Raw genomic sequence first — 48,483 nt, 5'->3', positions numbered from 1 at the left:
CTCTATTTGTAAAGGTCGGCTAAGACCTTCATTACTCACTCGTTGTTCAGTTTTCAAAGATCAAACATTTCGTTATTTTGCTTTTGTGCACCGACGCATTATCGCATCAGCAACTCTTATAATATATCATGCTCATTTCATTTCGTCAACACTTTTTTTCAATCTTTTTTTCAGCTACATAAGATGAAGCTTTATATGAGGATCAAAAATGTTTGTTACGTGTTGAAGTCAGAAATAAAATGACCGTTGATTAATATAGCACGAATATTTAATAAACGTCAACTGTTTATTTAAACTGTTTTTACAATTAATCTTAAATAAGAATTAAATGGTGACTAACTTGCTTTGGTTTTATAAATAAAAAGGCACGAAAGCCTTTGATAGCGGGCTTTGTGCCTTTTTGAGTTATTACTATGATTCGGGATATATACACTTTACCTAATTATAATTCTCGGCGTCCTTCTAATGCTTTGGATAATGTAACTTCATCCGCATATTCTAGATCTCCACCTACAGGTAATCCATGAGCAATTCTTGTTACTTTTATATTGAAAGGTTTGACCAGTCTAGAAATGTACATAGCGGTCGCTTCACCTTCAATATTAGGGTTTGTTGCCAGAATCAGTTCTTGTACTCGCTCATCACTAAGACGATTCAATAACTCTTTTAATTTGATATCATCAGGTCCAATACCTTCTATCGGAGAAATCGCTCCATGTAACACATGATAGTACCCGTCAAATTCTCGAGTACGTTCCATAGCTACTAGATCTTTGGCTTCCTGAATAACACAAATGACAGACGCATCTCTGGTCTTATCCTGACAAATCTGACATGGATCTGTGTCTGTAATATTCCCACACACAGAACAGTAGTGGAGATTACGCTTTACATTAACCAGAGCCTTAGCAAAATCGATCACGTCGTCTTCCTTCATACGGAGCACATGAAAAGCAAGTCGCCCTGCTGTCTTAGGTCCGACTCCCGGCAAGTGTGTAAAGGCTTCTATCAGTTTGGCAATCGGTTCGGGATAATACAATACAGCGATCTCCTTTGAGAACAGTCCCTTTATGCATGACTATTCATTATTTTAGAACAGGCCTGGAATATTCATACCGCCTGTAAATTTACCCATATCTTTATTAGCTAGTTCTTCTGCTTTACCCATCGCATCGTTGACCGCAGCGATTACTAGATCTTGTAACATTTCTACATCGTCTGGATCTACTGCTTCTGGTTTGATTGTGATCGCTGTTACTTTTTTGTGTCCATTCACTTGTACAGTGACTACGCCACCACCAGAACTACCTTCTAATGTTTTTGTTCCTAGTTCTTCCTGTGCTTTCAACATTTGTTCCTGCATTTTTTTAACTTGCTTCATCATTTGGTTCATGTTACCCATTCTTATCATCTCCTCAATTAAAGTATAAATCTTAAATTTAGTAGCTATTCTTTAACAACGACTAAGCTTTCTCCAAATAATTGAATAGCTTCGTCTACTAATGGTTCACCCGCATTTTCGCCTTCGTGCTCTAGCTCTAATGCTTCAACCGGATCTTCATGAGCTCCTTCTATTGCTTCTAACCAATCTTTTTGCATCATGGTAACCAAACGATGAGAACCGCCTAGAACTTCTTCTAATACAGACTCTACAATCTGCTTATTCACAGATTTTTCAATCGTTTCCCGGTGCATATCATGTTTGAAAGCAACCAAAACAGCATCTTCATGAATCGAAACAGGCTCACAGTTCACAAACCATGCGTGAATAGTCACCTTCTCTTCTTTAACCCGTTGTAGGATTTTGCCCCATGATCCTGATACTTTTGTAAAATCGCTATGATTGCGGTTGCTCACATAGCTCTGAATCTGAGAAGGAATTTTGGCTGCTGAAGATACTCTTGCTGTTGGGGGACGTCTTCCAGAGCTTCCTGTCTGATTACGGTCGCCTGCTTCGCCACTTGCTGCTATTCCTGATTTTAACGCTTTATCTAGCTTTTGTTCTAATTGAGCTAATTGCTGTTTGAGTTGTCGAATCTCTGAAGCATCTGTTGGCCCATGACTGCTTGAAGATGTAGTCACTTCTGCCGCATGATCTCCATGTGATCCTGTATTCGGTATACTGCCTAATTTCAATAGAGCGACCTCAAACAACATTTGAGGCTGAGCAGCATACTTCATCTCAGTCTGATAATGATTCAACGTATCAATCATGGCAAACAATTGTTCTTTTGTAAATGCAGCTGCTGTTTCTCGAAAAATCTCGGGATCGAGCATTCGCTCTGTTAAATCTCCTGCTTGTGGGATCATCTTAATCATCAATACATCACGGAAATAATAGAGTAGATTCTCCATACATTTCTCTGCGCTTTTACCTTCTTGCATAAATGACTCTACCATCTGTAGTACTTTGCCAATATCTCCATGTAACAATGCAGAGGCTAGTTCCGCAAACTGTTCAGAAGCGATACCACCGGTCATCTGCAATACTTGAGTATAGGTTACTTTGCCATCTGTAAAAGCTGATACTTGATCCAGAATACTAACTGCATCACGCATCCCACCATCTGATAAACGAGCAATGTATTCTAACGCATCACGATCGGCTTCAATCTGTTCTTCTCCGGCGATCAATGCAAGCCGATCTGTCTGCTCTACTAAAGATACACGGCGAAAATCAAAACGCTGACAGCGTGATATAATCGTAGCTGGTAATCGATGAGGTTCTGTTGTAGCTAGAATAAAAACAACATGAGCTGGTGGTTCTTCCAGCGTCTTAAGCAACGCATTAAATGCTTCTGTTGTTAACATATGGACTTCATCAATAATATATACTTTGCGTCGTACTTCAGTAGGCGCGTATTTGACTTTTTCCCGTAGATCACGAATTTCTTCTACACCACGGTTGGATGCAGCATCGATCTCAAGCACATCCATAATATTGCCTGATGTGATCCTTTTGCAAGTTTCACATTCGTTACACGGCTCTATAGCCGGCCCATGTTCACAGTTAATCGCTTTTGCAAAAATTTTGGCAGCAGACGTTTTACCTGTTCCTCTTGGACCACTAAACAGATAGGCATGTGAAATACGCTCTTCCCGAATGGCATTTTGCAGCGTCTGAATGATATGCTGCTGTCCAACCATGTCCTTAAACGACTGCGGTCGCCAAGCACGATAAAGTGCGATATGCTCCACTTGCTTACCCTCTTTCTTCTTTGAATACTTCATTTAATTATACTATAGATTAGACCTAAGCAAAACATCCGAAGCTCTATTTTACAAACAAAAAACACCTGATGTCCTGAGACAAAAGGTGTTATTGAATACATTATTATATACCGTGCACCTGTTATCGATTATTGCGATCCAAGCGGTTTTTCTGAACCACGACTCAGGATAGGCACTCCTTCGGCACAAGAACAAAACTGCTTATGGCTGCTTTCTTCCGAACCTGACCAGATTCACAGCAGTCCTTTGCGAAGGACCCAGCCGTCAACACCGTATTCAGATACCAGCCTCACATCGACAAAACCTAAAACAGGAATTCAACCTCGCTACAGCGGATTGCGAGTTACAGGGCACCGCTACCTCCCCATCTAGCACGGCATTAAATTATTATAACCGAGAGAAGCTTCTAATGCAATGGACAAGATATTTTGTTTTAAAAAAGTTCATTTTTATCACATAAAGTGGCGCTTCGAATCCTAAACGCCACTAGATTTCAATCTTATGTCACTTTGTCGAAGCTGGAGTTGCAGATCGTGTTGGTCGTCTTCCCGGACTACTTGAAGCACTGCTATTGGTAGGCTTTTTCGCGCTACTGCTTTTGCTTTTCGTATTGGTTTCTTCAGAGGTATCAAACGAAGCTAAGAACTCTTTGTTCGTCTCTGTGTTACGCATTTTTTTGAGGAATCCATCTACAAAGTCTGGCGTTTCGTTCATGTTTTTACGAATATGCCAGATTGTATCTAGTTCTTCTTTGCCAAGTAAATCTTCTTCGCGTCGTGTACCGGAACGACGAATATCGATCGCTGGGAAAATACGACGTTCTGCCAATTTGCGATCCAAATGAAGCTCCATATTTCCTGTACCTTTGAACTCTTCGTAAATGATATCATCCATACGTGAACCTGTATCGATCAATGCTGTCGCTAGAATCGTTAGGCTACCGCCTTCTTCTACATTACGTGCTGCTCCAAAGAAACGTTTAGGACGATGGAATGCTGCTGGATCAATACCACCGCTTAGTGTACGTCCAGATGGCGGAATCACCAAGTTATACGCGCGTGCCAGACGAGTAATACTATCTAACAAAATAACCACGTCTTTTTTATGTTCTACCAGACGAAGTGCACGTTCAAGTACCAATTCAGCAACTTTGATATGGTTTTCTGGCAATTCATCAAATGTAGAAGCCACAACTTCACCTTTAACGGAACGCTGCATATCTGTTACTTCTTCCGGGCGCTCATCAATTAGCAATACAAACAAATCAATCTCAGGATTGTTAGTGGAGATGCTGTTCGCAATCTCTTTAAGAAGCAAAGTTTTACCTGCTTTGGGAGGTGCAACAATTAGACCACGTTGTCCAAGTCCAACAGGTGCAAGAACATCCATAATACGAGTTGATAGTTTATTCTGAGCGGTTTCTAAGACTAATTTGTCCTGTGGATAAAGAGGAGTTAATGCTGGGAAATGAAGACGCTCTGCGGCTTGTTCAGGGCTTGTTCCATTGACTGCATTCACTTGAAGTAATCCAAAGTAACGTTCATTTTCTTTAGGTGCTCTACATTTACCAGAGACCAGATCACCGGTACGAAGATCAAACTTACGAATCTGTGATGCTGAAATATAGATATCTTCATGACTTGGAAGATAATTAATCGGACGTAAGAAACCATAACCTTCAGGTAAAATTTCAAGCACACCTTGCATAAACATCAAACCACTTTTTTCAGCTTGTGCACGCAAGATTGCAAAAATTAACTCTTTTTTCTTGAGCTGTCCATAATAAGGAATCTGATACTGTTTAGCTAGCTTATACAGATCAGTCAGCTTCATTTCTTCCAAATCGGAAATTTGTAAATCCATAAAATAACCACCTATTCAATTTTATCAAGATTGTTGAGACAAATATAAGCCTACTAATATAAAGATAGGAAAATGGAGAAACTACATGTAAAAGGAGTGTATTATTTCAAATGCGTTCATAGGATAGCATTACCCATTTTGGGAGGAGATATTCAAGAGGTATGTATTTTATTGGAAAATACAAAAGAGTTCTCCTCCCCAACAGAGGGATGACTTCAAAAACGATGGTCTGACCTATTTATACGATTTCTCTCCAAACATCTGCGCCTAAGTTGCGTAAATTCTCTACCAAATGATCATAACCACGATCGATAAATTCAACACCTGACACTTCTGTAATTCCTTCAGGAACCGTTAAACCCGCAATCACAAGAGCAGCACCTGCACGCAAATCCGTCGCTTTGACTTTGGCTGCATTCAGTGGAGAACCTTCGATAATCGCAGAACGACCTTCTACTTTGATCTTAGCGCCCATTCGTGCTAATTCTGGAACATGCTTAAATCGACTACTGTATACAAAATCACTAAGCACACTAACCCCTTGAGCTTGCGTAAGCAGACTTGTCATTGGTGACTGTAAATCTGTCGCAAATCCTGGATACGTTAATGCTTTTACATCAACATGGTTGTACGTCGGTCTACCCATTACACGAATACCTTCGTCTAACTCTTCAACCTGAACACCCATCTCTAATAACTTGGCTGTAATAGCTTCCAAGTGCTTAGGAATAACATTATCAATCAAAACGTCTCCGCGAGTGGCTGCTGCTGCCACCATATATGTTCCTGCTTGAATACGGTCAGGAATAATTGAATGTCTACAGCCGTGCATTTCAGTGACACCTTCGATACGAATAGTCTCTGTGCCTGCACCTTTAATAATGGCTCCCATCGCGTTCAACAATGTTGCTACATCTATAATCTCAGGCTCTTTCGCCGCGTTTTCAATAATAGTGTGCCCTTTGGCTCTTGCAGCCGCAAGCATGATATTAATCGTTGCTCCTACACTTGCAACGTCCAAATAAATCTTAGCTCCACGTAATTCTTTAGCATATAAATGAATAGAACCATGCTCATTCGTTACTGTCGCTCCTAAAGCTTCAAAACCTTTGATATGTTGATCGATAGGACGAGGCTCAAAATTACATCCTCCTGGCAAACCGATCGTTGCTTCTCCAAAACGTCCAAGTAGTGCACCCATCATGTAATACGAAGCTCTTAACTTTTTGACAGGTCCATTCGGCATAGGAATAGATCTGACATCACTTGGATTAATACGCATCTGGTTTTCACTTTCATGCCAGCTTACACTTGCTCCAAGATTTTCTAAAATTTCTGCATAAACGGCTACATCGCTTAATAGCGGCAAGTTATCCAACACGACTTCCGATTCCGCAAGCAATGCCGCAGGAATAAGCGCAATGGCACTATTTTTTGCACCGCTGATCGTTACAGTTCCCTGCAACGGGCGTCCGCCACTAATCATTAATTTTTCCATAAAGCTTAATGTCCCCCTACGTGTTTTGCATCCGGTAAACGATACGTGATGTTGAATTTTGGTAATGAAAATGGAAAGACACCGACTAGGCGGTGTTCTTCCCACAATCTATTATTTAAAATGTCTTATACAAAAACAATATTCTTATGCTTTGTTGCTTGTGCCAAACTCACGGATTTTACCGATAACTGTTTGTTTGATAGCATCGCGACCTGGAACAATAAATGTACGAGGATCGTAAGCATCTGGTTTAGCAGCAAGTACTTCGCGAACTGCTTTTGCAAATACGATTTGGTTCTCTGTATTTACGTTGATTTTGGATGTTCCCAAAGAGATTGCTTTGTTGATATCGTTTGTAGGAATACCAGTACCACCGTGCAATACCAATGGAATTTGAACTGCGTCACGAACTGCTTCCATTTCTTTGAAGCCTAAGTTAGGCTCGCCGTGGTAAGGACCGTGTACAGAACCCAATGCTGGAGCTAATGTATCGATACCTGTTTCTTTAACGATACGTACACATTCGTTAAGATCAGCATACATGATACCACCGATAACGTCATCTTCTTGTCCGCCTACAGTACCAACTTCAGCTTCAACAGAAACGCCTTTAGCGTGTGCATATTCAACTACTTTTTTAGTCATTTCGATATTTTCGTCGATTGAATGGTGAGATCCATCGATCATTACAGATGTAAATCCAGCATCGATTGCTTCTTTACATTTGTCAAAGCTAGAACCATGATCCAAGTGAATAGCAACTGGAACTGTAACTTTCAAGTCATGAATCAATCCTTCTACCATTTTAACAACAGTAGTGAATCCGCCCATATGACGTGCAGCACCTTCAGATACACCAAGGATTACTGGTGATTTTTCTTCTTCCGCTGCTCCCAGAATCGCTTGAGTCCACTCCAGGTTATTGATGTTGTATTGACCCACTGCATATTTTCCTTCAAGTGCTTTGTTTAACATGTCTGTCATAGATACTAATGGCATAATGATATCCTCCTTGAGAATGATGGTATTTGTAAGCCGATACTCGCATACGTTGCTTATTATAACACAACCCACTTCAAATACTAAACAAGCAATTTAAAAAGAACTATGCGTCTTTGCATAGCAAAAAACCTATCTTTGTAGGATAGGATTCTATTTTTGCTGATCGACTTGATTACCCCGCAGGTTTTGATCCACTACATTTCTCATTTCATCAATATCAAAAGGTTTGGTGAAATGACTGATAGCGCCTAAATCCTTAGCTTGTTTGATAATATCTAATTCTCCATAAGCTGTCATCATAATCACTTTAATTTGCGGATGCGTTGATTTGATATGTTTTAAAATTTCTAATCCATCCATACCTGGAATTTTCATATCCAGAAGAACAAGGTCAGGTGTATCTTGCTCTACCACTTCAAGCGCCGCTTTACCATTTGCTGCCTGATACATTTGGTAACCTTCATTACCGAAAAGTTCCATAAGTAAAATTCGAATTCCGTTTTGATCATCGACAATAAGGATTTTCTTCTGTTCCACGGGTCATCCTTCCCTTCATCGTTGCTAGAATAGTATGCTGTGATTTTTTCTTGATTAGAATGAGGAGGAACGTACAATTCAAACGATTAGTTTACAGATATCAAAATTGACGTCGGATAACATAGTATATAAATTCGCTTTTTATCGTACATTTCCTGCTTGTTCCCAAATTTGTTTCGACAAAAATTAGGTTTACTTTCTAATATTAGTCACTAATTGTAATAACTATTTTATTAGGTTAATTATATAGTTAATTGATCTTATTGAGAAGCTAGTTAGGATAAATACGTGTATGTATACATAAAAAGGCGACTTCTTTCTTCACGAATGGAAGAAAGAAGTCGCCTTATCATCATCTATTGATTAGCCTTGATGTGCAAGTGATGCTTTGACAAATTCACGGAATAACGGTTGTGGACGGTTCGGACGAGAAGTAAATTCTGGATGGAATTGTACTGCTAAGAACCAAGGGTGTTCTGGAACTTCGACGATTTCTACCAATCGACCATCTGGTGAAGTACCCGAGATCTTCATACCCATATTCTCGATTTGCTCACGGTATTGGTTGTTGAATTCATACCGGTGACGGTGACGCTCATATACTAACTCTTCACCGTAACATTCCATAGCCAGTGAACCTGGTTGTAATTTACAAGGATACAATCCAAGACGCATTGTACCTCCTAAATCTTCGATATCTTTTTGTTCTGGTAACAAGTCAATTACCGGATAAGGTGTAGCTGGATTAATTTCAGAACTATTTGCTCCTTCTAATCCTGCAAAAGCACGTGCATATTCGATAACAGATACTTGCATACCTAAACAAATACCGAAGTAAGGAATACTGCGTTCACGGGAATAGCGAATTGCACTGATTTTGCCTTCAATACCACGATCGCCGAAACCACCTGGAACGAGGATACCACCCACACCGCCAAGCAATTCATGTACGTTCTCGTCTGTAATTTCTTCTGCATTGACCCAACGCAATTTGACATCTGCATTCGCATGATATCCTGCATGAGACAATGATTCAACCACACTCAAGTAAGCATCATGTAAGGCTACATACTTACCAACAATCGCAATCTCGACTGTTTTTTCCAAGTTTTTGATACGATCTAATAGGCTCTGCCATTCCGTCATATCTGGTTGAGGTGTATCTAGTTTGAGATGATTTACTACGATCTCATCTAGACCTTCATCACGTAGATTTAGTGGCACTTCATAAAGAGAAGAAGCATCACGACATTCAACTACAGCATTAGCATCAATATCACAGAACAATGCAATTTTAGCTTTCATATCTTCAGACAATTCATACTCTGTACGGCATACAATCACATTCGGTTGGATACCGATACTACGTAATTCTTTAACACTATGTTGTGTTGGCTTTGTTTTCACTTCACCTGCTGCTTTGATATAAGGAATCAAAGTTACATGGATATACATCACATTGTCGCGACCTACATCGCTTTTGATCTGACGAATTGCTTCAAGGAACGGAAGGCTTTCAATATCACCTACTGTACCCCCGATTTCGGTAATTACGATATCAGAACCTGATTCACGACCTGCACGGAATACACGCTCTTTGATTTCATTTGTAATGTGTGGAATCACCTGTACTGTTCCACCCAAATATTCGCCACGACGTTCTTTGCTAATTACGGAGGAATATACTTTACCTGTTGTTACGTTACTGTTTTTGGACAAGTTAATATCAATAAAACGCTCGTAATGTCCTAGATCTAGATCTGTCTCTGCACCATCATCAGTTACGAATACTTCACCATGCTGGTAAGGACTCATTGTACCTGGATCGATATTGATATACGGGTCAAACTTCTGAATCGTTACTTTCAAACCTCTGTTCTTTAACAACCTACCAAGTGATGCCGCTGTGATACCTTTGCCGAGTGATGATACGACTCCGCCTGTTACAAAAATATACTTTGCCACTGTATGACCTCCTAATTATTTTCCAGAAATTCCGGCGATATATGGGGGGTTACACAGCCCCTTTTCCTTATAAAAAACAAAAAAAGTGACACCCGTAGCTACGGGGCACTTTTATTTATTACAGCATTTGAGAAAATGCGTATACGTTTAGTTATAGGTTTAAATGATAAGCCCAAGCAATAGTTTACTCTGTATCTTAATACCGTGTCAAGACATATCCTCAAGAAAAAAAGCCTGCCTAAAACAGGCAGACTTTGATCCTTATTGATAGAAGATTAATCTTTCTTATCTTCTTCTACATATTCTTCATCTTCGTCTTCATCGTCGTCATCATCTTCGTCGTCGATAACAAGATCAGCTTTATCTTCATCATCATCTTCACCGTCAACAAAGATATCATCGGAATCTTCATCTACTGCATCGTAGTTCTCATCTTCCGGCTCATCTGCATCAACAACATCTTCGTTATTGAATTCTTCGTCTTCGATATCATCGTCTTCTTCATCGTTGATAATACGAGGACGCTTCGCATTAGCGATTGGATCTTCTGCACGCTCAAGCGGATACCAACGTTTAAGACCCCATAGGTTTGTACCTACACAGGCAAAACGACCATCTACATTAATTTCAGTATATAGTTGAGCGATATATTCATCAGTTTGTGCTTTAGTAAAGCCACGTAGTTCTGCAACTTCCTTCATAAGGTCACGGTAGTATAGAGGCGTATTGATTTTTTTCAAAATAGCAACAGCCAAATCTACCATCGGAATTTCGTGTACCTTTTCCGGATCGATTTTTAATTCTTGCGGTGTACTCACTTACGGACACTTCCTCTCGGATCCATTTTCACGCTTTATCATTCACGTTTTTTCGCACAAAAAATGCAAAATGCTGAGTTAAGTAAAACCTATTTATCAGCAAAAATCAAGTTTTTTACAAAAAATCGGATGATTTGCATGTTTTGAGATATAACGTTTTAAATTTGTACCAATATTCGTCGATTACATACGCTCTGGTGCAGATACTCCAACAAGTCGAAGTACGTTCACAATAACAGTACGAACGCTACCTAACAAAGCCAGACGAGCAGCTGTTTGTGCTTCGTTGTCTGTCAGTGTACGCTCTGCTTTGTAATAACTATGCATCATAGATGCTAGCTCGTAGACATAGCGAATCAGGCGGTGTGGAGCATAGTTCTCAGCTGCTAGGGCAACTTCTTGAGGCAATTCGCCCATTTTGTGCAATAGATTATATTCATGCTCACTTGTTAATAAGCTGTAATCAATTGCAGATAACTCAGGCAACTGGATACCTTGCTCTTCGGCTTGACGATAAATACTACAAATCCGTGCATGTGCATATTGAACATAGAACACAGGATTTTCGTTAGAAGTCGAGATCGCCAAATCCATATCAAAATCAAGATGAGAATCGATACTGCGCATCGTGAAGAAATAACGAATAGCATCTACGCCTACTTCTGCCATCAAGTCTTCCATCGTTACAGCTTTACCTGTACGTTTGGACATTTTGACTTTCTCGCCATCTTGGAAAAGACTAACCATTTGCGCAATCAGCACGACCAATTTCTCAGGATCGTTACCCAATCCCTGCATCGCTGCTTTCATCCGTGGAATATATCCATGATGATCTGCACCCCAGATATTGATCATTTTATCGTAACCACGACCGTATTTATCTTTGTGATAAGCGATATCTGGTGTCAAATACGTATACGTACCATCGTTTTTGATCAATACGCGGTCTTTATCATCGCCATAAGCAGTCGTACGAAGCCATGTTGCGCCATCCAGTTCATAGACTTCTCCACGCTCACGTAGCTCATCCAATGCGTCTAGTACTTGACCTGTCTCATATAGCGAAGTCTCACTAAACCAGATATCGAACTTCACGCGGAATGCTTCTAGATCACGCTGAATTTTTTGCAATTCTTTCTCAAGACCATATTGACGGAAAAAGGCAGCTCGCTCACCCGGTGATTGCGATAATAGACGGTCGCCTTCTTGTGCTACTAATTCTTTAGCGAAGCCTTTGATATCTGCACCATGATAACCATCTTCGGGCATCGCTGCATCTTGTCCAAGTTCTTGCAAATAACGAGCTTCAATCGAGCTACTCAAGTTCGATACCTGATTACCTGCATCATTAATATAGTATTCACGAGTGACTTGGTAACCTGCAAAGTCAAAAATATTACACAATGCGTCACCAAAAGCAGCTCCACGAGCATGTCCTAAATGTAGACTACCTGTTGGGTTCGCACTAACAAACTCAACTTCGACTTTTTCGCCTTTACCATGTTCGATACGTCCATAGTTTTCACCTTGTTCTGCGACAACTTGGATAACAGGATATAGATAACTTTTGTTCAGCGTAAAGTTGATAAATCCAGGTCCTGCAATCTCAGCGTGTTCAATATCGCCTTGTTTAAGATCGAGGTTAGCGATAATATCTTCGGCGATCTGACGTGGATTCTTTTTAGCGATTCGAGTTAACTGCATCGCAATATTGGTTGCTAAGTCTCCGTGCGCTTTGTCTTTAGGTACTTCAAGCACCACTTCAGGTACTTCTTCACTACTTACAATATTAGCTGCGATTACTGCTGCATGCACAGCTTCTTTCACTGCACTGCGGCTTTGTTCCAATGGATTACGTGTCATCTTCTACTGCTCCTCCTGTGTTCGCATGGTTCACACTTCGTCTATTTCGTGCGTATCCAATGCCTGTATATGTAAACTGATCTTAAATGTCCCTGTAAGCTCTTCATGCACATACAATTCGTATTCCCAGTTTACACGTCCAAGATGTCCATCTAGCTCTTGTGTCAATTGTGTGGTGTGTGTCGAAAGTGCAAATGTCATAAACGGCGAACGATACGAACCAGGTAGTTGCTTTTCTTGACGAAAAGTCTGATCTGATTCTACCCCACCACGTCTCATAATTTTCACTTCGTGATCATCGATCTTCACGACAGTACGAACTTCCTGCTGAAGAGTATCTGCGGATTCAGTGTAACGAATATATAAACTGCTGCCTTTTTGAAAAGCCTGCCCGATAAATTGAGTTGTGCTTTGCTCTCCATCTTGATCGCTATGCAATGTCAATTGTACCTGATTGAATTCAGTCATAAGATCCAGCTCCATTTTTGATGATGCGCCATGTTAGCTTGTTGAATATAGAACATTTTCACGATTAATTCAATAAGCTCAATCTCTTCTATTGTACCATTATATTGAACCGTACGTAGAGATTCTAAGCAAAAAAATACGTTTTTATTGTAATATGCTTTAGATTCTGATCCATGTCATTGACTTCTGTCTCTACAAAATATACACGAAAAGAAAAGCGACTCCGTATAGAGTCGCTTCTACTTTATGCTTACTGTTTATCTGTAGCTACAAATTTTAATGTAGCAGACCATGTTTTACCACCGTCTTTGGTCGTATAGATCGCTGGCGTTAACGAATCGGTTACAGCCAGATAGCCTACATTTTGACTTAAAAACGAAATGTCTGCGCTGATACCATCAATTGTAGCTGGCATATTGTTCCACGTTTTGCCACTGTCCAGAGATCGTCCAACCGCTACTTTACCACCCGCTGGTGATCCGCCTGCAAGATAAGCAATCGTACTGCCTACAAATTGCATATTACCTGGATGTCCACCCGGTTGGGCAGGTCCTTCACCATTACCTAGAGCGCCTGTACCCGGTGCTTTGCCACCGCCGGCTGTCGATTGTCCAAAGACTTGACGCCAACTTTTGCCGCTATCTGAGCTTGCATAGACCGAGTAAGAAACTTGAGACATACCTGCTCCGCCATACAAGATTGCCCATACTTGCTTACCACTCGCATAAATTTCTCCACCAGAGACTTCAAGTGAACCTACGCTAAGCGCTGTTGTCCATTTGTTACCACCATCGATTGTCTGCATAATACGGTAGCCACTGTTGCTACCTGATACTGTTTTGACTACCCAACCTGTATTGCTATCCTGAAAATAACCACCGCGCGTATTCGCAGGTGTAGGAATCGCTGTCCATGCTGCGCCACCATTTATCGTTTTGTATACACCTGATGTGGTATATGCAAAACCTGTACTGCCTGATTTCTTATCGATTTTGTTAAATCTAATATTACCTTTATACGGACTTTTCCAAGTTGCTCCGCCATCGGTTGTCGTTAAAAATACAGGTTTTTGTCCAGATTTTGCACTGGCCAATGCCCATCCTTGTGTATTGTTACTAAATTCAATCTGACTGAACTGCCATGTACCCGTATAAATTTTTTGCCAGTGACATCCACTATCCGATGTACCGATCAAAAATCCATTTCCTGCTGCTCGACCTGTCGTCTGACTCAGAAAATCGGTATCGGTAAAATGAATATCTTCTTGAATGCTAGATGAACGCCCTTGCTCCAACTGAGATTGAAGAGTAGAACTATTCACATCACATGCTTTTGACGTTTTGGCAGATACAGGAGTTGCACTGAATCCAACCATTCCTAGTAACAAAACTAATACCATCATTATACTTAACGATGGATACGATCCATATGAAACACGATTATTGTTCATCTTCATCTATTCATCCTCCTAGAATATGTTACATACATGGAATATTCGTCTATGTACTATATAATATTACCCTTATTCATACAAAAAGAAGACCTGTCTTCTTCTATATTATATAAAAGAGGATACAGATCTTCTCAATTCACTCACTTATTTCTAAAATAAATCTCTTATTTGCACAGATCTTCTACAAATTTAGGCAAAACAAATGCCGCTTTATGTAGACGTGGTGTATAATATTTGTTGCTTTCCATTTCAGGAATAGACGCTTCGTCAACTTGAAGTGGATCATGTACTTTGCTACCCATTGTAAATGTCCATAGACCACTAGGATATGTCGGAATATTAGCACCGTATACATGTACGATTGGGAAAATTTCTTTTACATCTTTATTAACTTGTTGAATCAGATCAGCTTTGAACCAAGGATTATCGGTTTGCGCTACAAAGATTCCGTCTTCTTTCAGTGCTTCATAGATTCCTTGATAGAATCCACGTTCAAATAGTGGAGCAGCAGGTCCTACAGGCTCTGTAGAATCAACCATAATCACATCATATTTATTTTTGTTTTCAATAATGTGCATATAACCGTCGTTAACCAATACTTCAACACGCGGGTTGTCGAGTTCGCCAGCGATTTCAGGTAGGTATTTTTTGGAATATTCGATCACTTTACCATCGATTTCAACCAATACTGCTTTTTCTACTTCTGGGTGCTTCAATACTTCACGAATAACGCCACCATCGCCGCCGCCAACAACTAATACATGCTTAGGGTTAGGGTGCGTATTCAATGCAGGATGAGCAACCATTTCATGATAAACGAATTCATCTTTAACGGTAGTCATAACCATGCCATCCAGTACGAGCATGCGTCCGAATTCTTCTGTATCGATCATCGCTAAATCTTGAAATTCTGTTTTTTCAGTAACAAGTGTCTCACGAATTTTTGCTGTAATGCCGAATACCGGCGTTTGTTTTTCGGTATACCATAATTCCATATTTATTACCTTCTTTCACATATATTTATCGGAATCGAAAAGGTCGATGTTACCACATTCATTTCGCATTATACGCGATATAAGACTAGACTGCAAAAGGAACTTTAAAGCCATTCGTATAGAATCCTACGATACAAAAAGATCATACATTTTAAAAAAGGAGTCGAATCCATGAACATCTCAGATATTGTCCAAATGAAGGCACTTGATGCGGCTCCACGTCTACTGGGTCAAATCATTAGCCGAATAACTCCAGCAGGTGAAATACGCTGTCGCATCGTTGAGACAGAGAGCTATGGTGGTGCTGAAGATAAAGGAAGTCATGCTTATGGTAATCGTCGAACAGCTCGTACTGAAATGATGTTTAGACAAGGTGGAACTTCTTACGTCTATCTGATCTATGGTATGTATCATTGTGTAAATGTAGTCACTGGCGATGTTGATGATCCACAAGCTGTACTTATTCGTGCCGTAGAACCTTTAACAAAGCGAGACGAGCAATTAATGACTACTTTAAGACCCACCGATTCACGCCGTATGCGCAATCTATCCAATGGCCCAGGTAAGCTCTGTCAGGCATTAGCGATTGATAAGTCTTTAAATGGTATAAATTTGCTCGCTAGTGGGGGCTTACTTCGCCTAGAACAATCGCCTGATCTGGAAAACGAGTCATTTGAAATTGAATGTGGACCTCGAATCAATATAGATTATGCTGAAGAATACGCAAGTAAACCTTGGCGCTTTTATATCAAAAATCATCTTTATGTTTCTGCCAAAAATGCGATGCCTACTACACTACTATTGGATTCTTAATCTAAAAAAAGATGTCGCTATAGGCAGAAGATTTACTCTGCTAGCGACATCTTTTGATTAGAAGCTTGTATCCATTGATCCATTTGTGAAATGGTCATGGGCCGACCATAATAGTAACCTTGCATCACATAACAGCCTTTAGATTGCAAAAATTCGACTTGTTCTTGGGTCTCTACACCTTCTGCCACTAAATCTAAATTTAGATTATCAGCAATAGCGACAATCGTGCTAATAATGGCTTGCTTGGAAGGAATATCGCTTTTTCGAATAAAGATCTGATCGATCTTCAGAATATCAATCGGAATTTCATCCAAAATGCCTAATGATGAATAACCGGTGCCAAAATCATCTAGTGAAATCTTGACTCCCAATTGCTGTATATATTGCAACTGTTCTACAGTGCCTTCGATACCGTTCATCGCAATGGATTCAGTAATCTCTAGCTCTACATAACGAGCTTCAATGCCTGTGTCTTGGATCACCTTTTCTACATTGCTTGCAAATTTGGGACATTCAAACATCCGCGCTGACATATTCACTGAAATAGGGACATAGATATGATGTTGCGTTTGCCAGGTCAAATTCTGCTGACACGTTTCTTCTAGCATCCAATGAGTAATCAACATGATCAAACCTGTTTCTTCTGCAACAGGAATAAACTCTGCTGGAGATACCATCCCCAATTCTGGATGGTTCCAGCGTAATAAAGCTTCCATTCCTGTCAAACGATCATGCAATGAATCCCATTTCGGCTGATACACAATAAAGAGTTGTTTACTTTCAAACGCTCGCCGTAGATCATTTTCCAATTCCATTCTTCGAATCTGACGACGATTCATATCTTCACTAAATATACTGTATTTGTTTTTTCCTGAACTTTTGGATACATACATAGCTGTATCTGCTGCACGCATCAGAAAAGAACGTTCATACCCGTGTTGAGGCACTAGAGCAATACCTATACTGCCAGTGACAAATAACTCAATGCCTCCTAATTGATAGGGCTTCTTAATCACCTCTAAAATTTGTTCTGCAAGCTGTTCAATCTCTTCGGTCATCCCTTTATTTGTTGCAATCAAAAACTCATCCCCACCTAAGCGGAAAACAACGCCCTGATCCATCATATACAGTTTAAGTCTGCGTGCTACTTCGACCAGTAATTCATCACCGATATCATGTCCAAGCGTATCATTGATTGACTTGAACCGATCTAAGTCTAGAAAAAGAACAGCACCTGCTTTTTGCGACTTAAATTCTTTTTCAAAATAACGGTGTAATCCATGTCGATTCGGTAAACCTGTTAATGGATCACTATAGGCCATACGTTCCAGAATATGACGTTCTACAAAAATCGCAGCCCATGAAACAGCCAAAATCAAAAACGTCACAACAGCAACCCCTGTAATCAAAAACAGTTGTCCTTTCATCGACTCATCTGCTGAATCGGTATGTGTATAGTGAAATTGAGCTGCCGCCATCCCTGTATAATGCATACCAGATATTGCAAACCCCATCACAATCGAACTATACAATTTCCAGAGACTGAAGTTCGGTCGATTCCGAAAACGACGGAATAAAAATAAAGCAGCATACGACGCTCCCAAAGCCACAAGAACAGATAACATCAAATAAAAAGGATTGTACGTAATTTCAGCATCCATCTCCATGGCGGCCATTCCGGTATAATGCATGGTTACAATCCCTATACCCATCGCTGCTCCACCTACGGCTATTTTCCACAAGCGCATCACAGAATCTAACGTGACATAAAAGGCTATGAAAGACGCACTTATGCTGGCAAAAGCAGATAAAAAGGTAGTCCCTACATCATAACGAATATTGACACCTGTATGAAAAGCCAGCATCCCTACAAAATGCATCGCCCAGATCCCGCCACCCATTACAAAAGAACCTGAACCTAACCATATGATTTTATGTGTACCTCTCGATTGAGAGACTTTATTTGCCAGATTCAATGCGATATAAGACGCCAATATCGAAATGACTAAAGATAATGCGACAATTGTAAAATTGTAATGAATATACATGTGTTCCATACTCAACCTCCTTGTACACAGCTCTATACTTAATAGAACGGTTACTTCACTTATTTTCGTTATAGCAAATTATCCCAATTTTTGATTTTAAAAAAATAGATGGCAGATTCTTTTACGAATCGTACCATCTATTTTTAATAAAAAGATATCATGTGACTTTGCTTATTCTGTGATGTTAAATTTTTCTGCCATTTTTTGCATTAAGCGTGAGATCGTCATTGCTGCTTCTGCACGTGTTGTATTGTCTTTTGGTGAGATTAATCCATTAGGTCTACCTTGCATAATACCTTCGTTTACTGTTGTTGCAAGGCTTTCTTTTGCCCAATCGGATGTGTTATTACTATCTCTAAATGGTGTAAGCGTCTGATTAGCATCTGTGTCAAACGATGTCGATGGCTCTAAATAGCTTAATGTGTTAGTAAGGATATTCGACATTTCTTCACGTGTAATCTGTTGATCTGGTTGGTAAGAATCGTCTGTATATCCTTTCGTGATGCCTGTAGCAGATACTGCATTGATAGCATTGTAGTACCATTTGTCTGTTGTAACGTCTGAATATGCTTTACTGGATGTGTTTGGTGATAGCTTCAATAAGTTATTGATCATTTGTGTGAACTGCGCACGCGTAATCAATGCATTTGGATCATAATTATTATCGCCGACACCATTCAAAATAGACAAATCTTGTAGTCGGTTAATCTCTGCTTCTGCCCAATGTCCACTCACATCGCTGAAGTTCTGTTTATCTGTCGTCACTAGAGTAATCTTGTCAGCATTATCTAGTTCTACATCTGTTGCCTCTCCACTAGCTGCTTCAACAGCATTATCTGTTGGAGGGGTTACTGGCTCTTCTACAGCGGGTACTGGTGTATCTACAGTTGCTGCTGTGACAGGTGCCGGTATTCCTAGAACTCCTGGTGTACGATTAGATCCTACATTGTCGTCATCATCCGATGTTCCTGGGTTCGTTGGTGGATTGGTTGGCGGCGGTGTTTCTCCTTCACGATAATTAATCGTCTGAAGAACACTTGTATTGCCGTTACGATTCAGTGTAATTACCAATTGTCCTTCAGAAGCTGGAAGTTGGATATTAACATTTCCATTTCCGTCTGCTCCAATCGTAATAGTTCCTAACTGAACTGTACCTTGTCCATAGACATCACTTTGTACGGTGACTACATCTCCTGCTTGTAATCCACTTAACTCAATCGTTCCTTGTGTCCCTTGAACATCAACTAGATTTACAACTGGTGTTGCAGGTGTAGTAGGGTCTGTTGGAACTTCAACTCCACTATATGGCAGTGTACCAATCTCTGTTTCGGTTCCATTAGCTGTTACACGTACCGACAACTCACCTTGTGCATTCGGGAAGGTAAATGTTAATACTGCTTCTCCATTGGCATTAGCTGTTCCCGTTGCTAATACTTCATTAGCTTCGCTATAGATCGAAACTGTATTTCCAACAGCTACTCCACTTACGGTTACTGTTCCTTGATCTCCCGTAATGGTTGTAATGTCAGCGGCTGGTGCTGGGGTCGTTGGAATATCGATCCCACTGTACGGTAATGTTGTGATTTCAGTCTCGGTTCCATTAATCGTTATACGTACAGATAACTCACCTTGTGCATTCGGGAAAGTAAATGTTAATACTGCTTCTCCATTAGCATTAGCTGTTCCCGTTGCTAATACGTTATTGGCTTCACTATAGATTGAAATTGTATTTCCAACAGCTACTCCACTTACAGTCACTGTTCCTTGATCTCCCGTAATATTAGTAAGATCAGCGGCTGGTGTTGGTGTTGTTGGAATATCAATTCCGCTGTATGGCAAGGTTGCAATTTCGGTATCAGTTCCATTGATGTTCACTCGTACTGACAATTCTCCTTGTGCATTCGGGAATGTAAATACGATTTGCGCTGTTCCATTACTTCCAGTTACGGCTGTTCCTAGAGCGTTGTCGTCTGCGTCATACACGGTTACTGTTTCGCCGATTGCTACTCCTGTGATACTGACGGTTCCTTGATCACCTGTAATGTCTGATAATGTTGCGCTTGGTGTTGGTGTCGTTGGAATGTCAATGCCGCTGTATGGCAAGGTTGCAATTTCGGTATCAGTTCCATTGATGTTCACTCGTACTGACAATTCTCCTTGTGCATTCGGGAATGTGAATACGATTTGCGCTGTTCCATTACTTCCAGTTACGGCTGTGCCTAGAGCGTTGTCGTCTGCGTCATATACTGTTACTGTTTCGCCGATTGCTACTCCTGTGATACTGACGGTTCCTTGATCACCTGTAATGTCTGATAATGTTGCGCTTGGTGTTGGTGTCGTTGGAATGTCAATGCCGCTGTATGGCAAGGTTGCAATTTCGGTATCAGTTCCATTGATGTTCACTCGTACTGACAATTCTCCTTGTGCGTTCGGGAATGTGAATACGATTTGTGCTGTTCCATTACTTCCGGCTACTGCTGTTCCTAATACGTTGTTGTCTGCGTCGTATACTTTCACCACTTCGCCGACTGCTATTCCAGTGATGTTCACTGTTCCTTGGTCACCTACGATGTCTGATAATACTGCATCAGGCGTTGGAGTCGTTGGAATGACAACTCCACTGTATGGTAATGTTGCGATTTCCGTTTCCGTTCCATTCAGTGTTACTCGTACTGACAATTCCCCTTGTGCGTTCGGGAATGTGAATACGATCTGTGCTGTTCCATTGCTTCCAGCTACGGCTGTGCCTAAAACGTTATCGTCTGCGTCGTATACTTTTACGACTTCGCCGACTGCTACTCCTGTGATATTGACGGTTCCTTGATCACCTGTGATGTCTGATAATGTTGCGCTTGGTGTTGGTGTCGTTGGAATATCAATACCGCTGTATGGTAAGGACGCAACTTCAGTTTCCAATCCATTTGTCGTTACTCGCACTGACAATTCTCCTTGAGCATCTGGGAATACAAATGTCAATGTTACTTGTCCGCTTCCATCTGCTGTTCCTGTAGCAAGCAATTCATTATTAGCACTATAAATATTGACTGGAGCTGCTGCTGTAACACCAGTAATTCTTACTGTTCCTCGATCACCGATGATATCTGTAATTACAGCATCAGGTGTTGGTGTCGTTGGAATGTCAATTCCACTGTATGGCAATGTTGTAATTTCGGTCTCGGTTCCATTGATGGTTACTCGTACTGACAATTCTCCTTGTGCATCTGGGAATGTAAATACGATTTGTGCTGTTCCATTACTTCCAGCTACGGCTGTGCCTAGAACGTTGTCGTCTGTATCGTATACTTTGACGACTTCACCAACAGCTACTCCAGTAATATTGACCGTTCCTTGATCACCTGTGATGTCTGTCAATGCTGCGCTTGGTGTTGGTGTCGTTGGAATATCAATGCCACTGTATGGCAACGTTGCGATTTCTGTGTCCGTTCCATTGATGTTCACTCGTACTGACAATTCTCCTTGTGCATCTGGGAATGTGAATACGATTTGTGCTGTTCCATTATTTCCAGCTACTGCTGTTCCTAATACGTTGTCGTCTGTGTCGTATACTTTCACGACTTCACCAACAGCTACTCCTGTGATATTGACCGTTCCTTGATCACCTGTGATGTCTGTCAATGCTGCACTTGGTGTTGGTGTCGTTGGAATGTCGATTCCACTGTATGGCAATGTTGTAATCTCAGTTTCGGTTCCATTAATAACTACTCGTACTGACAATTCTCCTTGTGCGTTCGGGAATGTAAATACGATTTGTGCTGTTCCATTATTTCCAGCTACTGCTGTTCCTAATACGTTGTCGTCTGTGTCGTATACTTTCACGACTTCACCAACAGCTACTCCTGTGATATTGACGGTTCCTTGATCACCTGTGATGTCTGTCAATGCTGCGCTTGGTGTTGGTGTCGTTGGAATGTCGATTCCACTGTATGGCAATGTTGTAATTTCAGTTTCCGTTCCATTAATGTTCACTCGTACTGACAATTCCCCTTGTGCATTCGGGAAAGTAAATACGATTTGTGCTGTTCCATTGCTTCCGGCTACTGCTGTTCCTAATACATTGTCGTCTGCGTCGTATACTTTCACCACTTCGCCGACTGCTATTCCAGTGATGTTCACTGTTCCTTGGTCACCTGCGATGTCTGACAATACAGCATCAGGCGTTGGTGTCGTTGGAATGACAACTCCACTGTATGGTAATATTGCGATTTCCGTTTCCGTTCCATTAATGTTCACTCGTACTGACAATTCCCCTTGTGCGTTCGGGAATGTAAATACGATTTGTGCTGTTCCATTACTTCCAGCTACGGCTGTTCCTAGAACGTTGTCGTCTGCATCGTATACTTTCACGACTTCGCCGACTGCCACTCCAGTGATGTTCACTGTTCCTTGATCACCTGTGATATCTGACAATACAGCATCAGGCGTTGGTGTCGTTGGAATATCAATACCGCTGTATGGCAAGGTTGTAATTTCAGTTTCAGTTCCATTGATGGTTACTCGTACTGACAATTCTCCTTGTGCGTTCGGGAATGTAAATACGATTTGTGCTGTTCCATTATTTCCTGCTACGGCTGTTCCTAATACATTGTCGTCTGCGTCGTATACTTTCACCACTTCGCCGACTGCTACTCCAGTAATATTGACGGTTCCTTGGTCACCTGTGATATCTGACAATACAGCATCAGGCGTTGGCGTTGTTGGAATATCAATGCCACTGTATGGCAATGTTGCAATTTCCGTTTCTGTTCCATTCACTGTCACTCGTACTGACAATTCTCCTTGTGCGTTCGGGAATGTAAATACGATTTGTGCTGTTCCATTATTTCCAGCTACGGCTGTTCCTAATACGTTGTCGTCTGCGTCGTATACTTTCACCACTTCGCCGACTGCCACTCCAGTGATGTTCACTGTTCCTTGATCACCTGTAATATCTGACAATACAGCATCAGGTGTTGGTGTCGTTGGAATATCGATGCCACTGTATGGCAATGTTGCGATCTCAGTCTCTGTTCCATTAATAACTACTCGTACTGACAATTCTCCTTGTGCGTTCGGGAACGTGAATATAATTTGTGCTGTTCCATTATTTCCAGCTACGGCTGTTCCTAATACGTTGTTGTCTGCGTCGTATACTTTCACCACTTCGCCGACTGCCACACCAGTGATATCCACTGTTCCTTGATCTCCTGTAATATCTGACAATACAGCATCAGGTGTTGGTGTCGTTGGAATATCGATGCCACTGTATGGTAATGTTGCGATTTCCGTTTCCGTTCCATTCACTGTCACTCGCACTGACAATTCGCCTTGAGTATTTGGAAAAGTAAAGTTCAAGATAATAGTACCATCCGTACCCACTATCGCTGTACCTAATACCTGCTCATCTTCACTGTATACTTTCACTGTAGAGCCGTTTGTAGCATTAGCTACACTAACTGTTCCTTGATCTCCAACAATATCAGATAACACTGCTGTTGGTGTCGCTGGATCAACTGGCACTTGAATACCTTGATAATCAAATGTATTCACTGTCGTTTCTACACCATTAATTATTACACGAGCAAACAATCTACCTTGAGCTTTCAAGAATTTAAAATTAACAATTGCTTGTCCATCCAAGTTAGCTACACCTGTACCTAAAATCTGATCATCGTCGTCGTATACTTTGGCTATTTCTCCTTCGACCATACCTATCACCGTAACAACTCCATCAACACCTTGAACTTGTGTGAACTCGGCTGTCGGTGTATCTGCTGGTGGAGCAACTGCTTCTGCTGCATACGTAACATTTACAATATTACTGTTTACTTGGTTACGAGATAGAATTACGGATACTTGTCCGCCTGCTGGTAATAATTCAAGTTGAATAGTTACTAGACCACTACCATCTGCAATGCCTGTTCCCAAAACAGTATTATTTGAATCCAGTATCCAAATCATATCGCCTGATTGAACATTACTTACTTTAATCGTATCGCTATTACCAACATTATTGAGCACTTGAATATCTGGTAGTGCCAAGACAGGAGTCGGTTCAGCCAGATACACAACAGGTGTTGGTACACTATCAATAGAACTGTGTGTATTTGTAGCTGAGATCGTACCGCCTGTTGAATTCAAAGTCACATTTAAAGTAACACTTCCGCTTGCAGCTACAGTTCCTGTACCTAAAATGGAACCCGCTTCTGCTATTGTAACTTTATTTCCTTCTGGTAAACCCGTAACTGTAACGGTATCTGAGTTACCTGTATTATTCACAACAGTAATCGAAGCTGCTGGAATAGGAGGTACGATTTCTGTCGGATAATTAACAGAAACCGGTTCACTTTCTAATCCCAAATATTCTACAGTAGCACTAATTGCACCACCTGTTGGGATTAAGATTACATCAATAACCGTTATACCATTAGCTAAAGCCGTTCCAGTACCGATTAAATCTGACCCTGAGTAAATATTTATTTTTTGACCTTCATCTAGATTTTCTATTGTGACTGTGTCGTTATCGCCATAATTATTGGCAGGTACAATATCTTGCGAAGGAATAGCTGGAATTAAGATAGAGCCATATCCAACCTGGATTGCTGCACTTTCTACTGTATTACGAACAAGACTTACACTGATCACGCCACCATTAGGTGCTAGATCGGTAGCTACTTTTGCTATGCCATTGCCATCTGCTGGCGCTGTTCCAATTAAAGAACCGTCAGCATAAACGTTGATGATATCTCCATTTTGTAATGCTTTTACAGTCACTGCTGAGTTGCCTGCAATATCATTAACAATAGAGACATTTGCTTGTAAAAGGGAAGCTACAACTTCAGTTGAATAATTGACCAGTGTTGCAGCACTTTCTACACCGTTGCGAACCAAAGTAACTCCAACTGTACCACCTATAGGTAGCAATGTTGTATTTAATGTTGCTTTTCCATCTGCTTGTACAGTTGCAGTTCCTAATAGGGAGCCTGCTCCGTATACTTCAATACTATCGCCTGTTGTTAATCCACTTACTTGGACAACATCGTTATTACCCGAGTTATTGGTAACCAAGATAGCATTAGCAGAAATAGCAGGTGTCACTTCTGCTCCATAAAGAACTGGTGTTGCAATACTTTCAACACCTTGATGGGTTATCGTTACACCAATAGCACCTCCAAGAGGAACTAAGGTGACATTGAGTAATGCAGTACCTTGAGCGTTCGCGATCTCTGTTCCAATCACTGATCCATTTCCATATACCGTTACAATGTCTCCAGGAGTCTGGCCTGTAATTCGAACCGTATCTGCATTACCTGAAAGATTGTTCACCGTAATATTAGCTACTGGAATAGCAGGAACAACAATCCCACCATACGTGATCGAAGTGGTTACACTATCAATTCCATTTCGTGTAATTCCTACTCCTAGACTTCCGCCCAAAGGATTCACAGCTACTGGAATATTAACAATACCTGTTGCTCCTGCAGTTGCTGTGCCTAAGACCGTACCATTTCCATAGACCTTCACAATATCTCCATTGGTCAGACCACTAATCGTTGCGGTTGCATTGCCTGCAACAATAGGAGAAAGCGAAATCTGATTACTAAGTAGTGGCGTAACCACTTCAGCCAGATAACCTATTGCTGTTGGAGAACTATCTACTCCATTATGATTCAAACTGATACTTACACTTCCACCAAGAGGAGTTAAAACGACAGGAATCGTGACTGTACCTTGAGCATTTACAGTTCCTGTGCCTAACAAACCGTCTGAATTATATACGTTCACGGTATCTCCAGCTAATTGACCTGTAACAACAACTGTATCTGAAGTATTACCTGAACGATTATTAACTTGAATATTAGCTGTTCCAATAAGCGGAACCGTAATTGAAGGATAGTTCACAGTCGTTGCTGCACTTTGTACTAATCCTTGCTTAATCGTTACACTTAAGCTACCACCTGTAGGTGTCAAAACAACAGGTAAACTCAAGCTACTTGTAAGTGCTGGCGCTGTCGCCAATACTGTGTTTCCAGATGATACTGTAACGATATCGCCTATAGTCAAACCATCTACTTTAACAATAGAAGCTCCACCATAAGAATTGGTTACTGTAATATTTCCAGAAACAATCGGAGGAATAACCTGTGCTCCATAACTAACTGTTGTTGGGGTACTTTCAATAGTATTACGCTTTAAAGTAACACCTACACTTCCACCTTCTGGTGCTAATGTAGTTGTAATAGTAGCAACACCGCTAGCATTAGCTGTAGCATTTCCGATAGCTGTTGCACCATTGTATACTGTTACGACATCTCCTGAGCTGACACCTGTAACCGTTACTGTATCTTGATCACCATATTTATTATCGACTGCGATATTAGCAGCTGGGATTGAATTTAAAACAGCACTGCCATACGTAAAAGAAGTTTTAGTACTCTCGGCAGTACCACGAACGGTACTCACATTGATTGTGCCACCACTTGGAACCAGTGTTGCTGTAATAGTAGCTGTTCCTTGCGCGTTGACTACACCCGAGCCGAGTAAAGTATTACTAGCATTATATACAGAGATTGTATCTCCTGAAGTCTGTCCGATAACTGTAACCGTGGAAGAGCCTACGACTACATTATTTACACTAATTTGAGCTGAAGAAGGGGCAGTTGGAGCAGCAAGTACTGTAAAGCTACCCTGTTGTGTTGCACTACCGATAGAAACATTTAATGTATTTTTAGAGGTTCCGGTAAATTGATACGTACCAGCGGCTGGTAATGTTTTATTATTAAGAGTCAATGTTGTAGACGGTAATAAAAGCAAAGCGACTGTAGAAATTGTAACTGTCTGTCCATTATTGGTAATTTCACTAGCTACCAGATTTCTACCATTGATCTGGTCAGTCGTTGTGGCTTTAATCCCTGCGGGTAACGTATACGTAATACTCCCCAGAAGACTAAGAACCTCCCCTAAATTATAAGTGACAGACAAATTAGCTGATTGTCCAACAACTTGTACTCCATTTGCAGAAGTAACTGTCATTGAGCCAACAGCAGCATTCGCATATCGAGGTAGGCCTGTAAAAATTAAAGTTACAATTAAAAATACTACAAAGGCCGAATAGCTCTGCTTCTTCATATTTTTCTCCCCTTTTGTTTTAGTCAAATTACCTGTCCCAACAAATAACATACCCTGTTAAGCTTACAGATTCATTCTCCTAGAAACAGCCCCAGTTATATATAGACTTTATTTCCTATTTTATACATATAAGTAAATAGGAAAACCCTCCTCTTCCTTTTATCGCCATAAATAGAAAAAAAGATCACCCTTTTTTAAAAAAAGATGATCTTTTTTTCTAACCTATACTTTTGTTAAATACAGCAGCAATCGCTTGAGCGCGATCAGTCACACTCATTTTGTTGAAAATATTAGTTAAATGATTTTTGACAGTATGTTCACTGATAAATAAAGCAGCAGCAATCTCTTTATTACTAGAAGCTTTTACTACTAATTCTAATACTTCTTTTTCCCGTGGGGATAATCCAAATTCTTTAACGATTGCATCCAGACCACGACCTTCTGCCACCTCAGCAGTTAATGCCCGAGGAACAGGCTTCTCTTCCATTAAGCTGATTTCAGTTTGCAAAGTATGGCGGCTAAGCATAAATAAACGGAATTGACTTATTAATGCTGGATCAATATTAGTAAATTGGGAATCATTCATCAGCTGTATATCATTATCGGCAGAAGCAGCTAAGGCAAATACCAATACCATAATCTGCCCGCCTTTACAGTATGCCTGAGAAGACGATTGGTTAGGATTCTGTTGAATTTGCTTAAAGTCTTCTATCATTGCTGCTTCTTGTTCAAACAAGTGCGGGAAGCTACGCAACGTCTTCGGATCAGAGAACGACATGAGACAAGCACGTGCTGTCGTTTCACCTTCCTCTTTACTTAAGCCACCCCATAAAGCAAATTCCATCACAATTTTCTGAGCATCGGTTGCTAATTGATATTGAGCCACATTCCATTCACGAATCGACTCATGTAAAATATGAGCAAATCGATTGCTATTCGACAAAAATTGCTGTCGATCATAGAGAAGTTTCATAATTACGCTACCCATGGTTGCCAGAGCCGATAAAATCTCACGACATTCTTCGCCTTCTTGTTCATCTCCTATAGCGACTGCTAAGACAGCTCTCGTTTTATCCGCATAGACAATTGGATACTCTATCATCAATGCGGATGGGACAGAACGATTCAGATAGGAACTTGTTGCTGGCTGATTGTTTCCATTTTCCAAATAACGACGTGCAATATCTCTGGCATATGCTTCTCCACCCGGGCTTTCCATACCACGAGCTACCATCTGAACTTTCTCATCTTCACTCGCCCGATGAACTACAATAGAAGCAGATGGAGTCCACACTAGATTCAAGCTCATATCCACCAACATAAATAAAACGCGCTGAATATCCTGTACAGATACCATAACGCTAGCTAATTCCATTAAAGGCTTAAAGCGTTGAATCTGCTTTTCCATTCGACCATGTGTAATATGGTTACCAATATACCAACCGATCAGAGAAATCAATGTTTCTTCAAAGCGCACATTCGTTGTTGCCGATAATTTTTCTTCCAATCCAATACCGAATAATAGACCATAATTCTCGTCATCATAACGAATAGGGAAACATTGGACTTCATAGATCGAAGCTAACCCTTTTTGTAGAAAAAAGTGACTTCGTGGATCTCTACCTACATCTTTCCAATGGCTGAGTTGTTCACTCAATACCGCTTGCCCTAAGAACCCTTCACCCTCATGGAAAATAGCTCCTTTTAACTCTGCCGCCGCAGGTCCAGTACTACTCACTATTCGATACGTGCCAGGCGATGTTTTTAAAGCAAAACCAAATACGTCTGCCAGATCACTCGAAGCCAGTACTGCACGGGTCACTTCTTCAATCGGCATATTTCGACTAGTATCAGAGCGTAATGTTTCGTTGAGTGTTGTTAACCGCTGTGCAAACTGCTTTTCTTTATATCCTGCTTTCAAAATCAAAGCAATCGCTTTAGACAACTTGCTAATTTTTTCTTTTTTGTATTCGATCTGTGTGGGCTGATCTTCAGGGATACGTTGAATACGTTCTCGCATCATACGGAACACTTCACTAGGCCCGTTCAAATCTGGACTATTATAGTTCACATGATCGATAATCGCTTGACGGGTATTTTCTTGAATCATAATACCTGCCCAGATATACATTTCAATCGGTTGCTGATCAATACTAACCGGTGCAATAATCCACTTGATTCCGGGTATCCATTGATCCGACAAAGCAGTCACTCGAAGACCTTTGAGCTTATCGATCTCGGCTTTTAATGAATCTTCAAGTTCTTTAGGATACGTTACAAAAAGAGAAGCAATTTCAGCATCTGAAGGCGTACTTAATAAATGCCCTTGATCATTCGTGATAAAAATAAACAAACCGGTAAGTTCCGCATATACATTTTGGAGTTCCTGACAGCTGTCTGCGTTATCATCTATAAAGTAACTTTCAATCATAAGCATTCATGTCCACTTCTGTCTGAATGTACGGTGTTTTATAACGGTAAATAGCACGCGTACCTTGACCGTTTTTTTCAAGAATAGACAATTCAGTCAAACGATTTAAAGCACGTTCAATCAAATTTGCATTTCGTCCAAGTCTTTTGGACATGCCCGTACTGGTTTCTAATGCGTAAGGATTATTTTCAAAAAATAAGGTACATTCCATCTGTAGTGTGATTACATCGCTTTCTGCTACCATAAAAGCTTAATCCCTCCTTATACCAGCCGGACAAATGGTGTTTCTGAGATATTAGCTACGATGTGTGGGGCTGACACTCTTCCGCTTGGTGATTTAGTTACCTGCAAATACTGATAATTCCCATCTACCCATGTTCTAATAACACCATTACAGGTACGTTCCAAAAAGGAAGCCGTCTCTGTTCCGATTTCACTAAAGTTACAATGAGCCATAACTGTAATACCAAGTGCACGCCAGAGCGAAATTTCTTCAGAAAAGTATTTCACAACAAATTCTTTACCACGTTCTGAAATGATCGTATTCAGGTCGTAATAAATAAACCAGCGCTTATCGCAAAGCTCTTCACATTCAAAAATAGGAGAAAGCTTGTCATTCAGCGTATTGGCATATTCATCATTTTCAACATCGTCTACCCGAATCAGTGCTTTTTCCAATCCACTATCTACAGCCCGCTTGTAATGCTCAATAAAGTGAGCTTTACCTTCATCGACCGCCTGACGCAAAGAAACGCCAAACAAATCAATCGTATCGGCAAACATATCAAGTGTCGTATTACCAGACATCATCGTGACGGTACAATCATCATCTTTGATTCGTTGTGCATAAATAGAAGAAAGAAGATATCTATAGTTGGCTTTACTATTCGTATCGATCATAAAGACACTACCTTTAGGAATACCACCCATCAGAAGTTCATCTAGCGAATCAATACCTGTCGATAATACTTCGGTTTCTTGTACCAGTATCTTGTCTTCTGCCATTGATAAAGAAGGAATAATATAGACGCCGTCTTCAACAAACTTATACGTATGTTCACCTTCCAAAATTCGAGTACCGCGCATTTTGAGTACTTCGATCGTCCGCTTACGATATTTTTCCATTAAAGGCTTCAAAGAAAGCCTGACAATACCATCACAGATATAATTCTCGAAAGGAATATGCATACCTTCCACTTCGGAATATTCTCTAATAAAAAAAGAAGTCAACGCATGTTTTCGCATAATATTGCGAATGGTATATACGTTTGTCCTGGCTTCTTGTTCACTACTCATTAATCTAAATAAACTAATACTATCCATAACTACACGCTTACAACCAATTTCTTTGATCATATATTCAAATAATCCATTGGGTTCAAGCATCTGTTCTAATAAAATTTCCGGTTCTATACAGATCACACGTAATAAGTTACGCCGTTCCAAATCTTTCAAATTCCATCCAAACCGTTCCATATCATCGTAGATTTGTTCAGGAAGTTCTTCGAATGTAATATAAATACCGGGCTCATTATGTTTAATAGCACCTTCAACCAAGAATTGCATACCTATCGTTGTTTTGCCTGTACCTGGCTCACCTTCCAGAATAACGACGCCTCCTGGGGGAATGCCACCGCATAAAATATCATCCAGTCCCGGGATACCTGTACTAATAGGCTGTTTTAATGTCTTGGTGTAAGCAGCTTCGCTTTTTTGCATTTAGTGTTCCCTCCATCTGTAGAATATTTTAGTCACGCAAGGGACAGCTTCCTACGATGATGACTTTCTCTTAATTATAACAAGGGTTTAGAGATAGAAGGAAGTAAATTTCCAATTTTTATAGTCATTTGACATCCCATCCTCATTCATAACCTTTTTTACCATATTTTACTTGTTATTATATGATATAAATAAAGATAATCCTACTATTTTGAATCCTTAATACTTGTTGGTGAAATATTATTCTTCTATAGAAGAAGTTTTTTTAAAGTGATACCAAAATGGTGACATGAAATGATAAAAGACCGACGATCTGAGGGTCGTCGGTCTTTTGTGTAATACGTAGACTATGTTAGTTATTATTAACCTTCTAATGCAGATTTAAACTCTTCTGAAGACTGATTCCACCACTCTTCATTATGGGCAACCAATAACTTTTTAAGCGCTGCTTTTTCTTCTGTTCCTAAGCCCTCTAACATAATGCGACGCTTGATCGCATAATCTAACTTATTCACATGCTCGGCAAGAATTTTCCAGCCTTTTTTCTCTTCTTCATTGATCCACATCTCACAAGCTGTCGCTCCTGCATAATTAACACCTTCAGCTAATTTATCTACAGCGACCCATACTAACCATACTTGGCGACCACCATTTAATTCTTCACGATTGGTAGTAAATTTGATTCCTTTTTCTACCTTACTTTTGGCATGCATAGCGCCAACATCGATTTTTGCTTCGCCATGGTCTATAATGATAGGGGAAACATTATTGAGGTTAATCGCTCCTGATCCAAACCCCTTATGTTTACTACTTTTTGCACTACTACTTACAATATTCAGTGACATTGACTTTTTACTTGCTTGATTTTCATCCATATTGTTAGAATACTCCTTTGTAGGTCAGTATAAATAAAGACTGTTATACATATAAATGGGACTTTAATCTATTACTCATATTGTAGCGAATAATGAGTTAAAAGCCAATAAAGTCGATTATTGTCACGATTTTTCATAAAAAAAGGTAAAAAACGTTCATTATTGTGATTGGTGAACCGAAGAAAGTATATATAGTGGTCATCATTCACTAATAACCACCCACATCTGATCAAAAGATTAAATTTTTTTAACTTTTAAGAACATGACAACCGTAGGCTTTGACAGAGATTACTCGTCAAAATGCTTAAGCAAATATTAAAAACAGATGAATAAACGTTTGCCAAAGTAAAAAACCTCTGGTAGAATAAATCCAGTGAGATTTTAGTAACAACTTTGTAAACTTTAAAACGAAATGCTGTAACCTTTATAGCGTAATGAAAAATTTGTCGTTTTGTCGTAATGATCCGTGAACGGTACATACCAAGCTTTGAGCCAAATTCCTTGGTACCGGGAAACGGGGGAACCGTTTTGGGTGAATTGATCTTGTTTCGGAGGGATCATAGGGGAATACCTTCTACCGAATCCTTAAGCTAACCTCGTAGGCAATTGGAAGGGGACAATTGATTTTGAACATGAAAAAGAAACTAACAGCCGCAGTAATGGGACTTGCTATTGCATTTACGTCACTTGGAGTAACAAGTGCACATGCAGATTCTAAAATGGATCAAGTAATTGATGGAGCTATTGGAACACCTTATCGTATTGGTGGAACATCTTTCAGCGGTTTTGACTGCTCTGGATTTACACAATATGTATTCGGCAAAATGAACATTGATCTTCCTCGCCAATCTAGTTCTCAATATCAAGTAGGTGAGCCTGTATCAAAAAGTGATTTAATTGCTGGAGATCTGTTATTCTTCAATACTACCGGGGCTGGAGTTTCACATGTAGCAGTTTATGTAGGAAATGGTAACTTCGCACACGCTTCTACTTCTAAAGGTGTGAGAATTGACAGTTTGAGCATGGATTACTATCAAAATCGTTACGTTGGTGCTAAACGCGTTATGAGTGATTCCACATATAACACCTTCGCAACTGACAATTAATTATCCTATTAACAACTCATATAAATGAACCTACAGACCACTTAAGATTCCCGCCAGAATCTTTGGTGGTTTTTTTATGTTTCTATATAAGTAAGACGTATCGAACGTCTAATAGGTTACATAAAATTGTGAATCTTTGAAAATTTATATTTTGTTGTGGTTATAATTATGTCTACTTATTATTAACCTACTCGTAATTATGGTAAACAGGATATTGCAAATTTTTTATCTTTTTTTTATGGTATACATATGAAGTATGGTCATAGGAGGTTACTGGATGAGCTCATCACTAGATTCTGTTTTTCATACTATTCCTTTGACAGAATTACATGCCGCTGAAGTATGCACATGGATCTATGAACCACCTTATAATATCTATGGTTGGATGGCATGGGAACAAATGAAAGAATTAGGGATTGAATTTGGAGATCCGATAATTCGAGAAAAACAATATCTATCTGTTCTAGATAAACATGAACAACTAGCTGGCTTTGCTCAACTTTTTCCATTAGGAGATACGATTAGACTAGGTATAGGAATGCGTCCCGATCTTTGTGGTCATGGTTATGGAGAAGAATTTTTACGAGCAATTGTGCAGACGGCTCAGGAACGTAGTGCTACCGCAGAGATTGATTTAGAAGTATTGACCTGGAATCAACGGGCTATTCGCACCTATCAGAAAGCAGATTTTTATATTACAGATATGTATGAACGCAGAACGCCTGATGGGATGAAGCCTTTTTATTGTATGGTCTATCAAGCTCCGCCTAACGCACGTTATCCTAATCTCTAAAATAAAAGCACAGAAGGAATGATAAGACTCATTCTTCTGTGCTTTTTGTGTATTTCTTTTTTACATACCTATAATAGATGTTTTAAATTAAAGTTACGAAAGTCATTTCTTCTTTGCCAATCAGAATATCGATCCGATGGGTATCTGCATCGTAAATGACAACTCCACTACCTACATTGATCATAGACTCTGAGCCTAACGCAAAAAATAAATCTTCTGCCAATGCTTCATTCACTTCATGTCGTTCACCTTCAGCAAGTACTTCCCACTCTTGAGGTTCCATATCAAAAAATAAATAACTGTCTGGAATCATCCCTACTGCTGATGTTAAATCACTTAATATGTCCTCATAATCTCTTCCATGCTTAACGCCCATACTTAACCTCCCGATCTGTCCATATTGTTACATTTTCCAGCTTATTTACATTATAACGCAAATATACACTAAAAAACTCTTAACAATGCAGCATATCTTGTCGATAAAAGAGTATCAGATGTTTTTGGAAAACACATCATTACATGGAAGTGGATGATGAAAAAGATAAACTATTATACTCACGGACGAGGTGTATTATGCAAATTTCAACAATTATCGGTCTAGTACTTGGTTTGGGTTCACTAATATTCGGTATGCTTTTAAAGGGTGCTCCCCTAATCAATCTGGTGAATAATCCAGCCGCTTATGTCATCATTTTTGTAGGTACAGCAGCAACCATTTTTATGGCGTTCCCAATGAACGAAGTAAAACGCCTTGGTAAATTGTTTAAAGTCGTATTTGTTCAACAAAAATTAATGGACAAAAAAGATCTAGTCGGTATGTTTATGGAGTGGGCTTCAATTACGCGTCGTGAAGGTCTACTTGCATTGGAATCTAAAGTTGAAGAAATTGATCATCCTTTCCTTCGTAACGGAATGCGTATGATTATTGATGGTAATGATCAGGAATTTGTACAAGATGTATTGATGGAAGATATTAATGCGACAGAAGAACGTCACCGTTCAGGCGCACTTCTTTTCTCACAAGCAGGTATGTATGCTCCTACACTGGGTGTACTTGGAGCGGTAGTTGGTCTGATTGCTGCGATGGCAGATTTGACTGACTTAGAAAAACTTTCTCATGCGATTGCCGGTGCCTTTATGGCGACATTGCTCGGTATCTTTAGTGGTTATGTATTATGGCATCCTATGGCGACTAAGCTTAAACGCTTATCCAAAGCTGAAGTAGAAGTGAAATTGATGATGGTAGAAGGTCTACTTTCGATTCAATCCGGTGTATCTACAATTGCGATTAGTCAGAAGTTGGCAGTCTTCTTAACACCTACTGAAAATGCGAAAATGAACAGCGAAGAAAGTAGCAGTGGCAACGTAGGGGAGGCGGTACCGAGTGAGTAAAAAAAGGCATGAGCCGCACGAAGAACATCCAGATGAAAGCTGGTTACTTCCGTATTCTGATTTAATGACCCTATTGCTTGCTTTATTTATTACTCTATTTGCAATGAGTTCACTAGATGCATCCAAATTTCAACAAATGGCAGCAGCCATGAATGCAGCTTTCACCGGTGGTACAGGTGTTCTAGAGCAAAATGCTATGGAAGAAACAAGCGGTCAAACGCCTAAATCGGATGATAATGAAACACCAGCATCTGCTGCTTCACCTGCTGATAATACTCAGAAAACCAAAGAAAGTTTACGTGAAAAACTCAAACAACAAGAGCAGGAAAATCTAGAGAAGTTAAAACGTCAACTAGACAGCTACATCAAAAACAACGGATTAAGCCAACAGTTAGCGACCAAGCTTAATCAATCTCAATTAAGTATTACGATTAGTGATAATACGTTATTCGCTTCAGGACGAGCTACAGTGAAGCCTGAGTCTCGTGTACTCGCCAAATCGATCTCAAATATTTTACAACAGTTCCCGGATTACGATATTATCGTTTCAGGTCATACCGATAATGTTCCTATCTCCAATTCACAATATGAATCTAACTGGAACTTAAGTTCAGATCGTGCACTTAACTTTATGAAAATTCTATTGCTGAATAACAAACTCGATCCACGTAAATTTAGTGCGATTGGTTACGGACAGTATCGCCCTGTTGCTAGTAACTCTAACAACTTGGGACGTGCAGAAAATCGTCGTGTAGAAGTATCGATTATTCGTAAGTATGTGGATGAAGATGTGAATCCTACTCTTCAATCGATGGCGAACAACGGTAAATAATAACGATCACCCAAAGTAGACCTTAGTATATCTAAGGTCTACTTTTTTTATTTTGTTTACTGTAGATAGATTGAAAATAAATTGCAGTTTGCCTAAAATAGTAGATACGACTTATTTTTGATCGTTTTAAAATAGTTATCCACAACTTTTTGAGCTAAAACGTTATCATTTTCGTTTTTTAAGAGTTATCCACAGTTCTATCCACAACGTGTTAACAACGAATATCTGTTCGATGTACAAGTAAAGAAAGTATCCACAGTGAAAGGTTGGGTTTATTATTTCTCAAGAAGTACATGAGTACTGGATGCGAGAAGCTATAGCCGAAGCTCGCAAAGCGGAACAGCTCGGTGAAGTACCGATTGGAGCTATTGTTGTTAAAGACAATATGATCGTAGGTCGAGGTTATAATTTGCGAGAAACTTCATTCGATGCTACTGCTCATGCTGAAATTATAGCGATCCGACAAGCCAGTGAATCGTTAGGGGCATGGAGGCTACTTGATTGTACTCTTTATGTCACTTTAGAACCTTGCCCTATGTGTGCAGGCGCTATCGTGCAGAGTCGTGTCCCTACTGTTGTCTATGGAACTGTCGATCCCAAAGCTGGCTGTGCCGGCACATTAATGAATTTGCTTCAAGAACCTAGATTTAATCATCGTACGGAGATCATCACAGATATTTTACAACCTGAATGTGCTCTGCTATTAACAGACTTCTTCAAGCAGTTACGTTTGCGACTCAAAAAGCCTAAACCTTTACAATCATAATTCTGCCTAAGGAGGGATGATATGTCGCTACAATTATCGAATAGCACACTTGGTATTTATATTCGTCTGCTAGAACCAGAAGATGCTTTGGCTCTTCTGCAATTACGAGTGAACAGTCGCGAAGCGAATCAGACTTTTGAACCAAGATATCCCAAAGAGTTTTTTACACTTCCTAGCCAATTGGACTTGATCTACCGCAGACAACAAGAAGCCTGGGAAGACAAAGCTTACTTATTTGGTTTATTTGCACAAGTCGATCATCAATTGCTTGGTACGTTATCGTTAACGCATTTAGTACGTGGTGTTGGTCAATTTGCAGATATCGGTTATTCTATGGATCATCACTTTCAAGGTAAAGGGTATATGACTGGTGGTGTACAATTGCTTTTAGAGTACGCTTTTCGCTCTCTAGGGCTTCATCGGGTACAAGCAGGTATTTTGCCTCATAATATTGCTTCAAGGCGCGTACTGGAGAAATGTGGCTTCCAAGCCGAAGGAATTGCGCGTAAATTGGTTAAAATTAACGATCAGTGGGAAGATCATCAGATGTTTTCGATTTTAAAAGAAGAATTTTCCCCTCAATCTATCGACTCCACCGCAGATATAACTCACTTTTAAATGCTATTACTTCTCATACCCATTCATGTTGCACATAAAAAAAGCTCACTGCTTAAGCAGTGAGCTTTTTGTTACAACTAATTAGTAACCACCGTACATAGAACCTACTTGTTTTTGGAATTCATCCATTGTAACTACATCTGCATCTGCGGGGATACCGATAGCAAATGTTTGTTTTTCATTGATTTTGGAATACTGACTGCTACCATCTAAAGACAATTTAACATTTTGTTTAGTATCAGGGTCAGAGAATACAGCATCCATCACCATTTGTTGGTATACAGGGAAATCATCTTTGTTGATTGCTGTATTGATATGGAATTGGTTTAGAGTTAAATATTTATCCAATTCATTTACAGACTTGCTGAAGCTATTTTGAGAATCTTCAGATTGAAGTTCTTTTTTCATATCATCAATGTCTGTTTGTTTGATATTCAAAGCACTACGGTATTCTTCTTTAGACACAACATCCAATACTGCTGGCAATGCTTGTTTTACGAAGATCGTTACTGCTTCTTTTGCATTTTCATTCGTTACTGCGAATTGAACGACTTGTTTAGCGTCTACACCTTCAGGAAGAGCAGCATCTTTCGTATCTACATCTTTGAAGTATTTAGCTTGATCATATTTGTCTAGAACAGCAGTAGACAAATCTTGAGTTAATTGTTGTGTAGTCGCTGGGCTTAAAGGTTTGTATTCTTGACCTTCTTTAGCAGCCAATTCTTTTAGATCCACTTTCAAGAATTTACCTACCAATGTATCAGGCAATGCCAACATTGGGATTTGTGGAATCTTCACATATAGAACTTCTTGAGTCATAACCATAGGCACTGTAAATGTCATTGCCATATCGCCACTCAATTTCAATTCCATAGTCAATTCTGTTTGCATTGGGTCACCTTGGTATACCCCTGTTACATTAAATTCTGCATTTTTAAGTAAGCTTGCAATTTGTGCACTTTGAGCATCACTTGTCGCTTTTCCATCAGCAGAAGTAAACGATAATTCATTTACTTTCAATTTGGTTGCGATAGCGTAAGATGTCATTTTAGCTGCGTTGGTTGTTGCTGCCTTTACCGCTTCTTTCGGTTCAGCTTTCTTTGTACAACCTACAAGTGCCACTGTAAGTATCATGAGCATAACTAAAAGCCCAAGTGTCATTCTTTTTTTCATTTTGTTACCCCTCTCTTTTTGTACAACGATGAAGTGTTTACTCCATTTTTCAAAGCACGACAGGTATCAAGCCAGCATACATAATAACCCATTTCAGCTAATTTTGAAAGGTACAAACTCAAAAATGGTTATTATTACTTACTTTTCACTTATACCCTAACAGATAACCTTTTACCAACATACCATACATTTTGGAAAATGAAGTTACACTTTGTTAATGGATATCCTTTTTCTTGAATCTTCCACCTTTAACATCATGGATATTTCCTACTGCCATAAAAGCGGTCTCATCAAAATGATTCACGATTTCTTTTAACTTCGCTTCTTCTAGACGAGTGATGACACAGAAAATAACTTTCTTCTCTTCTCCAGAAAATCCACCTTCACCGGATAAGTATGTGACTGTTCTTCCAAGCCGATGAATAATAGCATCTCCGATATCTTGAATACGATCACTAATAATCCATACCGACTTGGATTGATCCAGGCCATCGATCGTAATATCGATCACTTTGGTGGCAATATAATAAGCAATAATCGAATACATCGCCCGATCCCATCCAAATACAAAGCCTGCTCCACACAGAATAAATACATTAATGATCATAACAATCTCGCCCACGGAGAAAATAGAACGCCGTGACAGTAAGATCGCTATAATCTCTGTGCCATCCAGTGATCCACCAGAACGCAACACTAGACCTGTACCTAACCCTAGAAACATACCTCCAAATACAAATGCAAGAACCGTTTCTTTAACAAATGCTTCTACAGGGTGCAATAAGAATGTACCGATCGACATTACTGTTATGCCCAGTAGTGTAGACAAAGCAAATGTTTTCCCTATTTGCTTATATCCAATAATCAAAAATGGAATATTAATCACAAATAAGAATAAACCTAATTGCCACTTGGTGATATAAGACAAAATAATAGATATACCTGTAATACCACCATCGGTAATATTGTTAGGTACCAGAAAAAGTTCCAATGCCACTGCTACAATCATGGCACCCAGTACAATCAGTAACGTACGTAGGATTGTACTTTTTAAAGACCTTCTTCCATGCTTAATCGGTACAAACGTTGATAAATCGGGAGGTTGATTACTATCTACCATGGTATGTCCTCCTATTCTTATGTACGTAGAGATATAGAGTTTGGTAACACATTTTTCTATAAGCCATATGGTGGGCTTAAAGTAATAACATCCTATACGATCAAAAGATCATAATAAATATGCATATTATTCACTATTTATTATGACATAAAATAGTGGGTTGTCCTACATAAATCAAATACATACTTCTAAAATTGCTTATCCTTTTTCACACTCTATAAATGAACAACAAAAAAGCCGCTCCTATAAAGGAACGACTTGGATTTAAATATATGGCGGAGAGGGTGGGATTCGAACCCACGTGGAGTTGCCCCCTAACGGTTTTCAAGACCGCCCCGTTATGACCGCTTCGGTACCTCTCCAGAAAAGCTTTATCAATCTTGCACAACATAAATATCATATCATGGATTTTAAGATTTGACAAGCTTTTTATCAAAAAAGATTTAAAAATTATTTTTTGCTTGTAATAACCTCTGCTCCACGCATATATGGACGTAATACTTCAGGGATAATTACACTGCCATCTTCTTGCTGATAATTTTCTAGAATCGCTGCAACCGTACGACCTACAGCCAATCCTGATCCATTTAACGTATGCAAAAATTCTGGCTTACTCTTAGTATCTTGGCGGAAACGGATATTTGCACGACGCGCTTGGAAATCCTCTACATTCGAGCAGGAAGAGATTTCACGGTACATGTTACTCTCAGGCAACCATACTTCCAAATCATACGTTTTAGCCGCTGTGAAGCCCATATCACCCGTACATAGAGCAAGTACACGGTAAGGCAGACCTAATAACTGTAATACACGCTCTGCATTAGCAGTCATTTTTTCTAATTCATCATAAGATGTCTCAGGTTGTACGATTTTAATCATTTCAACTTTGTTAAATTGATGTTGACGAATCAATCCACGAGTATCACGACCAGAAGCACCTGCTTCAGAACGGAAACAAGAGCTATACGCAACATAATGTTTTGGTAATTGATCTACTGGCAAAATCTCTTCACGATGATAATTCGTCACCGGTACTTCTGCTGTAGGGATCAAATAGTATTCTGTATCATTTAATTTAAATAAATCTTCTTCAAACTTAGGCAGTTGTCCTGTACCTACAAGACTATCTTTATTTACGATATAAGGAGGTAAGATCTCTTCATAACCATGCTCACTGCTATGCAGATCCATCATAAAGTTGATCAATGCACGTTCTAGTCTAGCTCCAAATCCTTTATAAAAAGCAAAACGTGAACCTGTTACTTTAGCAGCAGCTTCAAAATCGATAATATCTAGATCTTGTGCTACATCCCAATGCGCTTTCGGTGTAAAAGCAAATTCACGCGGATCGCCATGACGACGAATCTCCACATTATCCTCTTCAGAAGCACCTACAGGTACACTGCTATGAGGAATATTAGGAATAGATAGCATCATCATATCGATTTGCGCTTCCAACTGGCGAATTTCTTCATCTAATCCTTTAATCCGATCAGATACTTCACGCATTTCAAGAATCAATTCTTCCGCATCTTCTTTATTCTTTTTACGTTTAGCCACATCACCAGATACTACATTACGGCGATTTTTAAGTAATTCTGTTTCTTGCAATAATTCACGACGCTTAGAATCAAGTGCAGGGAATTCTACGATCAAATCTAATGATTTGCCACGGCTTTGTAGTGCTTGTTCTACGCGTGCATAGTCATTACGTAATATCTTTACGTCTAACATCTATAAACCCTCCTAATGAAAATAACCTTAACTCCTGGTTCTCTTTTCCGCCGTCAAGCTTCATTCTTTTACAAAAGAGTGAATGCTTTATACCGGGCAAGTGAGAACTTGCCGCCATCTGCATTAGAAGGTATTTCTAATCACAGAAGCTGCCAAGAGTTAAGGTGTAATGTATTTTAACGCTTTGGATCATTACAGCATTTAATTATTGATTAGCGATATGTTCCTGCACCATGTCTGCGAAATACTGATGCAGTCGATAATCATCGGTTAATTCGGGATGAAAAGAACAAGCTAACAAATGACCTTGTCTAGCTGTTACAATCTCATCTTGATACGTAGACAGTACTTGCACCTGTTCTCCAACTTCTTGGATAAGCGGCGCACGGATAAACACAGCTCGAATAGGTTCATCAATCCCAACCACATCAAGATCTGTTTCAAAGCTTTCCCGCTGTCTCCCAAAAGCATTACGAGAAACCGTCATATCCATCAAAGAAAGATGCGGTTGATCCTGCCCAGCAATTCGTTCTGATAATACAATCAGACCTGCACAAGTTCCGAACAATGGTTTCCCTTGTTCCGAAAATTGCTGAATCGCTTCGATAAACCCATACTTCCGCATCAGCTTACCGATTGTTGTACTTTCACCACCAGGGATAACCAATCCGTCTATCTCTTCAAGTTGCTCAGTACGTTTGATGCTGATCGCTTCTGCGCCAGCTAACTGAAGACTTCTCAGATGCTCTGCAACAGCGCCTTGTAATGCCAATACACCAATCTTCATGGTCTACCTTCTTTCTTACCAGCCGCGATCCTGCATACGTTCTGAAGGAGCTAATTTAGAGATTTCGATACCTTTCATAGGAGCACCCAAGTTTTTGGATACTTCAGCAATCAATTTATAATCATCATAATGTGTAGTTGCTTCGACAATAGCACGTGCAAATTTCTCAGGGCTATCTGATTTGAAAATACCTGAACCTACAAAGACTCCGTCTGCTCCCAAATACATCATTAACGCTGCATCTGATGGAGTTGCAATGCCGCCTGCTGCAAAGTTAACGACTGGAAGGCTACCTGCTTCATGTACACCTACCAATAGATCGTAAGAAACACCAAGGTTTTTAGCTTCAGCATACAATTCATCTTTAGACATATTCGTTACTTTACGAATTTGGCTATTGATAAAGCGCATATGACGAACAGCTTCTACAATATTACCTGTTCCTGGCTCACCTTTAGTACGAATCATAGATGCGCCTTCACCAATACGACGAAGAGCTTCTCCCAAATCTTTAGCACCGCAGACAAAAGGAACTGTAAATTCATGTTTATCAATATGGAAAACTTCATCCGCTGGAGTCAAAACTTCACTCTCATCCAGATAATCTACGCCTAGTGATTCTAATACTTTAGCTTCTACATAATGACCGATACGAGACTTAGCCATTACTGGAATGGATACAACTTTCATAACTTCTTCTACGATCGTTGGATCAGCCATACGAGCTACGCCACCAGCGGCGCGAATATCAGAAGGCACACGTTCAAGAGCCATAACTGCTGTAGCACCAGCAGCTTCTGCAATTTTAGCTTGCTCTGCATTCATGACGTCCATAATGACGCCGCCTTTTTGCATTTCTGCCATACCTCTTTTAACTCTTGATGTACCGGTTTCCATGTTCATGCCCCCTGAATTCGATATATAACATAAGATTATTCTTCGATTACAAAGACTATTTATACTCCATAAGGAATCATAAATAACTGGATGCTTATGTCTCAAATTCATCGCTAAATTTGAGACAGAATCTAACTCATCATTTTACAGTAGAGCTATTGAATATACAATACATTTGATAGGATCATCCGTATTGTAGTTACGCAACTTTTATCTATTAAAACATATTTTTAGCAGAATCGAATAAATCAACAAACAATTCTCCGATCGCACGGAAAAACAATCGAATCCAACTTCCTTTTTCAACAGGCTCTGCCGCAATCAAATTCACTGTTTCTACTTGATCTTCAGGCATATTAGAATCTTTATACGTATACGTAATCGTTCCTAATGCTTTGCCTGCTTCGATCGGTGCAGTACGTGCTGCTTCATTAGCAGGAGCTACAGTATACGTTACGTTTTTAGGTGTTGTACCTTTAGGAACAACCACATTAACAGCAGCATCTGTAACAACACCCACTTCTTTAGCCGTTCCTTTCACTACTGGAAGTGATGCTAGTCCAGATACAGCCGCTTTAGCTCCAACGACTTGCTTCACTTCAAAGTTATCAAATCCATAATCAAGGATTTTTTTGGTTTGAATAAAGCGTTCAGGTTCGGATGTCGTACCCATTACTACACTAATCAGACGCATACCATTACGTTCAGCTGTACCTGTAAAGCATTGTCCTGCTGCATTCGTATGACCTGTTTTTAGACCATCTAATCCTTTATACGCATAAGCTTTAAAGTTAGTAATAGAAGCATTCGATTCTAACATCCAGTTCCAGTTCACAACAGGATCTTTGTCTGTTGGACGGAATTTAAACGATTGAATTTTAGTAACATCGTTAAAGTCAGGATGATCATCGACAATATGTTGAGCTAATAACGCTGTATCCATTGCAGACATAATTGTTTCTTGATCCGAATCCGGTCTTGTCGCAGCAGGCATATCTGCAATGTCTAAACCTGTAGAGTTAGCAAAATGAGCTGTTTTCATCCCAAACTCTTTTGCTTTTTCATTCATAATTTTAACAAAATCTTGCTCTGTTCCACCAATAAATTCTGCTAATGCTACTGAAGCATCATTGGCTGATCCTATAGCCATCGCTTTATACAGATCAAGTACTGTATGCTTATCGCCTTTAGCCAAAAATACGCGTGATCCGATTTGAGCAGCAGCATTTTCAGATACTGTGACAACATCGTCCCATTTAATTTTACCTTGTTTTACATAATCAGATACCAGATACTCTGTCATCATTTTGGACATACTAGCAGGTGGCAAAGCTTCATCTGCATTAATAGATAATAAAATCTTACCTGTAGAAGCTTCCATCAATACTGCGGATTTTACATCCAGCCCAAGTGATTCAGCTGTTGGTAATTTCCCGGTAGCATTTGAAGTCGCTGCTGTAGATTTGCTATCTGTTGTCGTACTCTTCGAATCTGTAGCAGCGGCTGCAGCTAATGTAACTGTAGGAACGACTGCCATACAGAACATGTTTGCCAACATCAGAACTGTAATTCCCTGTTTAACCATTTGACGTTTCGACTTATTCCAAATTCCTTTTTCCAACCCTTTGTTGCGTTTCAATGTGCTGATGCTCCCCTCAAATGTTTAAGCATGTAAATCGTGTTCAAAAGACTCCCGCTACTTCATTACAGTTATACTCCGAATAAGCCTGCTATCACTTACAATGACCAGACTTATAAAGAGTCTATTCCAACCAAGTAGCTTACAGTTATATGAACGATATAATTTAACCTAAATTAAATTCAAACATAGTCATACAATCCAATACATTCATATCATTCTCTACAATTTCTTGTTCCTGGTCATTATGTATTGCCATATAGAGGTTTAGACTACAAATTACCGAATATCGCAATGACTTTCTCATTTTAACATACGGTTAAACGCAAAAAAAGACAAGCTTGTCTTAAAATCACAAGCTTGTCTAAACGTCAATTAAAATGTAAAAGGAGAAGATATCAAATCCTTCTCCTTTTGCTCATTTCTAGCTTATTATATCGTAATTTAATCTTAAGATTAGTTACATTTAGCTAAAACACTAAATGGATCTGATTTACATCGAATAATTAGGTGCTTCTTTGGTAATTTGGATATCATGTGGATGGCTTTCACGCAATCCTGCACCTGTAATACGGATAAATTGTGTATCGTTACGCAATTCATCAAGATTAGCTGTACCACAATAACCCATACCCGAACGAAGACCACCAATCAACTGATGAATCGTTTCAGACAATGGCCCTTTATAAGCGACACGTCCTTCGATACCTTCAGGAACAAGTTTTTTATCGTCATCTTGGAAATAACGATCTTTACTTCCCTGTTTCATCGCAGCCATAGAACCCATACCGCGATATACTTTAAAGCGGCGACCTTGATAGATTTCAGACTCGCCCGGGCTTTCTTCTGTTCCTGCAAATAGACTTCCTAACATAACTGCATCAGCACCAGCAGCCAAAGCTTTAGTGATTTCTCCAGAATACTTGATACCACCATCAGCAATAATAGGAATACCATATTCACGAGCTACTGTTGCACAATCGTAAATAGCTGTGATTTGAGGTACACCAATACCTGCAATAACGCGTGTGGTACAGATCGAACCTGGACCAATTCCTACTTTAACTACAGAAGCTCCTGCTTGAATGAGATCACGAGTCGCTTCACCTGTTGCTACATTACCTGCTACAATTGTAAGTTCAGGGAACATCGAGCGTAGTTTGCGGACAGCATCTAGAATATTAATATGATGGCCATGAGCAGAATCGACGACTAACAAATCAACACCTGCATTTACTAATGCTTCAGCACGTACAAAGGAATCTTGAGATACACCAATAGCTGCACCTACTAATAGACGACCTTGAGCATCTTTCGCTGCATTAGGGAACTGAATTGCTTTTTCGATATCTTTAATCGTAATAAGACCTTTAAGAATATTGTTTTCATCTACTAAAGGTAATTTTTCGATTTTGTGTTGTTGCAATAGTACTTCTGCTTCTTGTAAAGTAGTGCCTACAGGAGCAGTAACCAATTTTTCACTAGTCATAACTTCAGTAATATCAATATTATAGTCATGAATAAAACGTAGATCACGGTTAGTTATAATACCGACTAAAGTATTATTCTCATCTACGATAGGTACACCAGAGATACGGTATTTTGCCATAACTGCTTCTGCATCAGATACTTTTTTATCGGGTGTCAAAGAAAATGGATTAGTGATAACACCACTTTCAGAACGTTTTACACGATCTACTTCTTCTGCTTGTTGTTCGACAGACATGTTTTTGTGAATGATACCGATACCGCCTTCACGAGCCATAGCAATAGCTAGAGCAGCTTCGGTGACTGTATCCATTCCTGCACTAATTAAAGGAATATTCAATTTCACATGCTTACTAAGAACAGTAGCGACACTTACCTCTTTTGGTAAAACTTCAGACTTACGGGGTACCAACAATACATCGTCAAATGTTAGTCCCTCTTTAGCAAATTTTGTTTCCCACACAAGGATGTTCCTCCCTTATTCTTTTTCATTCTATAATAAAAAAACCTTACACAAATAAGGCGTTAAAATAGCTTAGAATTAGTTTCTGCAACAGTTTCTGAAAATATATTATTGCAATCTTAGCAAAGCGTATTACAGACTGTCAAGAATGTTAAAGCATTATCTTGATTTGACTTCTCCCCGCAAACTAATGTCCATCCAATAGAGACACTCAAGCATTTTTTTCCTTATTTATCAACTAAAAGCAATATAAGTATTTTGTGAAAATCTTATTTTATCTGTATATAATCTAAGTTGTATTCGTACTCTCCATATTTAATCGAAAGTAAAAGTTAATAGAACTCAAACACAACCCGTACTAATCATTTGGATATACTTCAATTGTTGTTCAAACCAAATATAGCTAAAAGATCACTTAGATATTCTTAGAATGTAGTCCATGCAATCTTTCTCAAGCGGTTTATACCTGAATCTCATACTCTTCTCTAAAAGTAAATCCTATACATCTACATATCTACATATCTACACAGAGAAGAGATTGCCCTAACCCGTTGCCGTTGGAATCCATGCTATGTCTCTCTACCCATCCTTGAAAACCATAGATAGAGATGCTATTGGAGTTCTAGTCTGCCTTACCTATTATTAGATATCTATGAAAAGAAATCTATAAAACAAAGCAAAAAAAGAGCGACTCCTGTAAACAGGAATCACTCTTTGGGTCTTGCTCGTTGCTTGGCAACGTCCTACTCTCCCAGGACCCTGCGGTCCAAGTACCATCGGCGCTGGAGGGCTTAACGGTCGTGTTCGGGATGGGTACGTGTGGAACCCCTCCGCCATCATTACCAAACAGTCAGGCTGTGTTGCTCCCTGAAAACTGAATCCGAAAACTGAAACATCGCGTTTGTAGATTTGGATAAGCCCTCGACCGATTAGTATTGGTCAGCTCCATGCCTTGCGGCACTTCCACCCC

Annotated in this window: 34 protein-coding genes, 1 tRNA gene, 1 rRNA gene, 1 other RNA gene and 1 riboswitch; of the genes, 7 read left to right on the top strand and 30 right to left on the bottom strand. The window is 39.7% G+C overall.

The genetic code is table 11. The features are described 5' to 3' along the window. Positions 1 to 442: 442 nt before the first annotated feature. The 14 genes from recR to speE form a co-directional block, all read right to left on the bottom strand. On the bottom strand, positions 443 to 1,039 hold the full coding sequence (recR, locus tag PaeCFBP13512_RS21350; RefSeq protein WP_069328594.1) for a recombination mediator RecR: 597 nt from the start codon (positions 1,037 to 1,039) through the stop codon (positions 443 to 445). A 51-nt stretch (positions 1,040 to 1,090) separates the two neighbouring features. Beyond that, a complete protein-coding gene (locus PaeCFBP13512_RS21345) occupies positions 1,091 to 1,402 on the bottom strand; it encodes a YbaB/EbfC family nucleoid-associated protein (protein WP_069328593.1) in 312 nt (103 codons plus the stop codon). A gap of 44 nt (positions 1,403 to 1,446) precedes the next feature. Then, positions 1,447 to 3,198, bottom strand: a complete 1,752-nt coding sequence (dnaX, locus tag PaeCFBP13512_RS21340) for a DNA polymerase III subunit gamma/tau (protein ID WP_137225829.1) — start codon at positions 3,196 to 3,198, stop codon at positions 1,447 to 1,449. A 143-nt stretch (positions 3,199 to 3,341) separates the two neighbouring features. Beyond that, positions 3,342 to 3,608, bottom strand: an RNA gene (gene ffs / locus PaeCFBP13512_RS21335) — signal recognition particle sRNA large type. 127 nt (positions 3,609 to 3,735) lie between these two features. Then, entirely contained in the window at positions 3,736 to 5,094 is a 1,359-nt protein-coding gene (gene rho / locus PaeCFBP13512_RS21330) for a transcription termination factor Rho (RefSeq protein ID WP_069328591.1), read from the bottom strand. Positions 5,095 to 5,332: 238 nt separating this feature from the next. Then, on the bottom strand, positions 5,333 to 6,592 hold the full coding sequence (locus PaeCFBP13512_RS21325) for a UDP-N-acetylglucosamine 1-carboxyvinyltransferase (protein ID WP_069328590.1): 1,260 nt from the start codon (positions 6,590 to 6,592) through the stop codon (positions 5,333 to 5,335). A 144-nt stretch (positions 6,593 to 6,736) separates the two neighbouring features. Continuing rightward, on the bottom strand, positions 6,737 to 7,591 hold the full coding sequence (gene fba, locus PaeCFBP13512_RS21320; protein ID WP_069328589.1) for a class II fructose-1,6-bisphosphate aldolase: 855 nt from the start codon (positions 7,589 to 7,591) through the stop codon (positions 6,737 to 6,739). A gap of 153 nt (positions 7,592 to 7,744) precedes the next feature. Continuing rightward, on the bottom strand, positions 7,745 to 8,131 hold the full coding sequence (locus PaeCFBP13512_RS21315; RefSeq protein WP_069328588.1) for a response regulator: 387 nt from the start codon (positions 8,129 to 8,131) through the stop codon (positions 7,745 to 7,747). A gap of 363 nt (positions 8,132 to 8,494) precedes the next feature. After that, a complete protein-coding gene (locus PaeCFBP13512_RS21310; protein WP_069328587.1) occupies positions 8,495 to 10,096 on the bottom strand; it encodes a CTP synthase in 1,602 nt (533 codons plus the stop codon). Positions 10,097 to 10,371: 275 nt separating this feature from the next. Then, a complete protein-coding gene (gene rpoE / locus PaeCFBP13512_RS21305) occupies positions 10,372 to 10,914 on the bottom strand; it encodes a DNA-directed RNA polymerase subunit delta (RefSeq protein WP_069328586.1) in 543 nt (180 codons plus the stop codon). Between the two features lie 183 nt (positions 10,915 to 11,097). Continuing rightward, positions 11,098 to 12,777: an arginine--tRNA ligase gene (gene argS, locus PaeCFBP13512_RS21300; protein WP_069328585.1), complete on the bottom strand. Its 1,680-nt coding sequence runs from the start codon at positions 12,775 to 12,777 to the stop codon at positions 11,098 to 11,100. A gap of 30 nt (positions 12,778 to 12,807) precedes the next feature. Then, positions 12,808 to 13,245, bottom strand: coding sequence for a DUF1934 domain-containing protein (locus PaeCFBP13512_RS21295; RefSeq protein ID WP_069328584.1), 438 nt, complete (start codon positions 13,243 to 13,245; stop codon positions 12,808 to 12,810). A gap of 250 nt (positions 13,246 to 13,495) precedes the next feature. Next, positions 13,496 to 14,701, bottom strand: coding sequence for a WD40/YVTN/BNR-like repeat-containing protein (locus PaeCFBP13512_RS21290; protein ID WP_137225821.1), 1,206 nt, complete (start codon positions 14,699 to 14,701; stop codon positions 13,496 to 13,498). A 161-nt stretch (positions 14,702 to 14,862) separates the two neighbouring features. Then, a complete protein-coding gene (gene speE, locus PaeCFBP13512_RS21285; protein WP_069328582.1) occupies positions 14,863 to 15,693 on the bottom strand; it encodes a polyamine aminopropyltransferase in 831 nt (276 codons plus the stop codon). Positions 15,694 to 15,864: 171 nt separating this feature from the next. Here speE and PaeCFBP13512_RS21280 point away from each other — a divergent pair, with 171 nt between their 5' ends. Next, entirely contained in the window at positions 15,865 to 16,506 is a 642-nt protein-coding gene (locus PaeCFBP13512_RS21280; protein ID WP_069328581.1) for a DNA-3-methyladenine glycosylase, read from the top strand. A 32-nt stretch (positions 16,507 to 16,538) separates the two neighbouring features. On the opposite strand, the gene PaeCFBP13512_RS21275 is transcribed toward PaeCFBP13512_RS21280, so the two are convergent. The 6 genes from PaeCFBP13512_RS21275 to PaeCFBP13512_RS21250 all read right to left on the bottom strand — a co-directional run bounded on the left by PaeCFBP13512_RS21275 (position 16,539) and on the right by PaeCFBP13512_RS21250 (position 32,705). After that, positions 16,539 to 18,563: a putative bifunctional diguanylate cyclase/phosphodiesterase gene (locus PaeCFBP13512_RS21275; protein ID WP_083243570.1), complete on the bottom strand. Its 2,025-nt coding sequence runs from the start codon at positions 18,561 to 18,563 to the stop codon at positions 16,539 to 16,541. A 162-nt stretch (positions 18,564 to 18,725) separates the two neighbouring features. Beyond that, complete coding sequence (locus PaeCFBP13512_RS21270; RefSeq protein WP_137225819.1) at positions 18,726 to 27,680, bottom strand: S-layer homology domain-containing protein; 8,955 nt, start codon at positions 27,678 to 27,680, stop codon at positions 18,726 to 18,728. Positions 27,681 to 27,897: 217 nt separating this feature from the next. Beyond that, complete coding sequence (locus PaeCFBP13512_RS23605) at positions 27,898 to 30,117, bottom strand: LuxR C-terminal-related transcriptional regulator (protein ID WP_069328927.1); 2,220 nt, start codon at positions 30,115 to 30,117, stop codon at positions 27,898 to 27,900. After that, complete coding sequence (locus PaeCFBP13512_RS21260; RefSeq protein ID WP_069328928.1) at positions 30,104 to 30,355, bottom strand: hypothetical protein; 252 nt, start codon at positions 30,353 to 30,355, stop codon at positions 30,104 to 30,106. Before PaeCFBP13512_RS21260 ends, PaeCFBP13512_RS23605 begins: the two co-directional genes overlap by 14 nt. Before the next feature lie 17 nt (positions 30,356 to 30,372). Beyond that, positions 30,373 to 31,830 (bottom strand): ATPase domain-containing protein, encoded by a 1,458-nt coding sequence (locus PaeCFBP13512_RS21255; RefSeq protein ID WP_137225817.1) that lies wholly within the window; start codon positions 31,828 to 31,830, stop codon positions 30,373 to 30,375. Positions 31,831 to 32,192: 362 nt separating this feature from the next. Then, the gene (locus tag PaeCFBP13512_RS21250; protein ID WP_137225815.1) at positions 32,193 to 32,705 is read right to left on the bottom strand and encodes a YwhD family protein; all 513 of its coding nucleotides are present in this window, start codon (positions 32,703 to 32,705) and stop codon (positions 32,193 to 32,195) included. A 480-nt stretch (positions 32,706 to 33,185) separates the two neighbouring features. Continuing rightward, a riboswitch (cyclic di-AMP (ydaO/yuaA leader) is annotated at positions 33,186 to 33,325 on the top strand. Positions 33,326 to 33,337: 12 nt separating this feature from the next. On the opposite strand from PaeCFBP13512_RS21250, the gene PaeCFBP13512_RS21245 reads away from it, so the two are divergent. Continuing rightward, the gene (locus PaeCFBP13512_RS21245) at positions 33,338 to 33,811 is read left to right on the top strand and encodes a C40 family peptidase (protein WP_069328943.1); all 474 of its coding nucleotides are present in this window, start codon (positions 33,338 to 33,340) and stop codon (positions 33,809 to 33,811) included. A gap of 277 nt (positions 33,812 to 34,088) precedes the next feature. Continuing rightward, positions 34,089 to 34,604: a GNAT family N-acetyltransferase gene (locus tag PaeCFBP13512_RS21240; protein WP_137225813.1), complete on the top strand. Its 516-nt coding sequence runs from the start codon at positions 34,089 to 34,091 to the stop codon at positions 34,602 to 34,604. A gap of 82 nt (positions 34,605 to 34,686) precedes the next feature. Here PaeCFBP13512_RS21240 and PaeCFBP13512_RS21235 read toward each other — a convergent pair whose 3' ends face one another. Further along, positions 34,687 to 34,980, bottom strand: a complete 294-nt coding sequence (locus PaeCFBP13512_RS21235) for a hypothetical protein (RefSeq protein WP_069328932.1) — start codon at positions 34,978 to 34,980, stop codon at positions 34,687 to 34,689. Between the two features lie 197 nt (positions 34,981 to 35,177). Between PaeCFBP13512_RS21235 and motA the strand changes: the two genes are divergently transcribed. The 4 genes from motA to PaeCFBP13512_RS21215 all read left to right on the top strand — a co-directional run bounded on the left by motA (position 35,178) and on the right by PaeCFBP13512_RS21215 (position 38,212). Further along, on the top strand, positions 35,178 to 35,996 hold the full coding sequence (motA, locus tag PaeCFBP13512_RS21230) for a flagellar motor stator protein MotA (protein ID WP_069328933.1): 819 nt from the start codon (positions 35,178 to 35,180) through the stop codon (positions 35,994 to 35,996). Then, a complete protein-coding gene (motB, locus tag PaeCFBP13512_RS21225) occupies positions 35,989 to 36,828 on the top strand; it encodes a flagellar motor protein MotB (RefSeq protein ID WP_069328934.1) in 840 nt (279 codons plus the stop codon). Before motA ends, motB begins: the two co-directional genes overlap by 8 nt. 277 nt (positions 36,829 to 37,105) lie before the next feature. Beyond that, positions 37,106 to 37,594 carry a tRNA adenosine(34) deaminase TadA gene (gene tadA / locus PaeCFBP13512_RS21220; RefSeq protein ID WP_083243601.1) on the top strand — a complete coding sequence of 163 codons (489 nt, stop codon included), beginning with the start codon at positions 37,106 to 37,108 and terminating at the stop codon, positions 37,592 to 37,594. Between the two features lie 21 nt (positions 37,595 to 37,615). Continuing rightward, positions 37,616 to 38,212 (top strand): GNAT family N-acetyltransferase, encoded by a 597-nt coding sequence (locus tag PaeCFBP13512_RS21215; protein WP_137225811.1) that lies wholly within the window; start codon positions 37,616 to 37,618, stop codon positions 38,210 to 38,212. A gap of 81 nt (positions 38,213 to 38,293) precedes the next feature. Here PaeCFBP13512_RS21215 and PaeCFBP13512_RS21210 read toward each other — a convergent pair whose 3' ends face one another. The 9 genes from PaeCFBP13512_RS21210 to rrf all read right to left on the bottom strand — a co-directional run bounded on the left by PaeCFBP13512_RS21210 (position 38,294) and on the right by rrf (position 48,360). Beyond that, positions 38,294 to 39,385: a hypothetical protein gene (locus PaeCFBP13512_RS21210; RefSeq protein WP_069328937.1), complete on the bottom strand. Its 1,092-nt coding sequence runs from the start codon at positions 39,383 to 39,385 to the stop codon at positions 38,294 to 38,296. 214 nt (positions 39,386 to 39,599) lie between these two features. Further along, entirely contained in the window at positions 39,600 to 40,505 is a 906-nt protein-coding gene (locus PaeCFBP13512_RS21205; protein WP_069328938.1) for a YitT family protein, read from the bottom strand. 273 nt (positions 40,506 to 40,778) lie between these two features. Further along, positions 40,779 to 40,867, bottom strand: a tRNA-Ser gene (locus PaeCFBP13512_RS21200). Between the two features lie 88 nt (positions 40,868 to 40,955). Then, positions 40,956 to 42,239 (bottom strand): serine--tRNA ligase, encoded by a 1,284-nt coding sequence (gene serS / locus PaeCFBP13512_RS21195; protein WP_137225809.1) that lies wholly within the window; start codon positions 42,237 to 42,239, stop codon positions 40,956 to 40,958. A gap of 205 nt (positions 42,240 to 42,444) precedes the next feature. Then, positions 42,445 to 43,026, bottom strand: coding sequence for a pyridoxal 5'-phosphate synthase glutaminase subunit PdxT (pdxT, locus tag PaeCFBP13512_RS21190; RefSeq protein WP_069328940.1), 582 nt, complete (start codon positions 43,024 to 43,026; stop codon positions 42,445 to 42,447). A gap of 15 nt (positions 43,027 to 43,041) precedes the next feature. Next, entirely contained in the window at positions 43,042 to 43,923 is an 882-nt protein-coding gene (gene pdxS, locus PaeCFBP13512_RS21185; protein ID WP_069328941.1) for a pyridoxal 5'-phosphate synthase lyase subunit PdxS, read from the bottom strand. A 217-nt stretch (positions 43,924 to 44,140) separates the two neighbouring features. Further along, positions 44,141 to 45,508: a D-alanyl-D-alanine carboxypeptidase family protein gene (locus PaeCFBP13512_RS21180; protein WP_137225825.1), complete on the bottom strand. Its 1,368-nt coding sequence runs from the start codon at positions 45,506 to 45,508 to the stop codon at positions 44,141 to 44,143. 547 nt (positions 45,509 to 46,055) lie between these two features. Continuing rightward, the gene (gene guaB / locus PaeCFBP13512_RS21175; protein ID WP_137225807.1) at positions 46,056 to 47,513 is read right to left on the bottom strand and encodes an IMP dehydrogenase; all 1,458 of its coding nucleotides are present in this window, start codon (positions 47,511 to 47,513) and stop codon (positions 46,056 to 46,058) included. Between the two features lie 730 nt (positions 47,514 to 48,243). After that, a 5S ribosomal RNA gene (gene rrf / locus PaeCFBP13512_RS21170) occupies positions 48,244 to 48,360 on the bottom strand. Positions 48,361 to 48,483 lie beyond the last annotated feature (123 nt).

The sequence above is a fragment of the Paenibacillus sp. CFBP13512 genome, assembly GCF_005233705.1.
In the GTDB taxonomy this organism is placed as follows: Bacteria; Bacillota; Bacilli; order Paenibacillales; family Paenibacillaceae; genus Saccharibacillus; species Saccharibacillus nuruki.
This window is presented reverse-complemented; position numbering and strand designations above follow the sequence as displayed.

What these genes read in the sequence shown, in the direction of transcription:
- PaeCFBP13512_RS21260 (WP_069328928.1), bottom strand. Translation starts at nt 30,355, where the DNA reads ATGGTAGCAGAAAGCGATGTAATCACACTACAGATGGAATGTACCTTA.
- PaeCFBP13512_RS21255 (WP_137225817.1), bottom strand. Translation starts at nt 31,830, where the DNA reads ATGCAAAAAAGCGAAGCTGCTTACACCAAGACATTAAAACAGCCTATT.
- argS (WP_069328585.1), bottom strand. Translation starts at nt 12,777, where the DNA reads ATGACACGTAATCCATTGGAACAAAGCCGCAGTGCAGTGAAAGAAGCT.
- PaeCFBP13512_RS21325 (WP_069328590.1), bottom strand. Translation starts at nt 6,592, where the DNA reads ATGGAAAAATTAATGATTAGTGGCGGACGCCCGTTGCAGGGAACTGTA.
- PaeCFBP13512_RS21280 (WP_069328581.1), top strand. Translation starts at nt 15,865, where the DNA reads ATGAACATCTCAGATATTGTCCAAATGAAGGCACTTGATGCGGCTCCA.
- PaeCFBP13512_RS21215 (WP_137225811.1), top strand. Translation starts at nt 37,616, where the DNA reads ATGTCGCTACAATTATCGAATAGCACACTTGGTATTTATATTCGTCTG.
- PaeCFBP13512_RS23605 (WP_069328927.1), bottom strand. Translation starts at nt 30,117, where the DNA reads ATGCTTATGATTGAAAGTTACTTTATAGATGATAACGCAGACAGCTGT.
- PaeCFBP13512_RS21205 (WP_069328938.1), bottom strand. Translation starts at nt 40,505, where the DNA reads ATGGTAGATAGTAATCAACCTCCCGATTTATCAACGTTTGTACCGATT.
- pdxT (WP_069328940.1), bottom strand. Translation starts at nt 43,026, where the DNA reads ATGAAGATTGGTGTATTGGCATTACAAGGCGCTGTTGCAGAGCATCTG.
- PaeCFBP13512_RS21275 (WP_083243570.1), bottom strand. Translation starts at nt 18,563, where the DNA reads ATGGAACACATGTATATTCATTACAATTTTACAATTGTCGCATTATCT.
- fba (WP_069328589.1), bottom strand. Translation starts at nt 7,591, where the DNA reads ATGCCATTAGTATCTATGACAGACATGTTAAACAAAGCACTTGAAGGA.
- serS (WP_137225809.1), bottom strand. Translation starts at nt 42,239, where the DNA reads ATGTTAGACGTAAAGATATTACGTAATGACTATGCACGCGTAGAACAA.
- PaeCFBP13512_RS21235 (WP_069328932.1), bottom strand. Translation starts at nt 34,980, where the DNA reads ATGGGCGTTAAGCATGGAAGAGATTATGAGGACATATTAAGTGATTTA.
- speE (WP_069328582.1), bottom strand. Translation starts at nt 15,693, where the DNA reads ATGGAATTATGGTATACCGAAAAACAAACGCCGGTATTCGGCATTACA.
- PaeCFBP13512_RS21240 (WP_137225813.1), top strand. Translation starts at nt 34,089, where the DNA reads ATGAGCTCATCACTAGATTCTGTTTTTCATACTATTCCTTTGACAGAA.
- PaeCFBP13512_RS21210 (WP_069328937.1), bottom strand. Translation starts at nt 39,385, where the DNA reads ATGAAAAAAAGAATGACACTTGGGCTTTTAGTTATGCTCATGATACTT.
- PaeCFBP13512_RS21250 (WP_137225815.1), bottom strand. Translation starts at nt 32,705, where the DNA reads ATGGATGAAAATCAAGCAAGTAAAAAGTCAATGTCACTGAATATTGTA.
- rho (WP_069328591.1), bottom strand. Translation starts at nt 5,094, where the DNA reads ATGGATTTACAAATTTCCGATTTGGAAGAAATGAAGCTGACTGATCTG.
- PaeCFBP13512_RS21290 (WP_137225821.1), bottom strand. Translation starts at nt 14,701, where the DNA reads ATGAAGATGAACAATAATCGTGTTTCATATGGATCGTATCCATCGTTA.
- PaeCFBP13512_RS21295 (WP_069328584.1), bottom strand. Translation starts at nt 13,245, where the DNA reads ATGACTGAATTCAATCAGGTACAATTGACATTGCATAGCGATCAAGAT.
- motA (WP_069328933.1), top strand. Translation starts at nt 35,178, where the DNA reads ATGCAAATTTCAACAATTATCGGTCTAGTACTTGGTTTGGGTTCACTA.
- PaeCFBP13512_RS21180 (WP_137225825.1), bottom strand. Translation starts at nt 45,508, where the DNA reads ATGGTTAAACAGGGAATTACAGTTCTGATGTTGGCAAACATGTTCTGT.
- PaeCFBP13512_RS21245 (WP_069328943.1), top strand. Translation starts at nt 33,338, where the DNA reads ATGAAAAAGAAACTAACAGCCGCAGTAATGGGACTTGCTATTGCATTT.
- PaeCFBP13512_RS21345 (WP_069328593.1), bottom strand. Translation starts at nt 1,402, where the DNA reads ATGGGTAACATGAACCAAATGATGAAGCAAGTTAAAAAAATGCAGGAA.
- pdxS (WP_069328941.1), bottom strand. Translation starts at nt 43,923, where the DNA reads ATGGAAACCGGTACATCAAGAGTTAAAAGAGGTATGGCAGAAATGCAA.
- PaeCFBP13512_RS21270 (WP_137225819.1), bottom strand. Translation starts at nt 27,680, where the DNA reads ATGAAGAAGCAGAGCTATTCGGCCTTTGTAGTATTTTTAATTGTAACT.